Origin of the sequence: Sphingomonas sp. SORGH_AS_0950 (assembly GCF_030818415.1) — a bacterium.
Lineage (GTDB): Bacteria > Pseudomonadota > Alphaproteobacteria > Sphingomonadales > Sphingomonadaceae > Sphingomonas.
In genome coordinates this window covers 233,187-290,857 of the sequence record NZ_JAUTAE010000001.1, presented here as the reverse complement: position 1 = coordinate 290,857, position 57,671 = coordinate 233,187, and the positions used below count along the sequence as shown (strand labels likewise).

The 57,671-nt window shown below is 64.8% G+C and carries 49 protein-coding genes and 4 pseudogenes (1 of these 53 only partly in view); 35 read left to right on the top strand and 18 right to left on the bottom strand.

Going from position 1 to position 57,671, the window contains the following annotated elements; genetic code table 11:
- The 3 genes from QE385_RS01200 to QE385_RS01190 form a co-directional block, all read left to right on the top strand.
- Window positions 1-1,762: the 3' portion of a TonB-dependent siderophore receptor gene (locus tag QE385_RS01200; protein WP_307098258.1), read on the top strand. Its footprint begins 1,190 nt before the window's first position; the window shows 1,762 of its 2,952 coding nt (coding positions 1,191-2,952); its start codon lies beyond the left edge, outside the window; it ends in the stop codon at window positions 1,760-1,762.
- Between the two features lie 150 nt (window positions 1,763-1,912).
- Window positions 1,913-4,180 carry a penicillin acylase family protein gene (locus QE385_RS01195; protein ID WP_307098256.1) on the top strand — a complete coding sequence of 756 codons (2,268 nt, stop codon included), beginning with the start codon at window positions 1,913-1,915 and terminating at the stop codon, window positions 4,178-4,180.
- Window positions 4,177-5,337: a serine hydrolase gene (locus tag QE385_RS01190; protein WP_307098255.1), complete on the top strand. Its 1,161-nt coding sequence runs from the start codon at window positions 4,177-4,179 to the stop codon at window positions 5,335-5,337. Before QE385_RS01195 ends, QE385_RS01190 begins: the two co-directional genes overlap by 4 nt.
- 180 nt (window positions 5,338-5,517) lie before the next feature.
- Here the strand turns inward: QE385_RS01190 and QE385_RS19835 are convergent.
- Window positions 5,518-5,923 (bottom strand): annotated as a pseudogene (locus QE385_RS19835) (transposase); the annotation flags it as partial.
- 472 nt (window positions 5,924-6,395) lie between these two features.
- On the opposite strand from QE385_RS19835, the gene QE385_RS01185 reads away from it, so the two are divergent.
- The 5 genes from QE385_RS01185 to QE385_RS01165 are packed head-to-tail and all read left to right on the top strand — an operon-like array spanning window position 6,396 to window position 12,525.
- The gene (locus tag QE385_RS01185; RefSeq protein WP_307098253.1) at window positions 6,396-7,403 is read left to right on the top strand and encodes a hypothetical protein; all 1,008 of its coding nucleotides are present in this window, start codon (window positions 6,396-6,398) and stop codon (window positions 7,401-7,403) included.
- Window positions 7,391-9,274 (top strand): glycosyltransferase family 2 protein, encoded by a 1,884-nt coding sequence (locus tag QE385_RS01180; RefSeq protein ID WP_307098251.1) that lies wholly within the window; start codon window positions 7,391-7,393, stop codon window positions 9,272-9,274. The genes QE385_RS01185 and QE385_RS01180 overlap by 13 nt, the downstream gene beginning before the upstream one ends.
- Window positions 9,271-10,818: a hypothetical protein gene (locus QE385_RS01175; RefSeq protein ID WP_307098248.1), complete on the top strand. Its 1,548-nt coding sequence runs from the start codon at window positions 9,271-9,273 to the stop codon at window positions 10,816-10,818. The genes QE385_RS01180 and QE385_RS01175 overlap by 4 nt, the downstream gene beginning before the upstream one ends.
- Window positions 10,769-11,722 carry a PleD family two-component system response regulator gene (locus QE385_RS01170; RefSeq protein WP_307098247.1) on the top strand — a complete coding sequence of 318 codons (954 nt, stop codon included), beginning with the start codon at window positions 10,769-10,771 and terminating at the stop codon, window positions 11,720-11,722. Before QE385_RS01175 ends, QE385_RS01170 begins: the two co-directional genes overlap by 50 nt.
- The gene (locus QE385_RS01165; RefSeq protein ID WP_307098245.1) at window positions 11,722-12,525 is read left to right on the top strand and encodes a hypothetical protein; all 804 of its coding nucleotides are present in this window, start codon (window positions 11,722-11,724) and stop codon (window positions 12,523-12,525) included. Before QE385_RS01170 ends, QE385_RS01165 begins: the two co-directional genes overlap by 1 nt.
- A gap of 768 nt (window positions 12,526-13,293) precedes the next feature.
- Here the strand turns inward: QE385_RS01165 and QE385_RS01160 are convergent.
- The 4 genes from QE385_RS01160 to QE385_RS01145 all read right to left on the bottom strand — a co-directional run bounded on the left by QE385_RS01160 (window position 13,294) and on the right by QE385_RS01145 (window position 18,938).
- On the bottom strand, window positions 13,294-15,591 hold the full coding sequence (locus tag QE385_RS01160; protein WP_307098243.1) for a TonB-dependent receptor: 2,298 nt from the start codon (window positions 15,589-15,591) through the stop codon (window positions 13,294-13,296).
- Window positions 15,592-15,678: 87 nt separating this feature from the next.
- The gene (locus QE385_RS01155; protein ID WP_307098240.1) at window positions 15,679-16,911 is read right to left on the bottom strand and encodes an MFS transporter; all 1,233 of its coding nucleotides are present in this window, start codon (window positions 16,909-16,911) and stop codon (window positions 15,679-15,681) included.
- 66 nt (window positions 16,912-16,977) lie between these two features.
- Window positions 16,978-18,048: an LLM class flavin-dependent oxidoreductase gene (locus QE385_RS01150; protein ID WP_307098237.1), complete on the bottom strand. Its 1,071-nt coding sequence runs from the start codon at window positions 18,046-18,048 to the stop codon at window positions 16,978-16,980.
- Complete coding sequence (locus QE385_RS01145) at window positions 18,045-18,938, bottom strand: aldo/keto reductase family oxidoreductase (RefSeq protein WP_307098235.1); 894 nt, start codon at window positions 18,936-18,938, stop codon at window positions 18,045-18,047. Before QE385_RS01145 ends, QE385_RS01150 begins: the two co-directional genes overlap by 4 nt.
- Window positions 18,939-18,969: 31 nt before the next feature.
- On the opposite strand from QE385_RS01145, the gene QE385_RS01140 reads away from it, so the two are divergent.
- Complete coding sequence (locus tag QE385_RS01140) at window positions 18,970-20,064, top strand: Gfo/Idh/MocA family protein (RefSeq protein ID WP_307098232.1); 1,095 nt, start codon at window positions 18,970-18,972, stop codon at window positions 20,062-20,064.
- 74 nt (window positions 20,065-20,138) lie between these two features.
- Here QE385_RS01140 and QE385_RS01135 read toward each other — a convergent pair whose 3' ends face one another.
- Window positions 20,139-21,053: a LysR family transcriptional regulator gene (locus QE385_RS01135; protein WP_307098231.1), complete on the bottom strand. Its 915-nt coding sequence runs from the start codon at window positions 21,051-21,053 to the stop codon at window positions 20,139-20,141.
- 195 nt (window positions 21,054-21,248) lie between these two features.
- Between QE385_RS01135 and QE385_RS01130 the strand changes: the two genes are divergently transcribed.
- The 3 genes from QE385_RS01130 to QE385_RS01120 are packed head-to-tail and all read left to right on the top strand — an operon-like array spanning window position 21,249 to window position 22,572.
- Entirely contained in the window at window positions 21,249-21,851 is a 603-nt protein-coding gene (locus tag QE385_RS01130; protein WP_307098229.1) for a type 1 glutamine amidotransferase domain-containing protein, read from the top strand.
- A 2-nt stretch (window positions 21,852-21,853) separates the two neighbouring features.
- Window positions 21,854-22,309: a VOC family protein gene (locus QE385_RS01125; RefSeq protein ID WP_307098227.1), complete on the top strand. Its 456-nt coding sequence runs from the start codon at window positions 21,854-21,856 to the stop codon at window positions 22,307-22,309.
- Window positions 22,309-22,572: a hypothetical protein gene (locus tag QE385_RS01120; RefSeq protein ID WP_307098225.1), complete on the top strand. Its 264-nt coding sequence runs from the start codon at window positions 22,309-22,311 to the stop codon at window positions 22,570-22,572. Before QE385_RS01125 ends, QE385_RS01120 begins: the two co-directional genes overlap by 1 nt.
- A gap of 233 nt (window positions 22,573-22,805) precedes the next feature.
- Here the strand turns inward: QE385_RS01120 and QE385_RS01115 are convergent, their stop codons facing one another.
- Together QE385_RS01115 and QE385_RS01110 are read right to left on the bottom strand one after the other, a co-directional pair.
- Window positions 22,806-23,786, bottom strand: a complete 981-nt coding sequence (locus QE385_RS01115; protein ID WP_307098224.1) for a FecR family protein — start codon at window positions 23,784-23,786, stop codon at window positions 22,806-22,808.
- Window positions 23,783-24,325, bottom strand: coding sequence for an RNA polymerase sigma factor (locus QE385_RS01110; protein ID WP_307098222.1), 543 nt, complete (start codon window positions 24,323-24,325; stop codon window positions 23,783-23,785). The genes QE385_RS01115 and QE385_RS01110 overlap by 4 nt, the downstream gene beginning before the upstream one ends.
- Window positions 24,326-24,492: 167 nt before the next feature.
- Between QE385_RS01110 and QE385_RS01105 the strand changes: the two genes are divergently transcribed.
- The 3 genes from QE385_RS01105 to QE385_RS01095 are packed head-to-tail and all read left to right on the top strand — an operon-like array spanning window position 24,493 to window position 29,628.
- Entirely contained in the window at window positions 24,493-27,891 is a 3,399-nt protein-coding gene (locus QE385_RS01105) for a TonB-dependent receptor (RefSeq protein WP_307098220.1), read from the top strand.
- Window positions 27,891-28,934: a gamma-glutamyltransferase gene (locus QE385_RS01100; protein ID WP_307098218.1), complete on the top strand. Its 1,044-nt coding sequence runs from the start codon at window positions 27,891-27,893 to the stop codon at window positions 28,932-28,934. Before QE385_RS01105 ends, QE385_RS01100 begins: the two co-directional genes overlap by 1 nt.
- Window positions 28,888-29,628 (top strand): gamma-glutamyltransferase, encoded by a 741-nt coding sequence (locus tag QE385_RS01095; RefSeq protein ID WP_307098216.1) that lies wholly within the window; start codon window positions 28,888-28,890, stop codon window positions 29,626-29,628. Before QE385_RS01100 ends, QE385_RS01095 begins: the two co-directional genes overlap by 47 nt.
- A gap of 153 nt (window positions 29,629-29,781) precedes the next feature.
- Here QE385_RS01095 and QE385_RS01090 read toward each other — a convergent pair.
- The 6 genes and pseudogenes from QE385_RS01090 to QE385_RS01065 form a co-directional block, all read right to left on the bottom strand.
- Window positions 29,782-29,945: pseudogene (locus QE385_RS01090) on the bottom strand (integrase); the annotation flags it as partial.
- A pseudogene (locus tag QE385_RS01085) lies at window positions 29,938-30,345 on the bottom strand (transposase); the annotation flags it as partial. The pseudogenes QE385_RS01085 and QE385_RS01090, both read right to left, overlap by 8 nt.
- Window positions 30,346-30,391: 46 nt before the next feature.
- Window positions 30,392-30,637 (bottom strand): hypothetical protein, encoded by a 246-nt coding sequence (locus QE385_RS01080; RefSeq protein WP_307098213.1) that lies wholly within the window; start codon window positions 30,635-30,637, stop codon window positions 30,392-30,394.
- A 24-nt stretch (window positions 30,638-30,661) separates the two neighbouring features.
- A complete protein-coding gene (locus QE385_RS01075) occupies window positions 30,662-31,312 on the bottom strand; it encodes a copper resistance protein B (protein ID WP_307098211.1) in 651 nt (216 codons plus the stop codon).
- A gap of 230 nt (window positions 31,313-31,542) precedes the next feature.
- Window positions 31,543-33,327, bottom strand: coding sequence for a copper resistance system multicopper oxidase (locus QE385_RS01070; protein WP_307098208.1), 1,785 nt, complete (start codon window positions 33,325-33,327; stop codon window positions 31,543-31,545).
- 74 nt (window positions 33,328-33,401) lie between these two features.
- A complete protein-coding gene (locus tag QE385_RS01065; RefSeq protein ID WP_307098205.1) occupies window positions 33,402-33,803 on the bottom strand; it encodes a hypothetical protein in 402 nt (133 codons plus the stop codon).
- A gap of 324 nt (window positions 33,804-34,127) precedes the next feature.
- Between QE385_RS01065 and QE385_RS01060 the strand changes: the two genes are divergently transcribed.
- The 8 genes and pseudogenes from QE385_RS01060 to QE385_RS01025 all read left to right on the top strand — a co-directional run bounded on the left by QE385_RS01060 (window position 34,128) and on the right by QE385_RS01025 (window position 45,120).
- Window positions 34,128-34,631 (top strand): heavy metal-responsive transcriptional regulator, encoded by a 504-nt coding sequence (locus QE385_RS01060; RefSeq protein ID WP_307098203.1) that lies wholly within the window; start codon window positions 34,128-34,130, stop codon window positions 34,629-34,631.
- Between the two features lie 13 nt (window positions 34,632-34,644).
- A complete protein-coding gene (locus QE385_RS01055; RefSeq protein ID WP_307098200.1) occupies window positions 34,645-37,074 on the top strand; it encodes a heavy metal translocating P-type ATPase in 2,430 nt (809 codons plus the stop codon).
- Window positions 37,075-37,105: 31 nt separating this feature from the next.
- Window positions 37,106-37,318: a heavy-metal-associated domain-containing protein gene (locus tag QE385_RS01050; RefSeq protein ID WP_307098198.1), complete on the top strand. Its 213-nt coding sequence runs from the start codon at window positions 37,106-37,108 to the stop codon at window positions 37,316-37,318.
- 105 nt (window positions 37,319-37,423) lie between these two features.
- Window positions 37,424-39,226: an ABC transporter ATP-binding protein/permease gene (locus QE385_RS01045; protein ID WP_307098196.1), complete on the top strand. Its 1,803-nt coding sequence runs from the start codon at window positions 37,424-37,426 to the stop codon at window positions 39,224-39,226.
- Window positions 39,227-39,288: 62 nt separating this feature from the next.
- Window positions 39,289-41,937, top strand: coding sequence for a TonB-dependent siderophore receptor (locus QE385_RS01040; RefSeq protein WP_307098194.1), 2,649 nt, complete (start codon window positions 39,289-39,291; stop codon window positions 41,935-41,937).
- A gap of 79 nt (window positions 41,938-42,016) precedes the next feature.
- A complete protein-coding gene (locus QE385_RS01035; protein ID WP_307098191.1) occupies window positions 42,017-43,291 on the top strand; it encodes a S41 family peptidase in 1,275 nt (424 codons plus the stop codon).
- A 63-nt stretch (window positions 43,292-43,354) separates the two neighbouring features.
- Window positions 43,355-43,850, top strand: a pseudogene (locus tag QE385_RS01030) (IS5 family transposase); the annotation flags it as partial.
- Window positions 43,851-43,912: 62 nt separating this feature from the next.
- A protein-coding gene (locus QE385_RS01025; protein WP_307098189.1) for an IS3-like element ISGbe2 family transposase occupies window positions 43,913-45,120 on the top strand; the annotation gives its coding sequence in 2 pieces (ribosomal slippage) (window positions 43,913-44,237 and window positions 44,237-45,120; 1,209 coding nt in all).
- A gap of 231 nt (window positions 45,121-45,351) precedes the next feature.
- Here QE385_RS01025 and QE385_RS01020 read toward each other — a convergent pair.
- A complete protein-coding gene (locus tag QE385_RS01020) occupies window positions 45,352-45,759 on the bottom strand; it encodes a transposase domain-containing protein (RefSeq protein ID WP_307098187.1) in 408 nt (135 codons plus the stop codon).
- Between the two features lie 29 nt (window positions 45,760-45,788).
- Entirely contained in the window at window positions 45,789-47,171 is a 1,383-nt protein-coding gene (locus tag QE385_RS01015) for a PLP-dependent aminotransferase family protein (protein ID WP_307098184.1), read from the bottom strand.
- Between the two features lie 329 nt (window positions 47,172-47,500).
- Here QE385_RS01015 and QE385_RS01010 point away from each other — a divergent pair, with 329 nt between their 5' ends.
- From QE385_RS01010 to QE385_RS19830, 10 genes are all read left to right on the top strand, one after another.
- Window positions 47,501-47,983 (top strand): MSMEG_0572/Sll0783 family nitrogen starvation response protein, encoded by a 483-nt coding sequence (locus tag QE385_RS01010; protein WP_307098182.1) that lies wholly within the window; start codon window positions 47,501-47,503, stop codon window positions 47,981-47,983.
- A 14-nt stretch (window positions 47,984-47,997) separates the two neighbouring features.
- The gene (locus QE385_RS01005; RefSeq protein WP_307098180.1) at window positions 47,998-49,035 is read left to right on the top strand and encodes a Nit6803 family nitrilase; all 1,038 of its coding nucleotides are present in this window, start codon (window positions 47,998-48,000) and stop codon (window positions 49,033-49,035) included.
- On the top strand, window positions 48,983-50,092 hold the full coding sequence (locus QE385_RS01000; protein WP_307098177.1) for an MSMEG_0568 family radical SAM protein: 1,110 nt from the start codon (window positions 48,983-48,985) through the stop codon (window positions 50,090-50,092). The genes QE385_RS01005 and QE385_RS01000 overlap by 53 nt, the downstream gene beginning before the upstream one ends.
- Window positions 50,092-50,631, top strand: a complete 540-nt coding sequence (locus QE385_RS00995; RefSeq protein ID WP_307104500.1) for an MSMEG_0567/Sll0786 family nitrogen starvation N-acetyltransferase — start codon at window positions 50,092-50,094, stop codon at window positions 50,629-50,631. Before QE385_RS01000 ends, QE385_RS00995 begins: the two co-directional genes overlap by 1 nt.
- The gene (locus QE385_RS00990) at window positions 50,628-51,608 is read left to right on the top strand and encodes a sll0787 family AIR synthase-like protein (protein WP_307098175.1); all 981 of its coding nucleotides are present in this window, start codon (window positions 50,628-50,630) and stop codon (window positions 51,606-51,608) included. Before QE385_RS00995 ends, QE385_RS00990 begins: the two co-directional genes overlap by 4 nt.
- A complete protein-coding gene (locus tag QE385_RS00985; protein ID WP_307098173.1) occupies window positions 51,601-51,888 on the top strand; it encodes an MSMEG_0570 family nitrogen starvation response protein in 288 nt (95 codons plus the stop codon). The genes QE385_RS00990 and QE385_RS00985 overlap by 8 nt, the downstream gene beginning before the upstream one ends.
- A 13-nt stretch (window positions 51,889-51,901) precedes the next feature.
- Window positions 51,902-53,185: an MSMEG_0569 family flavin-dependent oxidoreductase gene (locus QE385_RS00980; RefSeq protein WP_307098171.1), complete on the top strand. Its 1,284-nt coding sequence runs from the start codon at window positions 51,902-51,904 to the stop codon at window positions 53,183-53,185.
- Entirely contained in the window at window positions 53,182-54,015 is an 834-nt protein-coding gene (locus QE385_RS00975; RefSeq protein WP_307098169.1) for a Pnap_2097 family protein, read from the top strand. Before QE385_RS00980 ends, QE385_RS00975 begins: the two co-directional genes overlap by 4 nt.
- 14 nt (window positions 54,016-54,029) lie before the next feature.
- Window positions 54,030-54,275, top strand: coding sequence for a hypothetical protein (locus tag QE385_RS00970; protein ID WP_307098167.1), 246 nt, complete (start codon window positions 54,030-54,032; stop codon window positions 54,273-54,275).
- A gap of 63 nt (window positions 54,276-54,338) precedes the next feature.
- The gene (locus QE385_RS19830; RefSeq protein WP_373424603.1) at window positions 54,339-54,545 is read left to right on the top strand and encodes a TonB-dependent receptor domain-containing protein; all 207 of its coding nucleotides are present in this window, start codon (window positions 54,339-54,341) and stop codon (window positions 54,543-54,545) included.
- Between the two features lie 310 nt (window positions 54,546-54,855).
- Here QE385_RS19830 and QE385_RS00965 read toward each other — a convergent pair whose 3' ends face one another.
- Window positions 54,856-55,533, bottom strand: a complete 678-nt coding sequence (locus QE385_RS00965) for a YafY family protein (RefSeq protein WP_307098165.1) — start codon at window positions 55,531-55,533, stop codon at window positions 54,856-54,858.
- 85 nt (window positions 55,534-55,618) lie between these two features.
- On the opposite strand from QE385_RS00965, the gene QE385_RS00960 reads away from it, so the two are divergent.
- Window positions 55,619-56,215 carry a hypothetical protein gene (locus QE385_RS00960; protein WP_307098163.1) on the top strand — a complete coding sequence of 199 codons (597 nt, stop codon included), beginning with the start codon at window positions 55,619-55,621 and terminating at the stop codon, window positions 56,213-56,215.
- 135 nt (window positions 56,216-56,350) lie between these two features.
- Here the strand turns inward: QE385_RS00960 and QE385_RS00955 are convergent, their stop codons facing one another.
- Entirely contained in the window at window positions 56,351-56,659 is a 309-nt protein-coding gene (locus QE385_RS00955; protein ID WP_307098161.1) for a helix-turn-helix domain-containing protein, read from the bottom strand.
- Between the two features lie 166 nt (window positions 56,660-56,825).
- On the opposite strand from QE385_RS00955, the gene QE385_RS00950 reads away from it, so the two are divergent.
- Entirely contained in the window at window positions 56,826-57,458 is a 633-nt protein-coding gene (locus QE385_RS00950; protein WP_307098159.1) for a glutathione S-transferase N-terminal domain-containing protein, read from the top strand.
- Window positions 57,459-57,671 lie beyond the last annotated feature (213 nt).

The following is a 57,671-nucleotide window of genomic DNA, read 5'->3' as shown; positions in this document are numbered from 1 at the left end:
GGCCAATCCCTATCTGCAGGCCGCCCTGGCCAATGCGGTGTCCGCCGGGCTCATCACCCCGGCGGAGCGGTCCGCCGTCACCTCGGTGACGGTCGGCAGCACCGCCGTCGACCTGCCCTACCGAAAGAACAACAGCAGCCGTGACGTTCAGCGTTACGCGATCGGCGGCGAGGGTGAGTTTCAGGCATTCGGCCACACGGCCTTCTGGAACATCTACGGCCAATATGGCGAAACGAATGCGCATGAACAGCTGCGCGACATCATGAACACCGCCAACATGGCCGCAGCGACCGACGCGGTCGCCGCACCGGCGGGCAATGCGCTGGGTGTGGCAGCGGGCACGATCGTATGCCGATCCTCGCTGACCGCGCCGACCAATGGCTGCGTGCCGCTCAACCGGCTGGGCATCGGCGTCGCGAATCCGGCCGCGATCGACTATGTCCTGGGCGATCCCTATCGCGACCAGAAACTGAAACAGACCGTCGCCGGTGCCAATCTGTCGATGACCCCGTTCGCGACCTGGGCGGGCGACGTCAGCGTCGCGGTAGGCGGCGAATATCGCCGGGAGTCGGTATCCGGCTTCGTGCCCAGCCAATATCAGACCGGCTGGTCCGTGGGCAATTTCCTGCCCACCTTCGGCAGCTATCACGTCAAGGAAGCCTATCTCGAAACGGTGGTCCCGCTGGGCCTCGGCCTGGAGTTCAACGGCGCGGTTCGCGGGACCGACTATTCCACCTCGGGCTATGTCACCACCTGGAAGCTCGGCGCGACGTGGCAACCCATCCCGGACATCCGCTTCCGCGCCACCCGTTCACGCGACATCCGGGCCCCCAATCTCAGCGAGCTGTACGCATCGGGCACGTCGCGGACCAATACGCTGACCGATCCCGCGACCGGGCGAACCACCGTCACCTTCCGCGAAATCACGACGGGCAACCCCAATCTGCACCCCGAAAAGGCCGATTCGATCTCGATCGGCGTCGTGCTCCAACCCCGCTTCCTTCCCGGCTTCTCGGCCTCGGTCGACGGCTTCGACATCAAGCTGAGAGACGCGATCGGGCAATTCTTCGCACAGGACATCATCAATCGCTGCTATGAAGGGCGCAAGGACTTCTGTGCCGCCTATGGCCCCGATCCCTCGGGCGACCGGGAGTTGTTCTTCCGGGCCAGCCCGTTCAACTTCGCGCGGCAATGGGTACGCGGCATCGACTTCGACGCCAACTACCGCGTGCCGCTGAGCGACCTCGTCCGTCAAGCCCCCGGCGCGGTGACGCTTCACGGGCTGGCGACGCGGTATATCCACAACATCACCGACAGCGGCGTGCCGAACGTGGTGCCGGTCGACATCGTCGGCCAGCTGAACGGCACCAGCCCGCCCAAATGGATCTATCGGTTCAACCTGGCCTATGACGATGACGGCTTCTCGGTCACCGGCACGGCGCGCGGGGTGAGCAGCGGGACCTATGGCAACAACTACATAGTCTGCAATGGCAACTGCCCGACCGGGCGCCCCGCCGCGACCGTTTCGCAATTCCCGACGATCGACGACAACTCCATCTCGGGCGCGATGTATCTCGACCTGAACCTGACCGCCAAGATCAAGACGCATAGCGGCGGTCGCGCCGAGCTGTTCCTGAACATCACGAACCTGCTGGATCGCGATCCCATCCTGTTGCCGGAAACAGGGCTTGCGGCGAACAGCACCTATTCAGACCTGCTCGGCCGCGCCTTCCGGTTCGGCATCCGGTTCCAGACCCGCTGAGCCGGCGCAGCGGGGCGTTCACGGCGGCGCGACCGCCGTGATCCGTCCCCGCCGCCCCCCTCCCGTCCGGCGCCGCCATCAGGCCGGCAGGGTGGGCGGCGCGACGACGGCACGAAGCGACCCTGCCCGATCCAGGAAAGGAGGAAAGCCGTGCCGCTGCGGGCATCCGTAACCATCGCCGACGACGAATGGGGCGTGCCGCATATTCGCGCCTCCTCGATCCCCGATGCTTATTTCGGTCAGGGCTATGTCGTCGCCCGCGACCGGCTGTTCCAAATCGATCTCCAGGTGCGGCGCGATCTGGGACGGCTGGCGGAGGCGTTCGGCGCGCGGTTCGTGCCCCATGACCATGCCGCGCGCCTGCTCCTCTATCGCGGCAACGTCGAGAGCGAACTGGCGGAGCTTCCCGTGGACGTTGTCGTTTGCGCCCGCGCCTATGTCGACGGGATCAACGCCCGCATCGCCGAGCTGGAGGGCGATCCCTCTCTATTGCCGCCGGAATATGACGTGCTGAAGCTGCAACCACTGCGGTGGGACATTGCCGACCTGGTCCGCGTCCGCCGTGGCGACATGGGCAGCGTTACCGACGAAATCCGGCGGGCCCGGCTCGCAACGCTTGGCCTGCTAGACCTCGACACGCTGGTCGCACCGCTGACCGGGGACCGCACGCCCCAGCTACCCGAGGGGCTCGATCTGGCAGCCGTCTCTCAGGCCGATCTGGGTATCTTGGGCGAGACCGAAGGGCCGCTGCCCTGGAGCGGCACCTCGCCTGCCGGTTACGACCCGGTCGAGGACCGCCTCGACCGCAACGCGCATGGCAGCAATGCTTGGACAATCTCGTCTGCGCGGTCGGCCACCGGTCGCCCGATCCTGGCCAATGATCCGCATCTCGGTATCGGAGGCTTTTCCCCACGTCATCTTGCCCATCTCACCGCCCCGGGTTTCGACGTGATCGGCGCGGGGAGCCCCGGCATGCCCGGCATCATGCAGGGCCATACCGACCATTATGCGTTCGGGCGGACCAATTCGCATATCGATCAGGAGGATCTGTACGTCCTGGAGCTGAGCCCGGACGATCCCGAATGCTATCGCCATCAGGACCAATGGAAGCGGTTCGCAAAGACGACCGAAACGATCCGCGTGAAGGACGCCGATGACGTGGTGGTGACGCTCCGCCATGCCGAACACGGGCCGGTGTTGCGCCACGATCCATCCCGCCTGCGTGCCACGGCCATGGCGTCGGCCTCGCTGCTTCCCGGCGCTAACATGACCTTTGCCATCATCGCGCTCAATCTGGCAGGGAACTGGGACGAAATCGCCGAGGCCGCCCGGCTGCACGTGGCGCCGACCAACTTCCATTATGCCGATATCGACGGCAACACGGGCTGGCGATTGCTGGGCCATGTTCCAATCCGTAACCAGGCTGACGGCCTGTTGCCGGTGCCGGGCGACGGACGCCATGACTGGCAGGGTATTCTTCCCGCCGAGCAGATGCCGACGCTTCTCAATCCGGCGCAGGGCTGGTTCGCCTCGGCCAACCAGTTCAATCTTCCACCGGAATGGTCGTCGACCAAGGGAATGACGAGCTTCACCTGGAACGCGCCTTATCGCTACGACCGGATCGCGCAGGTGCTCGGTGACGCCGACTGTCATTCCGTCGCCGATAGCGTGGCGTTACAGCATGACGATCTCTCGCTGCCCGCGCAGGCCCTTCTGCCGTTGCTGCCGAAGGCGCTCGACGGCATGGCGGCGCGGGCGGCAGTCATGCTCTGCGACTGGGATGCTCGGCTGGGTGCGGACAGCGCCGCCGCCGCTTTGTTTGAAATGCTGTGGATCGAACTCGGCAAAGCCTGCCTCGCCGCGATCGTGCCCGACAGCGCGCGCGAGTTGGTGACATCGATCGATCCGCGACCGATGCTCGCGCTGCTGACTCATCCCGATACGCGCCTCGGCCCCGACCCTGAGGCGGCGCGCGACGCTCTGCTGGCGAAGGCGCTCGGCCGGGCCTGGGAGACGGCGTCGGAGGCGTTGGGCGCCGATCCGGCCGCCTGGCGTTGGGGTGACATTCACCGCGTCGTCCTTCGCCATCCCCTGTCCGGCTTGCCCGCGATCGACGCCGCGCTACCCGTCATCGAGGGCGGCCGGTCCGGGGGCGACACCTTCACCGTGATGGCGCGCGGCTATGTCGCCGCCCGCGACTATCACGTCAGCCACGGCGCGAGCGTCCTGATGGTCTGCGATGTCGGCGATTGGGATCGGAGCTGTATCCTGACCCTGCCCGGCCAGTCGATCGATCCGCGCTCCCCGCATTACCGCGACGGCTATGCGACGTGGCTAGCCGGTCGGGCACGCCCCTTTCCATTTGGCAGGAAGGCGGTCGACGCACATATTCGCCAGGTGACGGAGCTTCACCCATGACGATCGACCGGCGGCGCTTCGTGCAGGGGATGACCGTGGGGGCAATATTCGCCCAGGCTGTCGTTGCCCAGGCACGGCCGCCACGCTTCGCCGAAGCCTTTGATGAAATCCAATCCTGGGTCGGCAAGGCCTTTCCAGGCGCGGTCGTCGCGATCGGTCTCCATGGTCGGCTGGTGGCGCTGCGCAACTTCGGGCGGATGTCGTCCGCGCCCGATGCGCTGCCCATGCCCCGCAACGCGATCTTCGATCTCGCCTCGCTGACCAAGGTCGTCGGTACGACAACCGCGGCCGAGTTGCTCTATGACCGGGGGCTGCTGGACCTCGACCGGCCGGTGATCGACTATCTGCCGACCTTCGCCGGTACGCCCGGGCATGAGCGGATTTCCGTGCGTCACCTGCTGGGTCACAGCTCGGGCTTGTTCATCACCGATCTTCTCTGGCAGCATAGCCGCAACCGGCAGGAGCTGCTCGCCCTGATCGATCATATGCCGGTCGCATGGACACCCGGTTCGCACTATCAGTATCGCGACGAGAACATGATCCTGATGGGCGAGATCGTCGCGCGCCTATCGGGCAAGCCGCTCGACCGCTTCCTGCACGACGCTGTGTTTGGACCGTTGGGGATGAAGGATACCGGCTTCAACCCGTCCGCCCGCAACTTGGCCAGGATCGTGCCCACCGAGCAGGACAAGATATTTCGGCACCGATTGATCCGGGGCGAGGTGCATGACGAAAATGCCTATGTGCTGGATGGGGTTTCCGGGCATGCTGGGCTGTTCTCCACCGCGCGGGACCTCGCAAAGCTGGCGGAACTCTATCTTCGCGACGGCAAGGGCCTGTTGAAGCCGTCCACCATCGCCGCCTTCACCACTCGCCAGGCCGAACCGCCGGGCACTTCGCGCGCTTTGGGATGGGACATGCCCGATGCCTCCGGTAGCTTTGCCGGGCCGCGCGCCTCACCCGACGCGCTGATCCATACCGGCTTTACCGGCACGTCCATCTATATCGACCGCAAGCGCGATGCCTTCATCATTCTGTTGACCAATCGCGTGAACCCCACCCGCGACAACAAGCGCATCGGCGAAGCGCGCATCGCGATCCACACCGCTATCCTGGCGGCGATCGATGGACTGGCCCCCCAGCGCCACGTTGGTTGATCCCGGACGATCGCTCATCGCATGATGTACAAAATGTGCGATCGCATTTGCTGAGATCATCGGAAGCGGACGGCGTCGCGAACCTCCCCGGCCGATATGCCTTTCACAGGGAGGCCCCCGAGGCATGAGGTTCTCTCAGTGTCTATCCAGTCTGAGGGGGGAACATCCTGCGTTCATTCGGCGAAAATTTTGGCCGCCTTCCCGATACAGCCGGTAAGCACGTTCGTGGTTCACGCCCCATCCTTCCCTGCTCAGCAGGATGCGCGGCTGCCGCCGTGGGACGTCCGGACGTGCGGGACGGTCCCGCGCCCGTCCGGCCATCAGAGCTTTGTTGTCAGAACATCCTGCGGGATATGCCTGTCGAAACTCGGGTCCGCGACGGCTGTTTCAGCGTCCGGTTCTCCTCCTCGCGTTACCTCACGCGTCGCAACCCACCAGCCTCGAGCCCGCCGTACCCCTTCTTCCAGCGACAGAATGTCTGCTCGGAAATCCCCGTAGGGCGGGTGACATCGGTCACCGGCGTGCCGGTCTCCGCCCGGTTCAGCGCAAAAGTGATCTGCTCTTCCGAGTACCACAACTTCTTCAGGTCTCAGATCCTTGCCCGCAGAGTTTAAAGGTCCGACAAACTCTCGCTCAGACCAAGCTAAAAAACAGGAGATACGTCAAAGGGTTGCCCCCAAGCCACCGACTCGGCATCGCGGTCTGATCTTGACCTGCCGCACCGCTTCTCGGGTGGGATGAATTAATGTGTCATTCCCGTGACAAACCCGTCCCATCGGGCGTTCTTCCATTTCAAGGAAGCTATCAGACCGCGATTTCATGAGATCATATATAGCAATCAATAAAAATCGTCTTTAGCCAGTCACTTGGCAATTACGGTGCATACAACTGCGCGCGTTTACAGAAAGGATAACCCAATAAGCAGAATTTAACTAACATATGACATTGACGCGCATATGGTTTCCGCATCGCCACTTCGCAGCGCGAACATCGCTTCGGCCCGCTCCGGATCGGGCAACGTCCACGCGCCCGTTCGCCCGCTGCCTTGATCGAAACCCATGTGGACCGCTCTCCATCTCGCGCTGCTGGCGGGTGCCGCCACGCCGTCCGGGGCGACGGAATCCGCGCGCACAGTGATCCGGCGCGACGTGATCGATCTGCGGGACTTGCCCGCACGCTCCCGATTGTCGGCTCTGACCGTCGACGTCCATGGTCGAGCAGGCAGCGACGCCCGACAGCCCTGGGTGTCCATGGCCGTCAACGGCGTTGTGATCGCGCGGACATGGCTGGGGCGTCAGGACAGCGTCACGCTGCGCGCCGATGTGGACGAACGCCTGCTGTCGATGCGCAGCCTGGTCGAAGTGGCCGCCTATGTGCCGCAATGCGAGACGCCCTATTGCCGCGCTCTGGCCGCATCGGTGCGCGTCGTCGGCCCCGTGCACCAGGACTATGATGCCGCCCGCGCCGACGCCACCTTCGCGCATCTTGCCAGCCGCTATCGGGCCGGCCTGACCCTTTTGCAGGGACCGGACGTCGATCCGGCATTCGGTAAGTTGGTCCGCAATGCCCTGGCGCCCAGGGCCCGTCCGCTCGCGGAAGGCGGGGGGCTGGTCTATGTCTCGCGACAGCAGCCGCCCGATTTCATCGCCCCGATACGCTTCGATCTCGGCCCGGTGAGCCTCGTCCGTCAGGATGGTGTCACGGTCATCCCGCCGGACATGCTGGACAGGCTGACCGTAGTGCAGGTGCTGCGGACCGGCGACCATCCCGTCATCTGGGTGCGCCCAGGCCCGGACGTGCCGCGCGAGCTGGATCTGGACAGCGGCGACATCGGTATTTTCGGGCCATCGGGAAGGCTGATGGCCTTTTCCTATGCCAGCGACGCGCGGACCCTCCATCCCGCTTATGGCCCCGGCGTCGATGCCGACGGATCGCAGCGGACGAAGCGGATCTGGCGCTGGCTCCTCCTGATCGGCTGGGCAGCGGCCAGCGTCGGCCTGGGCCTGGTCTATCGCCGCCTGCCCCGGCGCGTGACGGCGACGGAGGCCCCGGCATGGGCTGCCTGACGATCGGCGATTCCTGGACCGCCGACTTCCTGGTCGAAAACGGCTTCCTCTCGCTCGAGCAATTCGACGAAGCGCTCGACCTGATGGAGCAATGGGACCGGTCGCTGTCCGACGTGGTCATGTCGCGTCGCTGGATGACGCCGCAGGACTTTCATCGCGCGGCGGCGCGGCGCTTCGGCATGACCTTCGTCAACCTTCAGACCGATCCTCCCGACGAGACGCTGCTGATCGAGGCGGAAGTCGAGGATTACATGCGCGAACTGACGATGCCGTGGCGCGTGCAGGATGGGCGCATGGTCGTCGTGACCGCTCATCTGGGACCGGAATCGGTCCTGTACGCGCGGCGCCGTTGGGGTTCCAATATCGACATGGTCGTCACGGCCAAGTTCGATGTCCTGTGGTCCCTGCAAAAGGTCTTCAGCGCCCGCCATTCGCACCGGGCAGTCCACGAACTGGCGGATGCCGACCCGGAGATGTCGGCCCGTACCGTGTTCACCCGGGCGCAGTTGCTGGTCGTCTGGGCCGGGTTGACCCTGCTGTGCCTGGGCCTGGGTTTTGCGCCCACCCCGACCCTGATCGTCGTCAACACGATCACCAGCGTCTTCTATCTCGGCAATTTCGTGTTTCGCGGCGTCCTCGTCTGGGCGGGCGGACGGCGCAGCCACGATCGCCATCGCGCCTTGGCGATGGAAGCGCGACTGCTGCGCGACGAGGATTTGCCGGTCTACACCGTGCTCGTCCCCATGTTCCGCGAGCCGGAGGTGCTGCCGATCCTGGCCGGCGCATTGCGCAAGCTCGACTATCCGCTGGGCAAGCTGGATATCAAGATCGTCCTGGAAGAAGGCGACGACGAGACGATCGACGCGGCCAAGCGACTGGGCCTGGAGGGCATTTTCGAGATCGTGCGGGTGCCGCCGTCACAGCCGCAGACCAAGCCCAAGGCGTGCAACTATGCCCTGCGCTTCGCACGCGGCGAATATCTGGTTATCTTCGATGCCGAGGACAAGCCGGAACCCGACCAGTTGCGCAAGGTCGTCGCGGCGTTTCGCCGGTCGTCGCCCGACGTCGCCTGCATCCAGTGCCGCCTGAACTATTTCAACGCGTCGGAAAACTGGCTGACGCGGATGTTCACGCTCGACTATTCCCTGTGGTTCGACCTGATGCTGCCCGGGCTCGAGCGGCTGGGGATCCCGATCCCGCTGGGGGGCACGTCGAACCATTTCAAGATCGAGGTCCTGCGCGAGCTTCATGCATGGGATCCCTTCAACGTCACCGAAGACGCCGATCTGGGAATCCGCATGACCCAGAAAGGGTATCGGGTCGGCCTGGTCGATTCGACGACCTATGAAGAAGCCAATGTCTCGCACGCCAATTGGGTGCGGCAGCGCTCGCGCTGGATGAAGGGCTATATGCAGACGTGCCTGGTTCACACCCGGCGCCCGCTGCACCTGATGAAGACCGTCGGTCCGCTGGGGACGCTCGGCTTTGTCAGCTTCCTGGGCGGGACGGTCCTTTCCGGCCTGCTCAATCCCATTTTCTGGGCGGTCTTCCTCTTCTGGGCGGTGACCCAGACGGGGGGCTTCGACATCGTCTTCCCGCCGATGCTGCTCTACACCAGCATGCTGAACCTGCTGATCGGGAACGGCATGTTCATCTATCTGATGATGCTCGCGCCGTTCCGGCGACGCTGGGTCCAGCTGGCGCCCTATGCGCTGACCGTCATGTGGTATTGGGTGCTGCTGTCCGTCGCCGCCTGGAAAGGGGCGTGGCAGCTCGTCACCCGGCCCTTCTACTGGGAGAAGACCCAGCACGGTCTGTCGAAATTCACCGCGGCCGAAGTCTCCAGCGCGCTGGAGGAACAGGCGGCATGAGCGTCGTTTCGTTGGCCGGAACCTCGGCGGGGGGCGGGCGCTGGCGATGGTCGGTGCCAGCCGGCAGCGGGATCGCGCCGTCGGCGCTTCTCGCCATTCTGGTCGCCCTGGCGGGCTACCGCCTGGCCGCGCGGATCAGCGAACTGGGATTGTGGCACGACGGCACCGCGGAACTGGCGGGCCGGGCGGTCCTGTCGGCCGCGGGCCAGTCCGATCCCACCGCGCTCCTGACCAGCTATCCGCCCCTGCCCTATTTCCTGCTGATATTGGGCGAGATGCTGGGGCGGCCGCTCGGACTCGATCCGGTCGCGCTGGTCGACGCGGTGCTGCTGGGCGGCCTGGCGGCACGATATGGGGGATCGCTGGCGGAAAGGGGGGCGTCGACCGGCACCATCATGCTCCTCGTCCTGCTGCTGGCGGTGCACCCCCTGTCGATCTCGGCCCTCACACAAGGGCCGCAGGCCTTGTTGCTCCTATGGGGCGGCTGGGTGCTGGGGCGCAGCATGATGGATACCCGCACGATCACCGGCATCAACGAGACGATCGCGCTGTCGCTGGCGCTGCCGATGCTGGCGATGACCAGCGCGCAGGGTGCGGCGATCACGATCGGGGCCATCCCCTTCCTGATCTTCGCAGTGCCCCGCGACCTGGCGGAGCGGCATTATGTCGGCACCTATCTGGTGCTGCTGTTCCCGCTGGTCCTATCCGTCCTGTCGCTGTTCGCGCTGTTCGTGATCATCCTCCACGCCCCGCTGGCGGTCATCGTCGGGGATATCTATCACGCGGTGCGCGGCGGCACGCCCCCTGGCTGGGCGATCGCGGCGCTGGCACCGATCGCCACGGCCGCTGTGGCGACCATCGCCGTCCTGCTGTCGACGATGCGGACCGCGCCGCGCGCCCTGCGTGAAAGCGTTGCAGCAGGGCTGGCCAGCCTGATGCTTGCGTCGATCCTCGTCGTGGCGACCGGGATTGCCCGTCATCCTGGGGAAGTCCTGGTCCCTGCCCTGGGCCTTGCCGCCGGGGTTTCGACGCGGTGGCCAGTGGAGAAGCTGTCGCAGGCGGGCCTGCTGATCCTGGCCGGGGCGCTGGTCTCGGCCCCGGTGATCCTTGGCGCCGATGTCAAGGCGAACGGGCTTGTCGCGCAGGCAGTGACGGAGCGAACCGGCGCAATGTCGGCCGATCGTGCGCTGGGCCGCTATCTGGTGGGGCATCGCGACGTCATGATCGACGCCTTGGCCCACCCGGCGGTGGTGGCCGCACGCGGCAGCGCCGAAGGCCTGTTGACCGATAGATCTCCCGCATTCGGCGTATCGGTACTCGCACACCGCGTTTTGACGTCCGCCGTGGCAGTTCGCGCGCATCGCCCCGGCGAGAGCGACGACGCCATCAGCCGCAGCATGCCCAACCTGTTCGAGCAGGGCCCGCCCGGCTACCGGCTCGCCTTCGATCAAGGCGGCTGGCGGGTATGGGCACGCCCAGAAAGGTCGAAATTCCATGAACAGCGCTCGCATTCTGTTGGTCGACGACAGTGCGGAGGCCCGTGACGCGGGTATGCTCGCACTGGCCACGGGGGGATTTGCACGGGTGGAGGGCGCCAGCGACGCCAATCACGCCTATGACCTCCTTGGCATCGACGATGGTCCCGCCGCCCCTGCCTTCGACTGCATCCTGCTCGACATCCTGATGCCGGGCGTCGACGGCATAGAGGCCTGCGCCGCCATCCGGTCCTCGGGCCGGTATCGAGACGTGCCGATCATCATGGTCAGCGGCCAGAACGACGTATCGTCGCTCAACCAGTCTTTTGTCGCCGGGGCAAACGACTATGTCACCAAGCCGTTCAGGCCGATCGACCTTCTCGCCCGGACCCGCGCCGCGCTGCGTTTCAAGCGGGAGATCGATCGCCGACGCGCACGGGAAAAGGCCCTGCGCGACAAGACGATGGTACAGGAGGAATTGCGCGGCTTTCTCCCCGACATGTTGATCGCCAACCGATCGCTTCTCGATGCCGAACTCCGTCTTGCCGCCGACAATGGCGTGGATACGACGCTGTGTGCGCTGCAGGTTCGCGCGCTTGATCCCTATCGCCTGGAACATGGGGCGGCTGCGGCGACACGGCTGATGCGCCAATTGTCGATGGCATTGTGCGACGTGGCCGCACCGATGGGCGCGGTGCTCGGCCTGTTCGACGACGGGCTGTTCCTGTCGATCGCCCCCAATGTCGATCCTGCGGGCATGGTGGCATTTGGCGAGGCCGCGCTGTCACGGATCGACGCGATGAAGCTCCCCCATGGCGCGTCGGCCCGCGACCTGCACGTCGCGCTGGATGCCGTGGTCGACATGGCCAGCGGCGACCGGCTGCTGCTGCTGCCCGGCGAGATGATCACGCTGCTCGAACAACAGCAGCGGCGCAGACCCTTTCTTCCCCTCCCCGATATGGACGTCCTTTGATGAAATATGCCACCCGCTCCATCCTGGCCGTCGCCATCGCGTCCGTCGCGCTCGTCCATGCCACGGCGGCCGAGGCGTCGGCCTGGACGTTGCCCAAGGGCAAGGGACAGGTCCTGGTCACCGGCGTCTATTCGCACAGCGACCGGGGCTTCGACGCGAACGGCCGGACCATCGACATCCCCGATTACGACAAGCAGGAAGTCTATGTGCTGGGTGAATATGGCGTCACCGACGATCTGACGCTGATCGCCGCGCCGAGTTTCCGGCATGTCGGCATCCAGGGGGCGACCGACGACACCAGCGGGCTGGGTTATACCGAGTTTGGGGGCCGTTACCGTGTGGCCAGCGGATCGCGCTGGGTCGGCTCGCTCCAGGCGACGGCACGGATTCCTGGAACGCGGCGTCGCGATTCCCTGGCCCAGGTGGGCAGCACCGACGCCGAATTCGACGTGCGAGCGCTGGGCGGCGCGAGTTTCACGATCGGGCGCATGTCCGGCTTCATCGACCTGGCGGGCGGCTATCGCGTGCGGGCGGGAGATCCCCCCAACGAGTTCCGGGCCGACGCGACCCTGGGCATCCGCCCGGTCAAGCGCGTCCTGCTCTATACATCCGTGTCGAACAGCTGGTCCGACGGGGCCGGCAAGGGCGTCTTCAAGGCGTATCGCTATCACAATGCCTTCCTGAACGCCGCCTATGATCTGAACGATCGCTGGTCGCTTCAGCTCGGCGGACTGGCGACGGTCGGCGGAAAAAATGCCCTGCGCGAGCGCGGGGGCACCGGCGGCCTGTGGTTCCGCTTCTGAACGCCTTGCCCGCGCAATCCTTAGGACCGGCCGATGCTCGTCCCCTTCGCAGTCTGAACATTCCAAAACATGGGGTATCAGGACCGATCGGCGTGGTCCTGGCGGATGCTTGACGCCCGATCGGCTCTCCGGGCACGATGGGGCCGGGGGTCGCTTCGGGGGTAGGCGTCAAGGTGGGGCAGGACGGGGGCCAAGGCGGCAAGCGTCTGGACGGGTGGAAATCGATCGCGGCCTATTTCAATCGCGATCGGACCACGGTCATGCGCTGGGCGCGGGAACGCGACTTGCCGGTGCGGCGGATGCCGGGTGGGAAACAGGGCTCGGTCCTTTGTTTCGAACAGGAACTGGCCGCCTGGGCACTTCATCAGGACGATGACGAGGATCGCGGCGAAGCGGCGACCGTCCCGAGCGATGTCTCTGCCTCGCCCCCACCCCCGCCCCTGGCCGAAGAGGTCGCAATAGCCCGGTTGGGGCGACCGCCCGGCTGGGCGAACACAGCGCGGTGGTGACGAACGCGTACGGAAACGCGTCCCCTCGCGCGCTGGCCGGTCGAGCATGGGCGTGTCACCGAAATGCTGCGCCTGCATGAAGCCCATGGCGTCGTATCGATGGTCATCGGTCAGCACGACCAGGATGTCGCGCGGCCTGACGCCCGACATACGCGGTAGGCGGCGCGGCTCCAGTGCGGCGCCCGCCGCCATCGAATAGATGCGAACGCACCGCCGGTTCCGGCCAGCAGCACCCCGTGCCGGGTCGTGTCGCCGTTCATCAGAAGTCCTTCCGCAGCAGAAGGCCCGCGTAACGCCGGTCGTCGCGCGGCACGAAGCGGACGGTCCCGCCAAATGTGCCGTTGCTCAGGAAGCTGGCATAGGAGGTGTTGGCGATGTTCTTCACATAGGCGCGAAGCTGCCATCCATCGCCGGGCCGGATCAGCGCCACACTGGCGTTCCAGATGGCAAAGGCGGGCTGGACCGTGTTGGGCGTCTCGGCCAGCGAATATTGCACCTTGCTGCTGAACGACACGTCGCTCTGGAACTCAAGCGACAGCGCATCCGACAGGGCGAAGCGATAGGCGGCATTCTCGAACAGGCGAACGCGCGGTGCGAAGGGCAGCGGCTGGCCATTGATGTTGCAGCTGACCGGTGCGCCGACCGGGCAGTTGAAATTGCGGACGGTGGCGTCGGTGAATGCCCCCGACAGGTCGACGGTGAAGCCCTGGGCCGGGCGCAGCGTCACGTCCGCCTCGACTCCGCGCGACCGGACCGATCCGGCGTTGATCAGCCGCGTGACCGGAGCGCCGCCGACCGCGTCCGTAAAGTTCGCCTGATAGCCGTCGAAATCGGTCGTATAGACCGCCAGCGCATAGCTGAGTGCGCGGTCGGCGGTGCTGCCCTTGATCCCGGCCTCATAGGAGTTCGACGTTTCGGGGTTCAGCGGGACTTCGTCCAGCAGGGTCGTCGCACTGAGCGAACGCATGTTGAAATAGACGTTGTAGGCCGGGCCCTTATAGCCGCGCGAATAGGTGAAATAGGTCTGGGCATGGTCGCCCAGATCGAGTTGAAGCCCGAGGCGGTAGCTGTCGCCACGCGCATCGGTGCGGCCCGTCGCATTGTGATAGGCGCGAATGCCGGGCCGGTCGAGCGACGCCGCGCCGCTGTTCGTCGGGTCGTTGGTCGACGTGCGGACATGATAGAAGTCCAGCGTGTCCCAGGTCGAACGATAGCCCGCGATTCCCCGGAAATGCGGGGTGAAGTTGATGTTCGCCTCGCCGAACAGCGCGTAATTGTGGTTGGTGATGCCGTAATTAGCGATGCCGGTGGTGCTGGTCCGTGTCGTGCCCGACAGCGTGGTCAGTGCCCGCTGGTATCGCTCGTCGGTCCGCGCGCGCAGATAATAGGCCCCCAGGACATAATCGATCAGCCCGCCCTTGGGCGAGGTCAGCCGAAGCTCCTGCGAGAATTGGCGGCTGTTGACCGTGCCGTCATCTACTCCCGACGGAAAAGCGGCCGTCAGCTGGGCGAGACCATCATAATCCTGCCGCTGCTGGTTCAACCATCGCCGCCAGGCGGTGATCGAGGTGACGTGATAGTCGCCCAGCGCCAGTTCGCCGGTCAGCGATCCGCCATAATTCTCGTCGCGGACGTTGGTGTCGATATCGGTCGCCAGCCGCCGGTTGGACGGCGACGCGACGATCCCCTGCCCGGCCAGCGCGGTAGCCAGGGCGATGGAGTCCGTGATCGCGTTCGTCGGATAGGCGATCTGCCGGGTCGAGCTGTAGACCCCCGCCACCGTCTCGCGCGTGTTCAGATAGTCGCCGATCGCGGTGATCTTCAGCGCGTCGAAAGGCGTCACCACCAATTTGCCGCGCGCGCCGTAACGGCGCGAGCCATTGGCATCATGGCCGGTCGCGACATTGCGCAGATTGCCGTCAAAATTGCTGTAGAGGCCGCCGATCAGCACCTGGACCTTGTCCGGCACGATCGCGCCCGAGACGCCCGCCTTGATGCGATATTCCTGATCGGTCGTCGCCCCGGCCTCGCCAAAGGCGTGGAATTCGTCAGTCGGGTTGCGCGTGACGATATTGACCACCCCCGCCGACGCATTCTTGCCGAACAGGGTGCCCTGCGGCCCGCGCAGCACCTCGATCCGCTCGACCTCGCCCAGGTCGAGCGTCGACTGGCCCGGACGGGTCAGCACCACGCCGTCGAGCACGGTCGATACCGACGGCTCGACGCCGGGCGAGGTCGTGATCGTGCCGATCCCGCGGATGAAGACGGTGCGATCCTTGTTAGACGCGCCGCTACGAAAGCCGACCGACGGGATCGAGGCTGCGATCCGTTCAAGATTGTTGAGCTGCCGCTCCGCCAGCGTACCGCCCTCCAGCGCGGTGATCGCGATCGGCACCTGTTGCAGAGTCTCGTTGCGATAGCGCGCAGTCACGACCACCTCGCCGTCAGCGGGCTTGGTATCGGTTTTAGCGATGGGCGCATCCTGTGCGGTGGCGGACGTGGCAATTAGCGTAAAAGCGGTGCCGACAAGCAGCACGGACAGGCGTCGATCGATCATCTGGTCCCCTTTCAGATCGACGCGGAGGCTAATGTCCACTTATTGCATGGGAAATAAAGAAGCACCTCACCCGTTAGCAGCGCGGCTTTAGCTCCCGGCCTCGATCGGCCTGAGCCGGGGCAACAGCAATTGCACCCAGCCGAGCGCCGCGAGATAGGCCACCGCCGCGAACAGCAGCAGCGGCAGATAGCCCAGCCCCGCTGCCAGGATCAGCCCGGCGATCTTGGCGATGGCGACGCCCCCCATATTGCCGCAAAAGGAACCGAACGCCGTCACCCGGCCGACCCGGTGCTGCGGCACGATATCGGCGATCATCGCGAAGATGTTGGTGGAAAAGGCCTGATGCCCGGCCAGCGCCAACGCCATCAGCGACACCGCGACCGGATAGCTGTGCGTCAGAAGCGCCAGCGGGATCGGGACGACGGCCAGTGCACCGCCAAGCAGCACGGCCTTGCGCGCCGCATTCACCGACCAGCCACGCCCGAGCAGCCGGGTCGGCACCGCTCCGCCGATCAGCGAGCCGATCGCCGCGCCACCATAGGCCAGCGCCAGTGGCACGCCGAGCGCGACGCCCGACAGCCCGAATTGCCGATGAAAGAAGTCGGGCAACCAGAAGAGCAACAGCCACCAAGTCGCATCGGACAACAGCTTGGCCCCCGCCACCGCCCAGGTCCGCCGGTCGCGCAGCAGCGGCACGTCGGGCAACGGCGGTGCGGCATCGGCCAGCTTGGGCGCGGCAAAGACGATCCCCCGCGCCGCTATCAACCAAGTCAGGGCCCAGCCCAGCCCGACCAGCCCGACCGCGATGAACGTACCCCGCCAGCCGAATGTCAGGCCGAGGACCGGAATGGCCAGCGGCGCCAGGATCGCACCCAGGCTGTTGGCGGCATTGCCCGCACCGAACCCGGCGGACCGCCAGCGCGGCGGCAGGACGGCGGCGACCGTCTTGATGCCCGTGGGCGTCCCCATCGACTCGGTCGCGCCCAGGGCCACGCGCACCGCGATGAACGCGCCCATCGACCGCGCCCAGCCATGGAGCAAGGCCGCGACGCTCCACGCCGCCACCCCGATCGGATTGGCCCAGCGCACGCCCAGCCGATCCACGATCCAGCCACTGAACAGGAAACCGACCGCCGCGCCGCCCTGAAACCAGGCGGCCAGCGTGCCGTAATCGTCATCGCTCCAGCCAAGATCGGCGGCGATCACCGGCTTCAGCACCGCGATGACCTGCCGGTCGACGAGGTTCAGAACACCGGCCGTGATGACCAAAGCAAATAACAGCCCGCGATGGCGCGCGCTCAATTCCCCGACATGTCTCATGCCCGCATCATGGCGAGGCGCCGGGCACGGCGGCGAGACAGTTTCTCTATCGCGCCGCCAAGCCGCTCACAATGTCAGCGGGGCATGATCGATCCGCGGCAGGACATGGCGGGCGAACAGGTCCGCCTCCGCCGCATGCGGATAGCCCGACAGGATGAACGCATCGATGCCCGCTTCGCGATAAGCCTGCAGCTTGGCGAGAACCTGATCGGGATCGCCGACGATCGCCGCGCCACATCCCGAACGCGCCCGACCGATGCCGGTCCACAGATTGGCCTCGACATAGCCGTCGTCGCTGCCCTCGCGCAGTTCCGCCTGGCGGCGGACGCCCGCCGATTGCGAATCCAGCGAACGCGACCGGATCGCCGCGCCGGTGGGATCATCCAGCTTGGACAGCAGCCGGTCGGCGGCGACGCGCGCCTCCGCCTCGGTTTCGCGAACCACGACATGGACGCGGTAGCCGAAGCGCAAGCTCCGGCCGCGCCGCGCGGCCCGCGCACGCAGGTCGGCGACGATAGCGCGCACCCCCTCCATCGTGTCGGGCCACATCAGATAGACGTCCGCGCCCTCGGCCGCCGCCTCACGCGCGGCCTCCGACAGGCCGCCAAAATAGAAGGGCGGGCACCGCCCAGATACGGTCGTCACGCGCGGCGGGTCGAGCTTCAGCTTCCAGAACTCGCCGTCATGATCGAGCGGCTTGCCGTCCAGCAGGGTTCGCAGGATGTGCATCGCCTCGACCGTGCGGGCGTAGCGGGGCGCGCTGTCCAGCGTCTCGCCGGGCAGGTCGCTGGAGATGATGTTGACGGTCAGCCGCCCGCCCAGCATCCGGTCGATCGTCGCGATCTGCCGCGCCAGTTGCGGTGGCCAGCTCTCGCCGATCCGCACCGCCATCAACAACCGCATCCGCTGGAGCAGCGGCGCGATCCCGGCGGCAAAGGCGGTGGTATCGATGCCCAACGCATAGCCCGACGGCAGCAGGCAATTGTCATAGCCCGCCGTCTCCGCCTGCAACACGATGTCGCGGCAATGCTCCCAGCTGGAGCGCAACGCCAGATCGGGGACGCCCAGAAACTCGTAATCGTCGTCGCACAACGCCGAGAACCAGCTGATCTCGCAAGGGCCAAGCGTATCGGTCATGGCAGGCGCTCCCCCATTCCGGCCTGAAGCACGGCATACCATTCGGCGCGGGTCCACTCCACGCGGTACACGTCCGCCGCCGCGCGGATACGGTCGGGATTTTGCGATCCGATGATCGGGATGATCCGCGCCGGATGCGCCATGGTCCAGGCCAGCGCCGCCGTCGCGGCATCGACGCCCCAACGCCGGCCATGCTCTGCCAGCAGCGCCCCCGCCGGATGATCCCCCGCGACCAGCCGTCCGCCCGCCAGCGGCGACCAGGCGAGCACCGCCATGTCTCGCGCCATCGCCTGATCCAGCGTGCCGTCGAACAGCGGCGCCGAATGCAGCGGCGAAAATTCGGGCTGGGTGGTCAGGATCGGCAGGCCCAGAAATGCGGAGAGCGCATCGACCTCGGCCGGGCTGTGGTTCGACACCCCGATCCCGGCGACCTTGCCCGCCTCCACCATCCGGGTCAGCGCGGTGGCGACCTCCTGCGGATGGCTCAGGAAATCGCGACGATGGATCTGGTACAGCTCGACCCGCTCGACGCCCAGGCGCGTGAGCGACGCGTCCAGCGCCCCGGCCAGATACGTCGCGCTGGAGTCATAGGGAAAGCCCGGCCAGATGCCGCCCTTGGTCGCGATCACCATCCGCTCACGCAATTCGGGCGCCTCGGCGAGCACCCGCCCCAACAGCGCCTCGGACGATCCGAACCCGCCATCGTCGACGCCGTAGATATCAGCGGTGTCGAAGAGGGTGATTCCGGCATCAAGCGCGGCCTCGACACGGGCACGCGCCGAGGAGACATCCTCGCCGGTAAAACGCCACATGCCCCAAGCTATCGGGGACACAAGGATTGCACTCTTGCCGAGCGGCCGTGCTTCGCGGGAAAGGCGGATGGTCGTCATCGGGCGTCGGAATGGCATAGGGACACGGGCAATGGTAGCCGCAATTCGATACGGGATCGTCGGAACGGGCATGATGGGCGTCGAGCATCTGCGCAACATCGCGCTGGTGCCGGGGGCGCAGATCGTGGCGATCGCCGACCCGGTGCCGCAATCGCTCGACTGGGCCCGCGGCGCGTTGGGGTCCACAGCGGCGAACGTCACCGCCTATGACAGCGTCGAGGCCTTTGCCCGCGACGCTCGTGTCGACGCGGTCGTCGTCGCGTCCCCCAATCACACGCACCGCACGGTGCTGGAACCGCTGTTCGGCATGGATGCGGCGATCCTGTGCGAAAAGCCGCTTGCCACCACCCTCGCCGATGCCCGCTGGATCGTCGAGCGCGCCGCCGGTCATGCCCGGCCGTTCTGGACCGGCATGGAATATCGCTTCATGCCCCCCGCCGCCGCCTTTATCGATGCCATCCATGGCGGGCGCGTCGGCCGGTTGCAGATGCTGTCGATCCGCGAGCACCGCTTCCCCTTCCTGCCCAAGGTCGGCGACTGGAACCGCTTCGCGGCCAATACCGGTGGCACGATGGTCGAGAAATGCTGCCACTTCTTTGACCTGATGCGGTTGATCGTCCAGGCGGAGCCGGTGCGCGTCTATTGCTCGGGCGCGATGGACGTGAACCATCTCGACGAACGGTATGACGGCCGCACACCCGACATCATCGACAACAGCTTCACCACCATCGACTTCGCCAACGGCGTGCGCGCGATGCTCGACCTGTCGATGTTCGCGGACGGTGCCGAGCATCAGGAGGAAATGAGCGCGACCGGCGACACCGCCCGACTCGACGTCCTGATCCCGCCTGGCGAACTGGTCTACAGCCCGCGCGTCGGCTTCGGCGGAGACAAACGCGTCGAGCGCACCCGCATCGCGATCGACCCGACGGCCCATGCCGCAGGCAGCCATGAGGGCGCGACCTATTACCAGCACCTTGCCTTTGCCGATGCGGTGCGCGGCGAGGGCCCCGTCCAGGTGTCCGCCGAGGACGGTCTTCGCGCGGTGGCGATGGGCGTCGCAGCGGAAATCAGCGCCCGCGAACACCGCGTGGTCGAGATGCGTGAGGTCGAGGAGATCGTATAGTGTCGTGGCCTTGGCGTGCTTGACCGCTTATCGTGACCGCATCGGGCGCTTGGACCCGAAGTCGGCCAGAGCGGTCATGCCTGCAATGCTCCGATCAGCGCATCGCGGGCTAATGCCACGCGTGGATGGCGCAAGGAGGATTTGGCCCAGACGAGATAGAGTGCGTTGGCCGGCACGCGGACAGGCGCGGCAATTTCGACCAGGGTGCAGGCCGTGCACTCGGAGCTGGTGAGATAGCCCGGCAGCACCGTCCAACCCAGTCCTGAGCATAGCCCAGAGCGCAGGACGCGCAGATCAGGTGCGGTCAGGGCCGGAAGCGTTGCTACTTCAATCTGGTTCGCCTCCAGCCAGTTGCGCACCAATGGCCGGTCGAGGTCATAGGCAAGATAGGGCACCGTATTAAGCGCTTCACGCAGCGGCATGCGCGTAATCCGCTCGGCTATGGCGGGTGCGGCCACGGCGCGCAGGTCTTCCTTGCCGATCTCCTGATAGGCGAGTCGCGCGTCTTCGGGCTGGGATGCGGTGATGCCAAGGTGCACCTTATCGTCAAGCAGCATGGCATAAAGCGCATCGCGCCCACCGATATGCAGGCGCAGATCAAGCCCGGCGCCGAGCAACGGCCCGAGCCTTGGCGTGATCATTTCACCGAGAAGGTCGGATGGCGCGGCGATGTGGACCGTGCCCGAAATGCGAACCGACCGCGCGCGTGCCGATGCCAATGCGGCTTCGGCCTTATCGAGGCTGCCGCCAATCGAAGCGGCGAAATCGTCCGCGATCGCCGTGGGACGGACGCCGCGCGAATGGCGGTCGAAAAGCAGATGGCCGAGTTGCGCCTCAAGCGAGGCGATGTGCTGGGACGCCGCCGGCTGTGTGATGCCGAGCGCGCGCGCCGCGTCGCTAAGCGACCGACGGCGATAGACTTCGATGAAAGTGCGCATCTGGCGAAGGGACATCGCGGTTCCATAAATCGATTTATGGATGGTGGCCATTTCCGTTGGGTTTCATGATGAGCAATGAGGTCTATTCGATTGAACATCGACGGGGACAGACGGATAACCCAGGCTGCATTCTGTCAGGCGTAGGTGCGAGCCATCGCCGCAAAGGCATCGTTACTCGCCCCCGATCCAAACAAGGGATCTAAGCCGATGACACGAATTCTCATGATCGCCACGTCAGCCGATCGCATGACCCCCGGCACCGAGCCGACCGGCGTCTGGCTCGAAGAACTGACCACGCCCTACTACGCCTTCCGCGATGGAGGTGCCGACGTGACCCTGGCCTCGATCAAGGGCGGCGCGATCCCGGTCGATCAGCGCAGCGTCAACGCCGATGGCGAGAATGATGCGTCGGTCGAGCGCTATCTGAAGGATGAAGCGCTGAAGGCCGAAATGGCCGACACGCCCGCTTTCGTCAGCATCGACACGGCCGGTTACGACGCAGTGTTCCTGCCTGGCGGGCACGGCACGATGTTCGACTATCCGGGCAGCGAAGACCTCGCGCGATTGGTCGAGCGGTTCGACCGCGAAGGCAAGATCGTGGCCGCCGTCTGCCACGGTCCCGCCGGACTTGTTTCCGCCAGGAAGCCCGATGGCACGCCGTTCGTGGCGGGGCGCCGGGTTGCCGCCTTTACCGACAGCGAGGAACGCGCCGTGGGCCTCGATGAGGGCGGGCCCGATTTCCAGCCCTTCGCTCTGCGCGACGGCAATCTGGTGACCGGACAGAACCCCGCTTCGGCCACACGCACGGCGGAGTTGGTCATGGAAGCCCTCACGGCAAAGGCCGCCTGATCATGCGCTATCTCCACACCATGTTGCGGGTCGCCGATCCGCAGGCGACAGTTCGTTTCTTCGAACTGCTGGGCCTCAGAGAGACCCGGCGGATCGAAAACGAGCAGGGGCGATTCACCCTGATCTTCCTGGCGGCCGACGAGGATCATCGCGGTGAGGGCAAGCCCGGCCAGGCGGAGGTCGAATTGACCTATAACTGGCCGCCCGAGGATGGCAGCCCGGCCGAGACCTACACCGATGGCCGCAACTTCGGCCACCTCGCCTACCGCGTCGAGGACATTTACGAGACCTGCGCCCGGCTGCAGGCTGGCAGGGTAACAATCAATCGCCCGCCGCGTGACGGATATATGGCGTTCGTCCGCTCGCCCGACGGCATCTCGATCGAACTACTCCAGCAGGGCGAACATAAGGCGCCTGCCGAACCATGGGCTTCGATGCCCAACGTAGGCGAATGGTAATGGCCAAGCTTTTTGAACCCCTGAACGTGGGCGGGATGGGCAGTATCGAGCGTGCGAGAAACGGCAACGACTTTTGGGCCGGCCTCATCATGGCGAACTTGGACAATCCGATGGAGATCCACGCAATCCGGAACGATATGACCCGCCGACAGGCCGTGACGCCCGAGCAGGTCCGGGCTGCGATCAGCCGCTTTACCACTTCTTCCGCCCCGTCGTTTGAAATCAAGGCCCTGCCGGAGTTGCAAGATCAGCCAAAGCGTTAGGGACAAGGCCCACTTGCGGTCATTCGAGGCAGCCAACGCAGCGCCCAGCTTCCGTCATTCGTTCAATTCAAGCGATACGGAGGTCCGGCTACGCTTGGTCGCAAGATCGTAGTGGGATGGGGGAATGCGGACCGTGACAACGCTGAAGACTTCGGTCGATATAGCCTCGATCCGCCTTCCCGAAAGTGATCATACTGGATCCCCTGGCTTTCACCTTCTTGCTGATCTTGTTGTCAGGGAAACGGGTATTTATGCCCTTCCCTCAACCGCCTCGATATTGAAACCACCTCCTCCGGGCGATCGATAAGATCACGAATCGCAGCCGGATTGCCCTGGTCGATGATGCCGTAGACCGGCGTTCGCGCAGCGCGGCGGTCGGTCAGCGACAGTTCGTCGGCCGGGCTGATCGCATAGCGATTCACCTCGTCGATCACCTCTTCCAATGGTTCGCCGTGGAAGACGAGCTGGCCTCGCGTCCAGGCAATCGCGTCGTCAACGTCGACCATCTCCGTCTGGCGGATGAAGCCCACGCGGGCGCCCCCCTGCACCGTCGTTCCGAACGCCACGCGTTCGCCCTTACGCGCGAGCTTGGCGACCGACGTGGACCTGTCCTGTGGATCGGCCGAGACGGTGACACGTACCGTCCCGTCGGTGATCGAGACGTCCGCCTCGCGGCGACCGATGGTGACGCCGAAGGCGGTGCCGACCGCAGTAACCGCACCAAACCGCGTCTGCACGACGAACGGACGACTGCGGTCGTGCGCCACCTCGAACAGGGCCTCGCCCTCCTCCAACAGCAGGCCGCGGCGGGCACGGGCGAAGCGGACGCTCAGCGCGGTCTGCGCACCGAGTGTGACGGTAGACCCATCAGCCAGGCGGATCACCCGCCGCTCCCCTCGCCCCGAGACATAGCGGACGACGGTCGCATCGGCGGCGCCGTCCGGCATCCTTGGCTGCGGATTGCCTCCCACCGTCAACACCAACGCAGCAGCGATCGTCCAGCCGAACCACATGGGGCGGCGAGACGGCGTGTGGTTCGCAGCGGGACGCGGCTGCTCGCCCAACCAGTCCCAGAACGCCTGCCCCTCGGCGCGGTCGTCGGGATGGAGCGTGTCCGCGCGGTCGCCGAGCAGCGCGTCGAACACCGCCTCACGGCGCTTCCCCAGATCATGGCGGCCCAAACCGTGGCGGTCCGAGTCGTGGCGTTCGCTCATGGCGCCACCTCGCGCAGATGCGCCAGCCGATCGTACAGGTGGCTCACGGCATGGGTCAGGTGTTTCTGGACCATCCGCGGACTGATCCCCAGCGCGCGCGCGATATCGCCGGTACCCATCTCGTCGAACCGCCGCATCAGAAAAATCGCCCGCGCCCGCGGACTAAGTTCAGCCAGCGCCACCTCGAGCGCCCGCTGCAGGTCGACAACACGGCGGCGCTCTTCCTGACGTGGCGCGATCGACGGGTGCAGGTCATCGGTCAGCGGCACAAGGGCCGTATGCCGCCGCCCCCGATCGGCGATCAGGTTCGCGGCGATCCGGAACAGATAGGCCTGAGGCTCATCCAGCGAACGCAGGCGCGCGGTGGCGATCAGGCGCGTGCACGCTTCCTGCACCAGATCCTCGGCCTCGTGCGGATCGAGTATGCGCCGCGACACGAAGGCGCGCAACGCGGCGCGATAGGCCGCGAAAGGCGCGTCGCTACCGTCAGCCTGCCCTCGCCCGTCAACAACGACGGCCTTGTTCGCATCCTGCTGCATCCTCGTGCGTCCCCCTCGCCTCTATGACGTGCGTCCACATCATTGGCGAACCGAAAAATTAAACATTGCAGAAAAATGTCGCGTTCGCGGTTCGCATCTGTGTGGTTGTTGCGTCGAAAGAAGCGGGGGCAGCGGAAAGCTGCGATACCGATCCGGGGGGACGACCAATGATTAGAACCTATCGGCTGCTGCTGTCCGCGTGCGCTACGGCGATGATCGTACCGACCTCAGTCGTGGCCAAGGAGCAGCGCACCGTCACGATCGACGTGCCGGCCGGCCGCCTCGACGAGGCACTGCTGCGGGTCGCACGTCAGGCGGGATTGCAACTCGTCTTCACCGATCCTGCCGTCGCCGACCGGCGCGCACCGAAGATCAACGGCCGCTATACGCCCGGTGCTGCGCTCGACCTCCTGCTCGCGCGCAGCGGTTTCGGCTGGCGCTATACCGGGCCACGAACGGTGCGTGTCGTGCCGCTCGACACCGCCTCGCTAGCGCCGGTCAACTTCGTCCAGGCGACGGCCCCGGCACCTCTGCATCAGGTCGTCGGCGAACGCCTCGCGCCATCCAATACCGCGATCGAAGCCGCGGTGAACGCCGATGGGGCCGCACCGGCATCCGACATCGTCGTCGTCGGTTCGCAGATCAAAGGCGCGAACAACGTCGCCGCGCTGCCGGTAACAATCGTCGACGAACAACAGATCGCCGCCACCGCCGCGGTCAGCGGCGACGAACTGTTCCGTTCGATCCCGCAACTGGGCGATGTCACCTTCAACAGCTCGTACCTGCCCAACAGCTCGAACGCGGCGCGCGGCGACGTCGGCTCGGTCAATTTGCGCAATCTTGGTGTCGGCAACACATTGGTGCTGCTCAACGGCCGCCGCGTGGTCAACCACCCGACCAGCCGCGCCGACGACAACCTGGTCCCTGTACTCACCTACAATACCAACGCGATCCCCGTGTTCGGGCTGGAGCGGCTGGAGGTGCTGCGCGATGGCGCCGCCGCCATCTATGGCTCGGACGCGGTGGCCGGGGTCGTCAACACTGTACTGCGCACCGATTTCAACGGCGTGCAGATCGAAGGCCAGACCGGCTATCCCGAACACACCAGCCAGACCGAGAACACCCTCTCGCTGCTGGCAGGGACCGACATCGGCCACGGGCGCGGCAACATCACCCTGTTCGCCAGCTATACCGATCGCACCCCGCTGCGCAGTTCGGAACAGGATTACACCGCCTCTGACGACAAGAGGCCGCTGTTCGTCGGCACCCGGTTCGCAGGCGCGACCGCGCTCGACGGCCGGTCGTCGATCACCCCCTGGGGCTCGTTCCAGACGGTCGGCAACGTCCAGGTTCGTCAGGGCACCATCGCGCTGACCAACGCATCGGGCCAGTTTCACATCCAGCCGCTCACGAACAGCGGCTGTCAGACCAATGCGACTACGGGCCTGAAGAACGGCCTGTGCATCGATGACGGCACCAACACCGCAGCTGCGGACCGCAATCTGCGCTTCGACCCGCGTGCGGCCTACGACACCTACATCATGCCCTCGGTCGAGCGGCTCAACCTGTTCGCCAACGGCCATTACGAACTGACGCCGGGTCTCGAGCTGTTCGGTGAGGCGGGCTATTACAAGGCGACCACCGACAGCATCCAGTCGCCGTCCGGCACGCTCAGTTCGCTGCCGATCATCGTGCCGGCCAGCAACTACTATAATCCGTTCGGCCCGACCGTGCTCAACGGCGCCGCCAATCCCAACCGCCTGCCCGGCATCAACGCACCCGCCAGCGGCCTCGCGGTCACGCTGTCGAGCTACAACGTCGCGGATGCCGGTCCCAACCTCGTCCATGTCGAGAACGACCAGTACCGCGTGCTCGCTGGCCTGCGCTGGGACTGGCTCGGTTTTCAGTGGGAAAGCGCCGCGCTCTATTCGGAGGCGCAGGTCCGCGACACGTCGGACGGGATCAGCTCGACGCTGCTGCAGCGCCAGCTCGCGCTGTCGACGCCCGACGCCTACAATCCCTTCAACGGCAGCGACCTGTCGAACCCCTCGGGGCGCGACACCGTGCAGATCAACGCCGCCGCACTACAGGCGATCCGCATCAAGACGACGCGCTTCAGCAAGGCGACGCTGGCGCTGGCCGATGTGAAGCTGTCGAACGCAGCCCTGCTGACACTGCCCGGCGGCAACCTCGGCCTCGCCCTCGGCGCGGAAATCCGCCGCGAGACGCAGCTCGACGACCGCGATCCGCGCGTCGACGGTACGACAACCTTCACGGACAGCGTCAGCGGGATCACCTATGGCTCCGACCTCGTCGGCACCAGCCCGTCGCCCGACACCAGCGGCCGCCGCATCGTCGCCGCGGCCTACGCCGAACTGGCGGTCCCCATCGTCGGCCCGTCGATGCATGTGCCACTGGTCCGCAACCTCGAATTCCAGCTGGCCGGCCGCTTCGAACATTACAGTGACGTCGGCTCGGTCGCGAAGCCCAAGATCGCCGGTGCCTGGGACGTGATCCGCGGCATCCGCCTACGGGGCTCCTACGCCGAAGGGTTCAAGGCGCCCAATCTCGAACAGATCAATGCCCGCGTCGTCACCCGCTCGAACACCCGCGTCGACTATGTCCGCTGCGAAGCGCAGCTCCGGACCGGCGCGATCAGCTCCTTCGCCAATTGCAGCCAGTCGTTCGCGATCAGCGCCCAGCGCGCGGGCAATCCGGACCTGAAGCCCGAAACCTCCAACACCTGGAGCGCAGGCGTCGTGCTGGAGCCGCACTTCCTCGACACGACGGTCGGCCGGATCACGCTGACCGCCGACTATTGGAACGTGAAGCAGAAGGGGATCGTCGGCATCTTCGGCGAAGGCAATGCGCTGATCGCCGACTACCTCGCCCGCGTCGGCGGCGGCACCAACGCCAATGTCGTTCGCGCGGCGCCGACCGCAGACGATATCGCACTCTTCGCCGGATCGGGACTCCAGCCAGCGGGCCGGGTACTCTACGTCAAAGATCGCTACGTCAATTTGCTGCCGCAGCAGGCGTCCGGCGTCGACCTCGGCTTCAACTGGCGGCTGCCCGACTTTGGTGCGGGGCGGCTGACGCTGTCGGCCAATGCCGCCTATCTCCGCCGCTTCTTCCTCGAACCCTCGCAGCCGATCCAGCAGCTCATCGACGCGCGCGCCGCCGGCACGATCAACGCCGGTACGTCGATCGCCGATGCTGGCGACCTCGTCCGCCAGAACGGCAAGCCGCGCTGGCGCGTGACCGGAACCGCGACATGGAGCTACCGCCAGTTCCAGATTGGCGGCTTCACGCAATATACCAGCGACGTGGACGACACCGGCCTGATCGATTCGGCGGGCGCGGCCTGGCTGATCGAGGATCAGATGACCTACAACCTCTACGGACAGGTCAGCGTCGGCAACAAACAGGAAGGACGGTATCGCATGCGGATCGGCGTCAGAAACCTCACCAACGCAAAGCCACCGCTGTCCTCGAACGGGTTCCTCGGCTCGCTCTATAACCCGTACGGCCGCTACTGGTACGCCAACATCCGGGCGTCGTTCTGATGCGCATGCGCCCTTTTGCCCTTGTCGCGCTGCTCGTGCCATCCCTCGTGGCGGCGCAGGAAGAAGAGCCACAGGCCCGCTCGCCCTCGGGCGGCGACATCGTCGCCTATGACCAGATTCACAAGCCGATCGTTGGACGCGGCGGCATGGTCGTCAGCCAGAACCGGATCGCGGCGGCGGTCGGTGCCGACATCCTGCGCAAGGGCGGCAATGCCGTCGACGCGGCTGTCGCAGTCGGCTTCGCGCTGGCGGTGACGCTGCCCCGCGCCGGCAACATCGGCGGCGGCGGCTACATGCTCGTTCACATGGCGGCGAAGGGCGGCAAACCCGCGCAGGACATCGCCATCGACTATTACGGCCAGGCCTCCCGTCACACGACCAACGACCTGCTGCTGGGCCCTGACGGCAAGGTCGACGCGAAGAAGGTCATGTCGATGAAGGGCATCGCCATACCCGGCACGGTCGCCGGACTGTGGGAAGCACACCGCCGCTTCGGTTCGCTGCCCTGGGGCACGCTGATCGCGCCGGCGATCGCGATGGCGGAAAAAGGTGTCGTACTGTCCGATGACGAGGCGCAGGCACAGGCCGCGCAGCGCAAGCTGATGGCCGACGATCCCGCTGCGATGGCGACCTTCTTCAAGCCCGATGGCAAGGCCTATGCCGCCGGGGAGACGTTTCGCCAGCCGGACCTCGCCACGACGCTGGCGACGATCGCTGCCAAAGGGCGCGACGGCTTCTACACCGGACCGCTCGCCGAAAGGATCGCGGCGGGCATCCGCGCTGGCGGAGGCATCATCGATGCGGCCGACCTCGCTGGCTATCGGGCGATCGTATCAACGCCGATCTGGTCGAGCTACCGCGGCAGGCGCATCGCCTATATGCCGCCGACCGCATCGGGCGTCAGCGTCGCCGAGGGCATGAACATCCTGGAGACCTTTCCGGTCGCGGAAACAAAATGGGGCAGCGTCCGCCAACCTCCATTTGCTGTCGGAAACGATGAAGATCGTCTCAGCCGATCGCCGGCTGGTCGGCGGCGGCCCTGACTGGCGAACACCCGCGGTGGGCCTGGCCAGCAAGGGCTTCGCGGCCGAACGGGCGAAGTTGATCCAGCCCGACCGATCGCTCGGCAAGGATGACGTACCCGACGGAAATCCGTACCCTTACGAGAGCCGCGACACGACGCATTTCTCGGTCGCGGACGCTGCGGGAAACGCGGTCAGCAACACCTATACGCTCTCGGCCTCCTATGGGGCGCACGTCGTCGCGCCAGGTACAGGGATCCTTCTCAACAACTCGCTCGGCAACCTCGCCTGGGGCCGGCGCGGCAGCCCGACCGAGCGGCGCGCAGCCCTGCCCGTCGCCAACAAGCGCGTGGGATCGACGATCACGCCGATCATCGTCTTCGATGGCGATCGCCCCTGGCTCGTCACCGGCACGCCCGGTGGCGGCTATATCATCGCGACGATGGTGCAATTGCTTTCCAACGTCATCGATCACGGCCTCAACGTCAGCGAGGCCGCGGAACGGCCGCGGATCAACCAGGGCGGCGGCGATGCCGCATTGGAGCTGGAGGAAGGCTTTTCGCCCGACATCGTGCCGATGCTCGAAGCGAAAGGGCATAAGGTGCGCCGGTCGAACACGATGGGCTCGATCCAGTCGATCATGGTCGATGGCGATCGCTTCCTCGGCGCCGCCGACACCCGCCGCCCCGACGCCGCCGCCATTCCCGTCCGTTAGGAGCATCGCCATGTACCGTCCGCCGAACGCCGGGCTCCCCTAGCGGACGTCGATGCCTGCTCGTCCGATCTTGCGGAAACGGCGCGGCGGTCAGTAACGCCACCGAGGTCGGGTACCAAATTCACTCCGCATCAAACCGCCCCCTGTCACTCATTCATCGACAAGCTGGGCGTACTGGCGGGCACTGAGATGGCCGTTTTGATCGACCCGGCTGGGAAGACACAGTCATCCACTGAGCCGCCCCGCCGTTCGAGCCAGGCCAGTAAGCTGGCGCGAGCGCCGGGCAGCAGTTCGAACTGAACCGGTCGGGTGGATTTTGGAGCCCTTCTTGCGCTTTGCCCGGTCATAGCCAGCACGCTCGCCGCTTTCCGGCGTGGAGCGCAGGATGCGGCTGTCGATGATCGCGGCGCTGCGCTCGGCCTTATGCCCTACGGCCCCTCTTAACACAGCCCGCAGATCGTCTACCATCGCCTCGAAGCACCCAGCCGCCAACCAGCGTTGCGTTTGCTGGTATACAGCCGCCCAAGGCGGCAGGGCGTTCGGCATCCATCGCCACGGCACGCCCGTTTTCACGATGTAGCGCAGGCCGTTGAACACCTCGCGCAGGTCATGCTCCCGCTGACCCGCGTCCTCTCGCTGCAACAGCAGGTACGGCACGATCAGCGACCATGCCTCGTCGCTGACGTCAGATGGATACGGCTTGCGGCAAACACTCATCCAACGCCGGATGAAATCAACAGCTCTTCCAAGTCCATAACGGCCTCTAGATCATCTTGAGGGCGATCCCGAACTCGCGTTTGTCCAGTTTTCCGTCATGGTCACGATCGGCCATATCGAAATGCTCCAGCAATTCATGGCCAGCGGGAATTTCAGCTTTGGCAATATATCCATCCTTGTTTCTGTCATATTTTCTGAAAGCCTGATCGACGACGTTCGCCTTCGCATCGGCCATGGCGGTAGTGGGGGCAAGCATGAGTATGATGCCGGTCAGTCGGAGGAATGTCTTCATCGCTAATCTCCTTGGAAAAACTGTTCAGAACCAGCTGTTGAGGCCGAGGACGAGGCGTCCTTCGAAAACGTCATGGCCCGCGAGCCGCCGGTAATCGGCGGTATGACCCGCAGATCTTTTGTAGGAATAACCCAGATAGGGGGCGACGGAACGCGTCGCGCGATACCGCAGGCGTATTCCCGTTTCGATCGAAGACAGCCCCGCGCCCTGCATTCGGCTTCGATCGTTCCTGCCAAAGGCGCGAAAGCCCGCCACGGGTTGCAGGATCAGGCGGTTGGTCAGCAGAAGGTCATATTCCGCCTCGGCACGGAGCATCGTCTGCCCATCCGTACTCAGATATGCCGTCGCCGATATGTCGAACATATAGGGAGCCAGCCCCTGGATGCCGATCGCCGCCCAGGTCTGATCGGTCTTGTCGATCCCGAAATCCTGTCGGATTCCGCCCACCACATCCCACCAGGCCCCTTTTGCATGGCCGTAGAGCAACTCGACGTCCCCGCGCGTCTTGCCGCCCTCGCGTTCTCCCGACGATCGCACCCAGAGGCGCTGCACATCGCCGCCCGTCCAGGATGTCAATTCCCAGGCGAGGCCCACCCGGCTATCGTCGTTCCAGCTTTCCAGCCGATCGAGATTGACGAGCGTCACACGTGGCGCATCATGCGCGTGTTTGCTCATCACAACCGGGAAGGCGGCCGCCCGATCCGCCTGGGTGGGGACGGGTATGGAGCTTTTGGGGATGCCTGGCATGGTCGGTAAGGGCGATTGTGTCGCGGGCGTCGGGGTTGCCGCCAATGCATCCGACGCCGTGGCCGTCGTCATAGCCCCCTCCCCCCCATGATGGTGCTGCGCCGTGGCGGCGGATGCGACAAGCCCGGCAAGGGTCGCGGCAAATATGACGGGCGCCCTCATCGTCCCGCCTCTTCCACCACGACTTCGCGCATCATGCCGCCGTCCATGTGGTATAGAAGGTGACAGTGATAGGCCCACCGGCCCAGCGCGTCGGCGGTCACGCGACAGGACCGCCGTGATCCGGGCGCTATATCCACCGTATGCTTGCGGACCTGGAACGCACCATGGTCGTCTTCCAGGTCGCTCCACATCCCGTGAAGGTGAACGGGATGGTGCATCATCGTGTCGTTGACGAGGACCACCCTCAGTCTTTCGCCATAATTGAACCGCAGCGGTCTGGCATCCATGAAGGGCACCCCGTCAAACGCCCATGCGAAGCGCTCCATGTTGCCCGTCAGGTGGAGTTCGATCGTACGCCCCGGATCGCGGCCGTCGGGATCGCCATCCAGACTGTGCAGGTCGGCATAGCTCAGGACCTTGGTCTCGCGATCACGCAGGCCGACGCCGGGATCGGACAACCGGGGTTGCGCCACCATTGCCTGCATATCGACATAGGTGCTGTTCCGCTCGGTTCGCGGATGACTTACCGGCCCCTTCAGAACTGGGGCATCGCGACGTTCGGCGACGAAACCGGCATAGCGATCCCGCTTGCCGTGCGCCGCGTGATCCATGCCCATGTCCTTCATCGCCAGGATTGGGCGCGGGTCGAGCGGCGGGACTTCGGCTCGCAGGCCGGGTCGGCTCGTCAACGTACCACAGGCGAAGCCGGTACGCCCTATATCCTGGGCGAACAGCGTAAAGGCATCCTGTCCGACGGGCTCAACAATGACGTCATAGGTTTCGGCAACCCCGATACGCAGTTCGTCGACCGTGACCGGATGCACATATTGCCCATCGGCCGCGACCACGGTCAGCTTCAGGCCGGGAATGCGGAAGTCGAAATAGCTCATGTTCGCGGCGTTGATGAGCCTTAGGAGAACACGCTCGCCCTGGCGAAACCCGGCCTCCCAGTTGGCGGCGGGGGTATGGCCGTTCATAAGATAGGTGTAGGTCAGGCCGTTGACATCCGACAGGTCGGTCGGCGTCATCCGCATCCCCCCCCACATCTTGCGATCCGCCACGGTCGCATCCCAGCCATAATTGCGGATGTCGGACAGGAAGTCGCCGACGGTGCGCCGGAACATATTGTCGTAGGACGGCATCTTCTTGAGCCGGCTGTAGAGCGCGGCTGGGTCCAGATCGGTCCAGTCGGACAGCACGACGACATGCTCGCGGTCATAACGATAGGGCGCAGGCGCAACCGGATCGACGATGATCGCGCCATAGAGTCCGGCCTGCTCCTGGTGGAGCGAGTGGCTGTGATACCAATAGGTGCCTGCCTGCCGCAGGTGAAAGCGATAGAGATAGGCCTGGCCGGGATAGATGCCGTCGAAGCTCATTCCCGGCACGCCGTCCATGTTGGCGGGCAATTGGATGCCATGCCAGTGCAGCGAGGTCTGGACATGGCCCGGCAGGCGATTGGTCACGCGCACCGTGACAGTATCGCCCTGTCGCCAGCGCAGGGTCGGGCCCGGCAGGCCGCCGTTCACCGTGATCGCGGGGCGATCCCGGCCGGTGAAGTTGACGCGCGTCGCACCGATGTCGAGCGCAAGGTCGGGGCCGGTCAGCATCTGGGGAGCATGGCTGGCGCGGGGGGAAGTCGCGGTAGCGGCGCTGGCGCGGCCGGCGACGGAAAGGCCCACCGACAGCCCCAGTCCCTGGGCTAGACCCTGGACGAAGCGCCTGCGCGATACGTCGGGCAATGCCGCCCCTCCGCACCCTGCGGAAGAGAATAAAGTCATGGAAAGCATCCTGATTACGGCCGATCCCCACGAAAGGCGGGGAATGGCGGATCACGTCCGTTTCTTCGGTCGGATCAACCTAGGATGGGAGGGCGCAGCAGAAGCGGACGGGGCGCGCGTGCCACCGCGAAACCGTGATACCCTTCGAAGATGGCAAGGGCGAACACTCCCCGCCGTTCGAAGCTATCGCTACCGAGCAGGAAAACCTGCGGGACTTGCACCGTACAGCAGCCGAACTTGGCCTTATCCGCCTTGCCGTCCTTTGGGGACGGATCATGGCTGGACGTGATTCTCGCATGATCCGTCATGGCAATATCCCGCCCTGCCGCTGCCGCATCATGGCAGTTGGCGGTGGCCGTCATCGTCATCGGTATCGCGAGCGTCCGCATCGGGACGTGCGCGGCGGCATTGCCGACCGACCCCATGGTCAGGCCCAGCAAAATCAGCATCCTCACAATGATGGGGAAACCGGCCAAGACACATCCCGAAGCTGCGATTGTGGTGACGAAAACGGTTCTTTTTCGTCCAGAGCACGGCCGACATATCAGGTTGCGCCGGTTTTTCGCAACGCACCAACCAAGATTTCAAGAGAATATTTGCAGGAGACCAACTCTGGACCATAGTCCCGACATTTAGTCATAACACTGAAAAGGGATAATATTCTTCCGTCGCCGCCATGCAAGATCGCGACACGTTCGATACAGTTCACGGTTTTTGCGCACGGCATCGCGGCATGATCGTTCCGCAACCGCGAAATTACCGTTGACTCTGGAGTATGGTCCAAGCGTTAGGCTCTGCCCATGTCGATTCGGAACCCATCCCGGACAGCGCCGCTCCTGACGATCGGGGTGCTTGCCAAGCTGGCAGGCGTGGCGGTCGACACCATCCGCTATTACGAGCGTGAGGGCCTGTTGAAACCGCCGGAGCGCAAGGCATCGGGGTATCGTCAATATGACGAGGCGGCGGTCGAACGGGTTCGTTTCATCCGCCGCGCCAAGAAGCTGGGCTTTACGCTTGGCGAGATCAAGAATCTGCTGCTGCTCGAAACCGACCGGGAGAACGGTGTTCTGGGCGTCAAAATCCGGGCGCACGAACGAATTCACGAACTGGACATGCGCATCGCGGAGATGATCCGAATGCGCGATGCGCTGAAGGAGTTGGCCGAAGCCTGCCCCGGAACCGGCGAACCCGAATGCTGCCCGATCCTGTCTGCGCTGCACGGAGATGCGGACCGGGACGACACGCCCGGCGAAGCGGATGAGCCACCATCCTGCTGCCATGGTGGAACGCAACGAATTAGCTAACGAGGTCGGTTCAATGTCGGAAGAAAGGGCGGTCGCCCTCAACCTGCCTTTGCGGGGTATGTCCTGTGCGGCATGTGCGATCACGATCGAAAAAATTCTGAACCGGCTTTCCGGTGTCCAGGCGCAGGTGAATTTCGCCACCGAGCGCGCGCATGTCCGCTATGATGCCCGGCAGGTTTCGCCCGCTGACATGGTGGCCGCGATCAACCGCGCGGGCTTCGAGGTGCCGCCCGAAACGGCGGTCTTCGACATCACGGGCATGAGCTGTGCGGCCTGTGCGGCTGGGATCGATGGCATCCTGAAGAAGACCGATGGCGTGGTTGGCGGCGGGGTGAACTTCGCGTCCGCCAAGGCGCGAGTCGATTATATCCCGGGCGTGATCGACGTTGCCGGGATCGCGAGCCGGATCGCCAAGGCCGGTTTCGGGGCTACCGAGGCGCGTGACCTGTCCGCCGATGAATTGGCTGCCAAGGAAAAGCGCGATCAGGCAGCCTGGCGCCGCGAATTGGGAATGTTCCTGGCGTCCCTCGTCCTGACGCTGCCGCTGTTCGCGCAGATGGCGGTGATGTTCGATCCCAGCCAGATGGCACATCTGGTGAAGGGCCATCATGTGGAAATCCTTTCGCGCTGGACCCAGTTCGCGCTGGCCACACCAGTGCAGTTCTGGATCGGCGCACGCTTCTGCAAGGCGGCCTTCAAGTCGCTTCGCTCGGGCACGGCGAACATGGACGTGCTGGTCGTGCTCGGCACCAGCTTCGCCTATCTCTACAGCGCGGTGGTGACGCTGTTCGATATCATCGAACTGCACGTCTATTTCGAGGCTTCGGCCTCGATCATCACCCTCATCCTGCTCGGGCGGCTGCTCGAGGCGAATGCCAAGCGCAAAACATCGTCCGCCATACGCGCCCTCCTCAACCTCAAGCCCAAGACGGCGAAGGTTGAACGCGACGGCGTGATCGTCGAGGTCGATGCCGGAACCCTGCTGGTCGACGACATCTTCGTCGTCGCGGCTGGCGAGAGCGTGCCGGTCGATGGCGAGGTTCTGTCCGGGCGGTCGAGCGTCGATGAGGCGATGCTGTCCGGCGAGAGCCTTCCCGTCGCGAAGGAGGCGGGTTCGAAGGTCTTTGCGGCGACGGTGAACCAGAATGGGATGCTGCGGGTGCGCGCGACCGGGGTCGGCGCGGACACGATGCTGTCGCAGATCATCCGCATGGTGGACGAGGCACAAGGATCGAAGCCGCCGATCCAGCAGTTCGTGGACAAGATCGCAGGTATCTTCGTCCCGGTCGTCGTCCTGATCGCGCTCGCCACCCTGGTGGTGGCGTGGATAGTGACAGGCGAGTTCCAGACCGCGCTCGTCAACGCCGTGGCGGTGCTGGTCATCGCCTGCCCCTGCTCACTGGGGCTGGCGACACCCACCGCGATCATGGTCGGAACCGGTTTGGGGGCGAGGCACGGAGTCCTCATCCGCAACGCCCAGGTGCTGGAGCGCGCACGCGGCCTGTCGACGCTGGTCGTCGACAAGACGGGCACGCTGACCCAGGGAAAGCCCGAAGTCACCGACATGCTGGCCGCTTCCGACTGGGCCGCGAAGGACGTGCTTCGCCTGGCCGCCGCGCTCGAGCAGGGATCGGAGCATCCGCTGGCCCGCGCCATTCTGAAGAAAGCGGCAGACGAGGGGATCGTACCCGAGGCCGTCGACCAGTTCGATACCGTTCCTGGCAAGGGCGTATCCGGCATGGTCGGCAACCAACGGCTCAGCCTGGGTTCGCCCGGCTGGATGACCGAACTGGGCATGGCGATCGGACCGGACCTCGCGACACGGGTCAACACGGTTCAGGCGCAGGGCAAGACCGTGGTCGGACTGGCCGTCGACGGTGTCGCTGCCGGCTTCATCGGGATCGCGGACCAGATGCGAACGACTTCGGTTGAGGCGGTACGCAGCCTGCGGTCGATGGGCATCGATGTGGTCATGCTGACCGGCGACAATCGCCATACGGCCGAAGCGATCGCGGCTCAGGCCGGGATCGACCGCTTCGCGGCGGAGGTCCTGCCGCAGAACAAGGCCGAGGAGGTCCGGCGGCTCCAGGGGATCGGCGGCACGGTCGGAATGGCGGGCGATGGTATCAACGATGCCCCTGCCCTGGCCCAGGCCGATGTCTCGTTCGCGATCGGTGCGGGCTCCGACGTGGCGATCGAGGCGGCCGATGTCGTGCTCGTCCGTAACGATCTGCGTGGTGTACCGACGGCGGTCGAACTGTCGCGCGCGACACTGGCCAAGATCCGCCAGAACCTGTTCTTCGCCTTCATCTACAACGTGTTGGGCATTCCGCTCGCCGCCTTCGGGCTGCTTAACCCGGTCATCGCCGGAGCGGCGATGGCGATGAGTTCGATTTCGGTGGTCAGCAATTCTTTGCTGCTGAACCGCTGGAGGCCGCGCTGACATCGGTCACGCTTCATATGAGGAGGAAATCATGAGTTCAGTGCAGATGACGGTTGACGGCATGACCTGCGGGGGCTGCTCGGGCCGTCTCAAGCGAGTGATGGAGGCCGCGGAGGGAGTCGCGTCGGCCGAGATCGAACTGGCGACCAAGCAGGTGGTCGTGGCCTTCGACCCGGCGCTGATCGATCGGCAGGGGCTCGAAACGATCGTGAAGGATGCGGGCTTCACCGTCGTTCCCGCCTGATTGGCTCCCAACCGATGCGAAGGCGGCGCGTGTCGGGGATGACGGCGCCTTCGCATCCCAAACCAACAGCCATCACACTCAACAGCCATGCCGGGGGGCGGGACCATGAGCGACCGACTGGGGACAGCGCCGATCCAGAAGCCGACGATGCGCGCCGCGCTACGGTTGCTGGGTGGCTACTGGATTTCGCGCGACCGATACTGGGCATGGCTGCTGCTGGGAACCAGCATCGCGCTCCGCTCCGGGTCGGTATGGTGCACGTTGCAGTTCTCGTTGTGGAACAAGCGGCTCTACGACGCGATCGGCGTCCGCAATCTCGACGCCTTCTGGTCCGAGCTTCTGTTCGTGGCCGGGCTCAGCCTGATCGCGGTCCTGGTCGATACCTTCACCATCTGGATCAGGATGATCCTGCAGATGCGCTGGCGGGTGTGGCTGAACGACCGGTTCCTGGCCGGCTGGCTGGAAAACAAGAGCTATTACCGGATCGAGCGCGCCGGACAGATCGACAACCCCGACCAGCGCATCGCGCAGGATCTGGCCCTCTACTCCGAAAAGGCGCTGGAATACGGGTTTGAGATTTATCGCCAGCTCGGGGTCATCGTTACGCTTGGCGTAGTCCTGTGGGCCGCATCGCGCGCGCTTCACTTCGACATGGGCGGGCATTCGGTGGCGATACCGGGCCTCGCCTTGTGGGTGATGATCCTGTTCGTGCTGGGCGGCAGCGCGATCGTCGAATGGATCGGCCGACCGCTGAACCGGACGCGCTATCGCCAGCAAGCCTATGAGGCGGATTATCGGTTCGATCTGGTCCGGGTGCGCGAATATGCCGAACCGATCGCGCTCTATGCGGGCGAGCAGGCCGAGAGCGCACGGCTGGGCACCGCATTCGCGCGGGTTCGCGGAAACTGGAAAAAGTTGGTCGGCGATACCAAGCGGGTCATGCTGGGCGTCGACAGCGTCAACCAGTTCGGACAGGTACTGCCCTATCTGATCGCCACTGGCGGCTATTTCAGCGGGCACATGACGCTGGGAGACCTGACCCAGATGGTGCAGGCCTGTCTTCAAATCCGCATCGCGCTGTCCTGGTTCGTCCTCAACTATCGCGAACTGGCCGAGTTGCGCGCGACAAGCCGTCGCATCTGCGAATTCGACGGACTGCTCGCTGGCCGCGCCGGGGCGGCGAAGGGATCCGAGGGGGGCGGCGCCCTGACCATCGAGGCCAGTGGCGACGAGATGCTCCGCACTCGCGACCTGACACTGGTGACGCCGGAGGGACTCGCATTGACCGATCCGGTTTCGCTGACCATCCGCCCCGGCTCGTCAAGCGTGGTGTGCGGGCCGTCCGGATGCGGCAAATCGACCTTTCTGCTCGCGCTTGCCGGGCTGTGGCCGCACGCACGGGGCAAGATCGAACTGCCCACCGGACCCGCGATGTTCATCCCGCAGCGCCCATATGTTCCAGGCGGCACGCTGAAAGCCGCGCTCGTCTATCCGGCGGCGCTGGACGATTTTACTGACCGGGATTGTCGCGCCGCCCTCGTCTCGGCCCGGCTGCCTCGCCTCGTCGAACGGCTGCGCGACATGGCACCATGGCAGAAGTGTCTGTCGCCGGGCGAGCAGCAGCGGCTGGCCTTCGCGCGGCTCTTCCTTCACCGACCGTCGCTGGCCTTCCTCGATGAAACCACGTCGGCGCTCGACCAGGATACCGAGGAGCTTCTCTACCGGCGGCTGCGCGACGCCCAGCCCGACCTGACCATCGTCAGCGTCGCGCACCGGGGATCGGTGATCGCGCTCCACGACCAGATTTTCACCATTTCCCCCGTCGGGGATGCGCCGGTCGTACCGGCATCAGCAGCGCAGGAAACGTTGTCCGAGACGCTCAAAAAGGCGCCGGCAACATCCCGTTGAGGAAAACTCAACACCAAAACAGGGGGTGTAGGACAATGAAATATTGCAATGAATTCGGTCGCATGGGTCTGCTCGTCGCGGGGCTTGCCGTATCGTTCCCGGTTGCCGCCCTGGCGCAAGCCGTGCCGGAAAAGCGGGACGGCGCCGACACGCGCGAAGGTGGCTCGGACATCGTCGTGACCGGCTCGCTGCTGCCCGGCACGGACAAGGAAACGGCTGGACCAATGGTGGTCATCACCGCCGAGGATATGCAGGAAAAGGGTTTCGGCGAGGTCTCCGACGCGCTGCGTAGCCAGTCTTTCATGACCGGGGCCATGCGGGACTCCACGCCGGGAACCGGCAACATGCAGGGGGTCAAGCAGATCAATCTGTTCGGCTTGGGGGCCAGCTATACCAAGGTGCTCGTCAACGGCCGGCCGACCGCCAATTATCCGCTCAACAACAATTCGGGCGACGCCGGAAATTTCGCCAATCTGGCGAATGTTCCAATGGCCATGGTGGACCGGATCGAGATCCTGCCGGGAACCCAGTCCGCGATCTATGGCGCGGATGCGGTCGCCGGGGTCGTCAACATCATCCTGAAGACCAGCCTCGACAAGACCACGGTATCGTTGCGCGGTTCGGGCTATAGCGAGGGCGGCGGCCGGGGCATCCGGGCGCAACTGACCGGCGGCGCTACCCTGCCGACCGGCGGCACGCTGACCTTTGGGTGGGAATTTAACGATCGCCAGGCCATTCTAGGCATCGATCGGGCCAGGACCGCCTATTCCCCCTTCAAGGACGAGGCCTTCGCCCGTCTGTCGTCCAGCAGCTATTATGATCCGGGCACCGCAGGATGCGCCGCGATGGCCGGGTTGTTCGGCGGCACCATGACGTATCGCGCCGAAGGCGCGGCGCGCTATTGTGGCAGCGACTATACGCGCAGCATGCTGGCCACCTACGACAGCGCGCGGCGCAATGGGAGCGGCTATCTCAGCCTGAGCCAGCCGCTGTCGGGCGACCATGTCCTCTATGTCGACCTGACGGGTACGCTGTCGCGCACCGTGTCCAATTTCGGTCCCGTCTATGTCTGGCAGAACTTCCTCGATACCGGGTCGGGGCGGACCTATCTTGTCTCGCGCGAAATCGCACCCGAGGAGATGGGCGACTGGACCACTTCGGCCGCCCGCCAGTTTGGTCGCCAATATGACGTCGCCATCGGAGCGCGCGGGTCGATGGCCCGTGGCGGGTGGCGATATGATTTTTACGGCTCGCGATCGGACTCGCGGCTGAAGCAGAAAACGCTGCTGCCTGTTCAGGCCACGATGACCAGCTATCTGACGCAGCGATACGGCAATATCGCGCAGGTGTTCGTCCCGTTGACTCCCGAGGAGTATCGCGGCTTTTCCGGCATTCAGACGCGCCTCGCCTCCGACCGGATACAGCAGATTCTCGGCAAGGTCTTCAACAGCACGCTGCTCGATCTACCCGGTGGCAGCGCGGGGCTCGCGATCCAGGGCGAGATCGGGGACGAGAAATGGATCGACACCCCCGATGCTGGGTATCAGGCGGGCCTCTATTTCGGGGGAGCGCAACTGGCCTCGCTGGGGTCTCGGCGTCATGCCGGGATCGCTGGCGAACTGGCGCTGCCTGTACTGCCCTGGCTGAGCGGCAGCTTCGCGGCGCGCTATGACGGTTATGCCTATGTCGGGAAATCGCTCGGCCGGGCAACCTGGAAGGGCGGAGTGGAACTGCATCCGGTCGACAGCCTGGTGTTCCGAGGCGGCATGGGCACCGCGTTCCGCGCGCCTGACATGTCCTATCTGTTCCTCGGCCAAAGCACCGGGAACAGCAACAATTACGACCTGTACCTGTGCGACCAGATGGGCGTATCAAGAACGTCCAACAGTTGTCGCTACATCATGCGCAACACCTCGTCGGGAAATCTTGACCTGAAGCCCGTGACCGCTCGGTCCTGGACCGTTGGCGCGATATGGTCGCCGACCAAGGCGCTTCGCCTGAGCGCGGATTTCATGAACATCACCATCCGCAACGAGGTGCGGGCGCTGACGGTCGCGAACATCCTGTTCGACGAAGCCGCCTGTCGTGAAGGACGCGACGTTTCGTACCTGTCCAGCTGCGACTATGCCCGGTCGCTGGTCAAGCGCGATCCCGCGACGGGCCGCGTGACCGACATCACCCGCGGCTTCTTCAACGTCTCCACCAAGCAGACCCAGGCACTGATGATCGCCGCGCAATATACGCTGCCTGCGGCGTCGATCGGTACATTCCGTCTGGACGCCAATTACAATCGGACGCTGCTGTTCAAGTCGCAGGCGGACTCGGTGTCGCCGATCGTCGACCAGCTGAAGAACCCCAATAACGGCGGCATCTTCAAGGATATATTGAATGCCAGCGTGACACTGGACCGTGGGCCGTTCAGCGGGACCGTGTTCGTGAACCGCTATGGCGCCTCGCCCAACTATGCGCTGCTGGTCGGAGGCCCGACCTCGACCAGCTATGGAACACCCGGATGGGACAGCGGATGGACGCTGGTGAACCTGAGCGCGCGATATGACCTGGGTGCAGGCCTGAACGTCAGCGGTGTCGTGAACAATGTTGCCAACCGGATGCCGCCGTCCAACAATTGGCAGGGCTTTCCCGGTTACAATGCATCGCTGTTCAACGTCTATGGCCGCAGCTTCATGCTGGAGGTGAGCAAGTCGCTCTAAAGAGCAGTGGTTGTTCCGCCCCGACCCCACGAACGCGGGGCGGAACGGTGCTGATCGACACAGGGGGGGGCAGGTTGGAATGAAGGCTCGGGTCGCCGCGAACGAACGACATCTATACGATCTGGATCATCTCTTGCGTGAAATGGGGCGGAGCTTCACGCAGATCTACCATGCGCGTCGCAAGTTCGGCGTCGATATCGTGCGGCAGGCGGAATCCCTCGCCGCGACGATCGCCGCGGCGGACCGAGCCTATGACGCGCACGAATTTCACGCCCTTCTCGACCGGTTCATCTTCACGCCGGGTGTCCAGCGAGCCGGCAGCCGGTCCTGGCACGCGATGCCGAGCAACGTCGGCGTCCTGCCACGGGAATTCTACTTCGAATTCTTCCTGCGGACCCGGTCTGCGGTAGGAGGCTATGATGCCTATGTCGGCGATCTTCTGAAGCGACCGGAGGTGATTGAATTCTACACCGGGATACAGGATGGACCGGATCGCATCGAGGAGATCGGCTGTCTTGCGCTCCAAAGCCGGCAGCGCCTGTATGAAAGGCCATCGCATGGTCGCCTCCCGACGGTGACGACCGATATTCCGATCGCGGGAAAGGTCGCCCGCGTCGCCATCGACAACATGGGTCCGAACATGGCCCAGTATCCCGATTTCTATTCGGCGCTGGAAGAACGTCTGTTCGATTTCTATCAGACGATCGCGACGTTCGGGCATCTCATCTTCGACGTGCGGGGTAATCCGGGTGGCTTTACCCCGTTCGTCGAACGGATGCTGGTCGGCCCGCATTTGAGCGCCCCGGTCGAATTGAGCGGGTTCGTTCTATTTCCCCGGTATGATGCGGGCGATCATGTCCATCTGTGCACCGAGACCTTTTATCCGATGGACCGCTATCCTCGGATAGACCTGTCCACGATGGTCGGGCGGGGAATGCTCCCGGCGCTGGACGCCGATGACGAAGCCATGCTCGACGCGGGCGCGTACAATCATTGGATGACATTCTCGCCGACCATCCGCCGAAGCCCCTTTGCCGGAAAGATCTGGATCCTGATCGATGAGGTGACGGGCTCCGCGTCGGAAGTATTGGCGATCCTGGCACGTCAGGTTGGCATCGCGCAGATTGTCGGAGAACAATCGGCGGGCAACCATTCCAAGTCGCGGGGACAGGGCTCGCTGCTCTTCATCGCCCTCCCCTATTCCGGGATGGTCGTGACCTGGGATCCGGTGTATTTCACCGACGCCGCGGGCCGTCACGCCCATGAACATCATGTCCTTCCTGATCATGAAAACCGGCTAGGGCTGGATGCGTTGCAAACCACCCTGGCAATCATTTTGGAAAGCGAAGGCTGACTAGGTTCAGGACCCATTAATGTGAGCGTCGTGATCTGATTCAGGCTTCGCGAGGAGACGGGGATGAGCGACCTGTTTTGGCTAACGGACGAGCAGATCGAGCGGCTGCGGCCGTTCTTTTCGAAGAGCCATGGTAAGCCTCGGGTGGACGATCGTCGGGTGCTGAGTGGTATCGTATTCGTCAATCGCAACGGGCTGCGCTGGCGAGAGGCACCCAAGGACTACGGCCCGCACAAGACGTTATATAACCGTTGGAAGCGCTGGGGTGAGGCAGGCGTGTTCACGCGGATGATGGAGGGCTTGGCTCCGGCGGACGCCGAGCCGAAGACGGTCATGATCGACGCGACCCCGGCCTTCGCCGGGGCAGGCTTTACCTGAAGGTGCACCGCACGGCATTGAGCCTGCGGGTTAAAAAGGGGATCTCGGGCGCACCAAGGGCGGCATGAACACCAAGCTCCATGCGGTCGCCGACACGAACGGACGCCCGTTGAGCTTCTTTATGACAGCAGGCCAGGTCAGCGACTACACTTGCGCGGCAGCGCTGCTGAGCTGGCCCCCATTTCGACCGGACGGATTCAAGCCTAAGAAGGAGGCTTGGGGCTATCCCCTAAGCATAGGCTTATGTCCGTGTCCGAAATCATCACCGACGGCGGTCGTCGCCGTCACTGGAGCACGCCTGAGAAGCTGAGGATCGTCGAGGAGACGCTCGATGGTCGCGAGAGCATATCGGTGGTGGCACGCCGCAACGGCGTGGCGCCGAACCTGCTGTACCGCTGGCGGCGGCTGATGCTGGAGGGCGGGAGCGTCGCGGTCGCCGGCGACGACGACGTGACCAGCAATCGCCAGGTCCGCGAGATGGAGACCCGCATCCGCGAACTGGAGCGCCAGCTCGGCCGCAAGACGCTGGAGGTCGAGATCCTGAAGGAGGCGCTGGAGCGCTCACGCCCAAAAAAAGCGAGCTTGCTCATGCACTCGCCGTTGCCGGAGACTATCCGGTGAGCCTGGTCGCCAAGACGCTCGGGGTCGGGCGCTCGACGGTGTACGACCGCCTGACCGGCCGCACCCGGACGCGCGGGCCGTACGCCAAGGCCGACGACGCGGACCTGCTGCCCCGCATACGCCAGATCGCCGCGCAGCGGCCCACCTACGGCTACCGCCGCATCGCGGCAGTCCTCAATCGACAGCAACGCGCCGAAGGACTGGCGCCGGTCAATCACAAGCGCGTCTATCGCATCATGGCCGCGGACCGCCTGCTGCTGGCGCGGCGCTACACCGAGCGGGCCGACTATGGCCATGACGGCGTCGTGGTGGCGATCCGCTCGAACCTGCGCTGGTGCTCGGACGGCTTCGAGTTCACCTGCTGGAACGGCGAGGTCGTGCGCGGCGCCTTCATCATCGACGCCCATGACCGCGAGATCATCGCCTGGCGCGCGATCGCCAATGCGGGCATCAGCGGCTCGGACGTGCGCGACATCATGCTGGAAGCCGTGGAAACCCGCTTCGGCGGTATGCGCGCGCCCGTGCCGGTCGAGATGCTGTCCGATAACGGCTCGGCCTATACTGCCCGCGAAACACGCACCTTTGCCCGGCAGCTGGGCCTCAAACCCTGCTTCACGCCCGTTCGCAGCCCGCAGTCCAACGGCATCTCGGAGGCCTTCGTTCATACCCTCAAGCGCGATTACGTCCGCGTCTCGCCGCTGCCTGATGCTCCCACCGCGTTGACATCGCTTGCCGGATGGATCGAGGACTACAACGACAACCACCCCCATTCAGGGCTCAAAATGCGTTCACCGCGCGAACATCGCGCACTGGTTTCTGCAACCGCCTGAATCCGTCCGGTGAAACGGGGGCCAGATCAGTCAGATGGATGAGCATCTGGCCACTGGCATCCTTTGAGGATGAGCAGCGGAAGCAGGATAAACACCACGAGCAGGGCAGCGCACCCACGGGTTCGCCGTTTCCAATTGTCCTCTTTGGCAACGTTGGTCATCGAAGGCAGACTGCCAGCGAGAACTAAAGCTCGCAACGACTCCGTCAGCGTGATGCAGGTCGATCGGATCTCACTCGCGGCACCAGTCCCACGGCATCAGCTCGTCAAGCCGGTTGATCGGGTGACCCCGCCCGACCCGGTCGAGTACGTCGGCGAGCCAGTGCTGCGGATTGACGCCGTTGAGCTTGGCGGTTTCGAGCAGGCTGTACATGGCGGCAGCGCGCTCGCCATCGCAATCGGCGCCGGCGAACATCCAGTTTTTTCTGCCTAACGCGATGCCACGCAGGGCGTTCTCGGCCAGGTTGTTGTCAATCTCGAGTTGCCCGTTCTCGGTATAGGTGAGCAGCGCGGGTTTGAGCCGGACCGCATAACGGAGCGCCTCGGCCAGCGGCGTGCGCGACGACACCTTGCCCAGCACGCCGTCGGCCCATGCGAAGAAGTCGAGCGCGGTTACCGACCCATGTCCGGACAGTATCAAATATCATACACGTCGTGCGTTGATCGCGTTCAGACGCCGCGTACGTCCTTGTCGCATTCGTGCTCTACGACGTGCACCAGATAGTCGAGCGACGTGCGCAACTCAGCCCGGCTCAGTACCCCGCCCAGCGATATGCGTACCGCCTGCTCGGGGTCGCCCGCCACGGTGAAGGCGTCACTGACCACAATGCTGAGGTCCGACGTCCGCATCTTCGCGGCAAAGGCCGATCGCTGCCACGGTTCGGGTAGCGACAGCCAGAGGTGGAAGGCATGCGGGTCGGTCCGGTGCATGAGGCCAGCCAGCGCCTGTGCCGCGATCTTCTGCCGCGCCGCCGTTTCGCGGCGAACCGCCTCCACCACAGCGGTCGCGGTCCCGTCTTCGATCCACAGTGTCGACAGCGCGGTCGTCATCGGCGACGCCATGACGCAAGTGGTGCGCAGATAGCCGGTCACCGGCCAGAGCCGGCGTTGGTCGGGCGCGACCAGATAGGCGATCCGCAACCCCGCCCCTACGCATTTCGACAAGCTGGCGACGTGGAAAGTGATGTCGGGCGCCAGCGTCACGAAGGCCGGCGGCGGACGGCGGAACAACGCACTATAGGCGTCATCCTCCAGGATCGTGACGTCGTGCGCCCGTGCGACCGCAATGGTGCGCAGCCGACGCTCCTCCGGCATGGTCGCGGTGGTGGGGTTCAGCAAGGTAGGATTGAGGTACAGCACCTTGGGCGCATGTTCGCGGCACAATGCCTCGAAGGCATTGGGATCGATCCCCTCGCCATCGATCGGCACACCGACCAGTTTGAGCCCCATGCGCTGCGCGATGGTGCGGATCGCGGGATAGGTCAGCGCCTCGCACAACATCGTATCGCCCGGCTGGGTCAGCGACTGCAACACCGCCTGAAACGCGACATGGGTGCCGGGACAGATCACCAGCCGCTCCGGCTCCACCACTACGCCACGCGGGCGCAGGAACCGGGTCGCGGCCTCGCGCTGGATATAGGTGCCGCCAAACCCCTGATAGCGCAGCAGCGTGGGCAGGTCGCGCGTCACTTTCTGAAAGCCAGCCTGCATCCGATCGAGCAGCGCGCGTTCCTCGGGTTCGGGCGGGACGTTCATCGTCAGATCGACGACCGAAGGGCGGGCCGCGACATGCGGGCGCTGCGACTGGCCGGCGACGAACGTGCCCTGCCCCACGCGGGATGCAACCGATCCGCGCCGCTGCGCCTCGATATAGCCGCGGGCGACGGTGGTGAAATTGAGCCCCAGCCGTTCTGCCAGATCGCGCTGCGGCGGCAGCCGGTCCCCCACGCGAAGCCGGCCATGACGAACGTCGTCGGCAATGGCGTCGGCAATGGCGCGATAATGCGGCTTTCCGAACCGTGCCAGATCCGGGGTCCAATGCTGCGCTGCCATCCCGCTCTCCTTCCCGCAATGCCTACCAGTATCGACGATGCAGTCAATCGGCCCGTCGTTCCTATTGAATGTATTTGATTAATCCTATGCAGTCATTTGCCACTTTTTGCCACATTGACCGCATTTTTCTGGAAGGCCATATTGCGTTACTGCCGTCACGGCTTCCGAATTCGCTAGATTCACATCAGATTGCCGCTATTTTCCACCGCTCTGACGCGCAGCAGTATATAATTGACTACATTATCTATGGCGGATTTTTTCCGGTCATTGACTCGCATGCCATCCTGTCATTTCATGCATTGCATCGCAGCACGAAAGAGGTGGTAGACATGCCGACCGTTACCAAAGCGCCGCATCAGAAGGGCGATTTCTTCGTCGATTACGAACAGAAGGTGTTCGAGGACGTAAAGGCCGATCCCGGCGAAAAGGCGCTGGTGACATTCCACACGGTCGCGTTCGAAGGATCGATCGGCCTGGTGAACATGCTGCAGGCGACCCGGTTGCAGCGCAAGGGGTTCGAAACCAGCGTGCTGCTCTATGGTCCCGGCGTGACGCTGGGCATCCAGCGTGGCTTTCCGACGCTGGGCGACGAAGCCTTTCCCGGACACATGGCCGTCAACAACCAGATCGAAAAATTCATGAAGGAAGGCGGCAAGGTCTATGCCTGCCGTTTCGCCCTGCAGGCGCTGTACGGCCATGGCGAGCCGTCGCTGATCCCCGGCATCACGCCGATCGCACCGCAGGACGTGCTCGACCTCGTGCTGCTGCACCGCAAGGACAATGCCTTCATCCTCGATACCTGGACGCTGTGACGATGGGCGGGGCGATGGACGAGCGCCGGATGGTTCGGGTCGCCGCCGTGCAGATCGCGCCGGTGCTCGACCGCGCGGGCGGTACGCTGGAGCGCGTTCTGAACGTGATCGGCGAGGCGGGGGAAAAGGGTGTGGGCCTGATGGTCTTTCCAGAGACCTTCCTGCCCTATTATCCCTATTTCTCGTTCATCGACCCGCCCTATCGCATGGGGGCCAAGCATCTGGCGCTGTACGACGAGGCGGTCGTCGTGCCGGGACCGATCACGCAGGCATTGGCCGCCGCCGCGCGGACCCATGCGATGGTGCTGGTCGTCGGCGTCAACGAACGCGACGGCGGCACCCTATATAACACGCAACTGATCTTCGACCGCGACGGCACGCTCGCGCTCAAGCGCCGCAAGATCACCCCGACCTATCACGAACGGATGATCTGGGGTCAGGGGGACGGATCGGGGCTGCGGGCCGTGGATACCGCGGTCGGCCGGGTCGGCGCGCTGGCGTGCTGGGAGCATTACAATCCCCTCGCCCGCTATGCGTTGATGGCGGATGGCGAGGAAATCCATGCCAGCCAATTTCCCGGGTCGATGGTCGGCGATATCTTCAGCGACCAGATCGAGGCCGCGATCCGACATCATGCCGCCGAAGGCGCCTGTTTCGTGGTCAATGCCACCGGCTGGCTGAGCGACGAACAACGTGCCGCCATCGCGCCCGACGAAGCCCATCGCCGCGCGATTTCGGGCGGATGTTATACCGCGATCATTTCGCCGGAGGGGCAGCATGTCGTGCCGCCGCTGACCACGGGCGAAGGATTGCTGATCGCCGATTGCGACCTGGCGCTGGTCACCAAGCGCAAGCGCATGATGGATTCCGTCGGCCATTATGCGCGGCCCGAACTGCTGTCGCTGCACCTCGACGACCGACCCAAGCCCGCCATCCAGCGCACCTGCCCTGCCGCCCTTCATGAACGGGAGACCCCGCATGCCATCGACGCCCAGCACCATGACGGCCACGATGATCGCCAAGCTGCAATCGCACGGGATCCGGCTGGCTGATCCCAAGGCCGGCGTCGCCAGCCGACGCGGCGGCGCGGGTCCGTCGGATCACAAGGCGGTGACGATCGATGGCGTCACGGTGATGGTGCCGGTTCATACCGCCCCCGCCTTCGACAGCCCGTTTCAGGCGAGCGCGCCGGATGCCGATGGCCGGGTCGAGGTAACGTGCGACGAACGCCGGGTCGGATCGTTGAACTTCCCGCCCCGGCCGCGCTTCTACGACCGAGCGACGGCGGACGGCATTCCCTATTCGCATATCGCGACGCTGCACGGCCGAGACGTGCTGGCCACGACGATCCTGCAAACGTGCATCCGCTATCAGAGCCGCACCAAGACGTGCCAGTTCTGTGCGATCGGGCAGTCGCTCGCCGCCGGGCGCACGATCGCGCACAAGACGCCGGCACAGCTGGCCGAGGTCGCGCGGGCGGCGGTCGAGCTGGACCGGGTACGCCACATGGTGATGACCACCGGCACGCCGAACGCGACCGATCGCGGCGCGGCGGTCCTGTGCGACAGTGCCGCGGCGGTGAAGGCGGCGGTCGCGCTGCCGATCCAGGGCCAGTGCGAGCCCCCCGACGACGATGCGTGGTTCGCCCGGATGCGCGATGCCGGCATCGATACCCTAGGCATGCATCTGGAGGTCGTGACGCCGGAACTGCGCCAACGGATCATGCCGGGAAAAGCCAGCGTTCCGGTCGAACGCTACATGACCGCCTTTGCCGCCGCCGTGCCGGTGTTCGGGCGCGGACAGGTGTCGACCTATATCCTTGCCGGGCTGGGCGACACGCGCGAGACGCTGCTCGACATTTCCGCGCGGTTGATCGCGCTGGGCGTCTATCCGTTCATCGTGCCGTTCGTCCCGATTTCCGGCACGCCGCTGGAAGGCCATCCCTCCCCCGATCCAGCGTTCATGGCGTCGGTGTTGCAGCCGCTAGCGCGGATGCTGCGCGAGGGCGGTCTCGCTGCCGAGGACGTCAAGGCCGGGTGCGCGCGGTGCGGGGCGTGTTCGGCGCTGTCAACCTTCGAAAAGCTGCTGCCCGCGCGGGAGGCGGCGTGATGGAGATCGCGGTGCCGCGCCCGTTCCTCGCCAGCGATTATATCGTGCGCTTTGCCCGCCAGCCGTGGGAGACGGCTGGCGCGTTCGCGCTGCGTCGACAGGTGTTCTGTGCGGAACAGCGCGTGTTCGAACGCGACGATCGGGATGCCGTCGATGCGCAGGCGATCGCGATCGTCGCGTTGTCGACGCTGGCGGGCGAACCGGACGAGGTGATCGGCACGGTGCGCCTGCACCAGCCAGAACCCGGCATCTGGTGGGGATCGCGGCTGGCGGTCGCGGCCAGCCATCGACGGATCGGGACGATCGGCCCGGCACTCATCCGGCTGGCGGTTTCCAGCGCGCATGCGATGGGCTGCGTTCGCTTCCTCGCGCATGTCCAGCCACAGAACGAGTTGCTGTTCCGCCGGATGCATTGGGCACGGCTGGATACGGTATCGTTGCACGGGCGCGACCATTTGCTGATGCAAGCCGACCTGGACTGGTATCCACCGATCGGCGACGGCGGCACCGGCTTCCACACCGGGCGGCGTGCGGCATGAGTGAGGCGGAACGGCTTGCCCGGCTCATCCGCGACAGTCGGGGCGTCGCGCATAAATGCGACATCGCGCCGGTCGTGGCACGGCTGCGCATGGACGCGCACGGCGACGCAGCTGTGGGGGACGATACTGCCGTCATCCGCCACGCCGACGGCAACCTGCTGTTCGCGATCGAAGGGTTCGTCGCCGATTTCGTCGCCGGCGACCCGTGGTTCGCTGGCTATTGCGGGGTGATGGTCAATCTGAGCGACGTCGCGGCGATGGGTGGACGGGCGATCGCGGTGGTGGACGCGCTGTGGAGCGCCGGCGAGGCGCAGGCCGCCGAAATCCTTGGCGGGATGCGCGACGCCGCGACGCGCTACGGCGTGCCCGTGGTCGGCGGTCATAGCAACCTGAAGGCTGATTCGCCGCAACTGGCGGTGGCCGTGCTGGGCGAAGCGGACCATCCGGTGACCAGCTTCGACGCACGGCCGGGCGACGCGCTGATCGTCGTCACCGATCTGCGCGGGCGGTTCCGCGATCCCTTTCCATGGTGGGATGCCAGCACCGGTACCGCCGACGCCGGCCGGTTGCGCGGGGACCTCGCGCTGCTGCCGATGCTCGCCGGGCGAAACTTGCTGCGCGCGGGCAAGGACATCAGCATGGCGGGCGTGGTCGGAACCGCGATGATGCTGGCCGAAACGTCGCTGGTCGGGTTCGCGATCGACCTCGACTGTGTGCCCCGCCCCGACGGCGTGACGCTGGAGCGCTGGCTGACCGCCTTTCCCAGCTTCGGTTTCGTGCTGGCGGTCGCGCCGGCCGATACCACCGACGTCCTTACTGCCTTCGCCGCGCGCGACATCGCCGCCGCCGTGGCAGGCCACTTCACCGCCGATGCCCGTGCCGTCATCGGCCATGCCGGTGCCACAGCAACCGTCTGGGACTTTGCGCAACCCTTTATCGGCTGCGCCCCCATGCAGGAGGTTCGTACCGATGCCTGAGATGCGCTTCGTCGTCCGCTGGCCCGATGGGCAGGTGGAACGCTGCTACTCCCCCTCCACCATCGTCGCCGAACGGCTGACGGCGGAGACGGACTATCCGCTCGCCGATTTCGTCCGCGCTGCGACGGCGGCGCTGGAGGAGGCGAGCGAGCGGGTCCGCGCGCGCTACGGCATGGGCTGCGGTCATGCCATGCATCAGGCGGACCGGATCCGCGAGGCCGGCCGCCGCTTCGCCGGCATCCCCGGTGCCACCGTCCACATCGAACGCTTCGAATCCTGAGGAGGAACCCATCATGACCGCCACCGCTACGGCGCAACGCCATGTCCCCGTCCTGATCGTCGGGGGCGGCCAAGGCGGATTGTCGCTCAGCTATCTGCTCGGCCAGCAGGGGATCGATCACCTGATCATCGAGAAGAACCGCATCGGCCATAGCTGGCGCTCGGAACGATGGGACAGTTTCTGCCTGGTGACGCCCAATCACCACTGCCGGCTGCCGGGATATGACTATGCCGTCGAGCATGGCGGCACCGATCCCCACGGCTTCATGGTCAAGGACGAGATCGTCGCCTTTATCGAAGCCTATGCAGAGCGGGTGAAGCCGCCGATCCGCGAAGGCGTGGCGGTGACGCGTATCGCGCGCGACGGCGCGCGGTACGCGGTCGAAACGACGGACGGCAGCTATACGGCGGATCAGGTCGTCATCGCGATTAGCGGCTATCATATTCCGGTCATTCCGCGCGTCGGCATGGCCATGCCCGCCCGCGTGACGCAGATCCAGTCGCTCGACTACCGCAATCCGGATGCCCTGCCCGCCGGTGCCGTGCTGGTGGTCGGGTCCGGACAATCGGGATGCCAGATCGCCGAAGACCTGCACCTTGCCGGGCGGCAGGTGCATCTGGCGGTCGGCGACGCGCCGCGTGCGCCGCGCCGCTATCGCGGGCGGGATTCGACCGAATGGCTGGAGGAGATGGGTCATTACGACCTGCCCATCGAAGACCACCCGATGAGCGAGAAGGTCCGCCAGAACGAGAACCATTATCTGACTGGCCGCGACGGCGGGCGCGAGATCGACCTGCGGAAATTCGCGACGCAGGGCATGAAACTGTACGGCATGCTCGCCGGGGTCGACGGGGACGTGGTCCGGTTCCGGCCCGACCTGTCCGAGCATCTCGACCAGGCCGATGCGACGTACAACCGCATTCGCGCGACCATCGACGCCTATATCGAACGCGCTGGCATCCCCGCGCCGACCGAGGAACCCTATGTCCCATGCTGGTCGCCATCCGAGGAGCCGCTGTCGCTCGACTTTGCGGCCGAAGGGATTGGCAGCGTCATCTGGTGCACCGGGTTCCGCATGGATTTCTCGTTCATCGACGTGCCGGTGTTCGACGATCGCGGCTATCCCGATCATCGTCGCGGCATATCGTCGGAGCACGGCTTGTATTTCATCGGCCTGCCATGGCTGAACAGCTGGGGATCGGGCCGATTCCATGCGGTCGGGCGCGATGCGCGGCACATCGTCGACCATATCGCCGCTACCCTTGCCCCCGCTGCCCGGATGAGCGCCGTCGCATGACCGCGATCCTACCGGCGATCCGCCCGGTCGCAACGGACAGCATCCGCATCGGCATGCCCGAAATGTGTCGCGGCGGATTGTCGGAAACATGGCTGTGGAAGGCGGCCGGCCATCGCCACTGGCTCGCACTGGCCACCGCGCACGGCCTCGACCGGCCCGATTTCCGCGACGCGACCGGTGCGCGGCTTTATGCCGCGTTCACCGAAACGCAGCTGGCGGAGGGAAGGCTCGACCGGGTCGGCGAACACGACCTACTGACCTTCGACACACATCTGTCGCGCACCGGTCGCACCCGGTTCCGCAGCATCGTGACGGTATCGACCGCGAAAGAGGTCGTCGGCCGACTGACCTTGGACAGCGCCTTCGTCGGACGACGCCACAAGGGACGCAACCGGTCGGCAGCGCGCGGCTTGGTCGCGCGCCCCTGCCACCTGCTGCCACCCGCGCACACCCATGTTCCATTCCGGCCGGCGACATGGGATTGGATCGGGCCGTTCCAGCGCAAGGATCGTCAGGAACTGGCGTCGTGCGTGATCGATCCCAATCCGCATGAGGATTTCAACGGCGCCGATTTCCTCTATTTCGCGAGCTATGCTGCCCTGGCCGACCGGGCGGAATGGCACTGGTTCCACCAAGCCGATCCAATCGTCACCACCCGGTCGCGTCGAACCTTCTTCCTTGGCAACATCGAACTGGGGGACACGGTGACCGTGCTGTTGTGCGGCACGCGGTCGGAGGGCGACAGCATGTCGCACTGGATCGAACTGCGCCGGACGATCGACGGCGCGCTGCTGGCGGTGAGTTTCGCGGAACGCGGATTGCGGCGCTGATCGGCTGCAGTGTATTGGCGCTCAGTCTGGCGCAGGCGGCGATCGCGCAGACCGTCATTCCGCCTGCGATCGAAACCGATGCAGCGGCACCGCCCCCGCCGCTCGCGTCGTCCGATTTGCAGGGAGAGGCGCCCGCCGCCGCCACGGCTGGCAGCGACGACATCGTCGTGACCGGTTCGCGCGTCGTTCGCGACGGTTCGACATCGTCAAGAACAACGTCAGTACCGCCGACCCCGTCAATGACGGCTCCGTGGTGGTGACCGGGCAACAGCGTTCGCGCGGCGCCGAGATAGACCTGATCGGCGAGATCCTGCCGGGCTGGCGTGGGATTCCTTGACGCGGAAGTGACGCGTGACACCGTTCTGGCAGTCGGCAATCGCCTGCGCGGCATACCGCGATGGAGCGGCAATCTTTGGACGACCTATCATGTTCGCCGTGGGGCAGTCGCAGGGCTTATACCGGGTGGCGGCGTAACGTATGTCGGGCGTCGCGCAGGCAACCTTCAGGACAGCCACTTTATTTCCGGCTAAACCCGCTTCGATCTTACGGCAGGCCACAGGATCGCGGATCGTTACCGGCTAGGCGTCATCGTTCCGAACATCACGAACCGCTTCTATATCGAGCAGCTCGTAGCCCTGACCACGGACTATCCCGGTGCGCCGCGTACGGCTTCGGCGACGCTGGCGATTGAATTGTAGGCCGTGCAGTCAGCGAAAGTAACATGACGGAAGGATCACCGGCGATTTCCCGCCTGTCTCGAAATACCATCCCAATCGGAATGCCTTGGCCATCTCGCCGGTCGTTCCCAATCGATAGAGGCCTCCAGGCTGGCCCGGAACGTCATAGCGTCTTCAGATAATCCTCGAAGCGCTGCCCCTTTTCAGGCCGGAAGGTGGTGCCAGTGCCGCTGATGGAAGCGATCCGGTCGACCCGGAAATTGCGGAAAGCATTTCTGGCTTCACACCAACCGGTAAGGAGCCAGGCTGAGTCGAACAGGGTCAGCCCGAGCGGCCGTACGGTGCGCTCGCTCTCCTTATCCGAGAGGTCGACATAGGCGATGCGGAGGACCAAATGTCGGCGTATGGCATCCCGCAACAGTGTTAGATGGGTCTTTGCGCCCTCGCTTTCCGATGTCTGCTTCGACACCGCGCGCAGCGGAAGGTTCGAGTAAGTCGCTTGCCGGGCTGGTTCCATCGACGCGGCAAATTTGGTCGATGCACGCCGCGCGGCGGCAGCCAGCGGCGCATCGCTCCGCGCCGCGATCAGCCGCATTCCCAGCATGACCGCATCCATCTCATCGTGATCCAGATGCAGGGGCGGCAGAAAATAGCCTCGTTCGAGCTGGTATCCGACGCCCGGTTCACCGCGGACCGGCGCGCCCATGGCCTGCAACGTCACCATGTCGCGGTAGATGGTCCGCACCGACACGCCGAGCATTTCGGCAAGCGTGTCCGCCGAGATCGGGGCTGACCGTCCACGCAGGTGATCGAGGAGGGCGAAAAGCCGTAGTGAGCGCATGGGTGAGTGTCGTTCCATCCTGACGGAAACTGTCAGGGGCATCTTGTATCTCGCGGTCTCACGAACGTCACCGTCAGGGAACATCATGACCGCAATTTGCTACGAGATCGTCACCTACAAGACCAAGGATGCGGACCAGGCAGACACGGTTCGCGACGACGCAAGGGCGCTGCTCGCCAGCCAACCCGGTTTCATCGCCTGGACGCCTTTCAAAGGTGTGGACGATGCGAACGCACGGGCCGATCTGGTTGCATGGACCGATCACCATAGCGCACGTGTGGCAGCGCAAATGGTCGGGAACGCCGTTGAATTTGCCGACTTTCGTGGCTCGGTAGCGACGGTCGCGAGCATGGCTCACTACATCGCCCCGCCCCTCGACCCGCAGCCGGTCGTGGCGGGGAGCGGCATCGAGCTTGGTCGCTTCCGGCTGAAGCCCGGTGTCGAAGAAATCTCCATGCTAGCCGCCTATGAGGCGATGGTGTCCCGTCATCTGGGGCACCAACCAGGGTGGCGGCGCCAACACCTCGTGAAGTTGCAGGATGGCACGTTCATCGATCTGGCCTTCGCCAGTGACCGGGATCGTGCCGAAGCGATCTGCGCCGGTTGGGTTGGTAATGCGGACTGTGACCACTTCCTCTCCATGATTGAGCCGGTCAGCATGGAGTTCGGCACGATCCTTTGAGCCGGTTGGTTGAGACCCGGCTTTCCCGATATTCGATCCCGATGGGGATGCACCAACCGTCTCGCTGGCCGTTCCCAACCGGGAAAGCTCCGCTGGGTCTAGCGCGACCTTCTCGGTTGAAAACAGCCAGCCCCGCTATTTCGCCGTGGGGGCGGCCTCATGGCGAGTACCCCGTGCCTTGAGCCAAAGTCCGAATGTGCGCATGACTTCGACCACGGGTTCAAGGAGCGTGCCCTCTTCGGTCAAGGCATATTGGACGGTTACTGGCACGGTCGGAAACACAGTTCGCTCGACGAAGCCCGCCTCCTCCAACGCCCGCAGGTCGAGGGTCAACATCCGTTGCGAAATGGCAGGAATGCAGCGGCGCAGCTCACTGAACCGCTTTGGACCATCGATCAGATAGGAAACGATCAGCAAGCGCCAGCGCCCGCCCAGAAGCCGCATGGCCTCTTCCACCGAGCATCCCGTTGCACTTTGCTTCATCGGCTCGAACTGTCGGTATAAAATCTGTTGCTACGCCACATAATGCTGCCTTCTTCAAAAAATGGCGCGGCCACGTCAATCTTGGAAAACCGATGACCATGGGCCCGACACTCCAAGGAGCTGTTTCGTGAAGCTGTACTACATGCCCGCCGCCTGTTCGCTCGCGCCGCATATCATTCTCGGCGAACTCGGGATTACCGCCGACCTGGTGCAGGTCGACCACAAGACGCACCGAGCCGATGATGGCCGTGACTTCCTCGAACTCAGCCCGTTCGGCTATGTGCCGCTTCTGGAATTGGACGACGGCACGCATCTCCGTGAGGGTGCGGCGATCCTTCAATATCTCGCCGACCTCAAGCCGGAGCTCGGCCTTGCTCCCGCGAACGGCACGATGGAGCGCTATCGGTTGCAGGAATGGCTGAACTTTCTGACGTCCGAAATCCACAAAGGCTTCATTCCGCTACTCTATGCGCGTCTCGCCGGAACATACGGCACCGGAACCGCCAAACCCAAGCTCGAAGAGCGCTTTGCATGGCTCGACAACGTCCTTGCCGAAAACGACTATCTCATGGGCGCATTCTTCACGGTTGCGGATGCTTACCTGTATTCCCTGGTGCAATGGGGCCAGGCGGAATGGTTGGAGCCGACCTACCGGGCAGACATCCATTTCGACACGTTGAACTATCTGAGGGCTTGGTATCTGCGCGTCAGAACACGTCCCGCCGTTCGCCGAGCACTCGACATCGAGGGGCTACGATAACGGTCAAATCGAGCTATATGATCGCCCGCCCGACGAAGCTGGTATTTCCCAAATCAGCATCGATTCCGGGAGCGCCCACAGCGTCTCGCGTGCCGTTCGTTTTGACAACGACGGCAAACAACTATTCCCTGCCGTGAGACGGCCTGATGGGCGGTACATTGAACGGGCACAAATGTACGCTAAGCGGTTTGGCCCTTGCTGGACGTGCGTAGC

What these genes read in the sequence shown, in the direction of transcription:
- QE385_RS01190 (WP_307098255.1), top strand. Translation starts at nt 4,177, where the DNA reads ATGACGATCGACCGGCGGCGCTTCGTGCAGGGGATGACCGTGGGGGCA.
- QE385_RS01185 (WP_307098253.1), top strand. Translation starts at nt 6,396, where the DNA reads ATGTGGACCGCTCTCCATCTCGCGCTGCTGGCGGGTGCCGCCACGCCG.
- QE385_RS01180 (WP_307098251.1), top strand. Translation starts at nt 7,391, where the DNA reads ATGGGCTGCCTGACGATCGGCGATTCCTGGACCGCCGACTTCCTGGTC.
- QE385_RS01175 (WP_307098248.1), top strand. Translation starts at nt 9,271, where the DNA reads ATGAGCGTCGTTTCGTTGGCCGGAACCTCGGCGGGGGGCGGGCGCTGG.
- QE385_RS01170 (WP_307098247.1), top strand. Translation starts at nt 10,769, where the DNA reads ATGAACAGCGCTCGCATTCTGTTGGTCGACGACAGTGCGGAGGCCCGT.
- QE385_RS01165 (WP_307098245.1), top strand. Translation starts at nt 11,722, where the DNA reads ATGAAATATGCCACCCGCTCCATCCTGGCCGTCGCCATCGCGTCCGTC.
- QE385_RS01160 (WP_307098243.1), bottom strand. Translation starts at nt 15,591, where the DNA reads ATGATCGATCGACGCCTGTCCGTGCTGCTTGTCGGCACCGCTTTTACG.
- QE385_RS01155 (WP_307098240.1), bottom strand. Translation starts at nt 16,911, where the DNA reads ATGAGACATGTCGGGGAATTGAGCGCGCGCCATCGCGGGCTGTTATTT.
- QE385_RS01150 (WP_307098237.1), bottom strand. Translation starts at nt 18,048, where the DNA reads ATGACCGATACGCTTGGCCCTTGCGAGATCAGCTGGTTCTCGGCGTTG.
- QE385_RS01145 (WP_307098235.1), bottom strand. Translation starts at nt 18,938, where the DNA reads ATGACGACCATCCGCCTTTCCCGCGAAGCACGGCCGCTCGGCAAGAGT.
- QE385_RS01140 (WP_307098232.1), top strand. Translation starts at nt 18,970, where the DNA reads ATGGTAGCCGCAATTCGATACGGGATCGTCGGAACGGGCATGATGGGC.
- QE385_RS01135 (WP_307098231.1), bottom strand. Translation starts at nt 21,053, where the DNA reads ATGGCCACCATCCATAAATCGATTTATGGAACCGCGATGTCCCTTCGC.
- QE385_RS01130 (WP_307098229.1), top strand. Translation starts at nt 21,249, where the DNA reads ATGACCCCCGGCACCGAGCCGACCGGCGTCTGGCTCGAAGAACTGACC.
- QE385_RS01125 (WP_307098227.1), top strand. Translation starts at nt 21,854, where the DNA reads ATGCGCTATCTCCACACCATGTTGCGGGTCGCCGATCCGCAGGCGACA.
- QE385_RS01120 (WP_307098225.1), top strand. Translation starts at nt 22,309, where the DNA reads ATGGCCAAGCTTTTTGAACCCCTGAACGTGGGCGGGATGGGCAGTATC.
- QE385_RS01115 (WP_307098224.1), bottom strand. Translation starts at nt 23,786, where the DNA reads ATGAGCGAACGCCACGACTCGGACCGCCACGGTTTGGGCCGCCATGAT.
- QE385_RS01110 (WP_307098222.1), bottom strand. Translation starts at nt 24,325, where the DNA reads ATGCAGCAGGATGCGAACAAGGCCGTCGTTGTTGACGGGCGAGGGCAG.
- QE385_RS01105 (WP_307098220.1), top strand. Translation starts at nt 24,493, where the DNA reads ATGATTAGAACCTATCGGCTGCTGCTGTCCGCGTGCGCTACGGCGATG.
- QE385_RS01100 (WP_307098218.1), top strand. Translation starts at nt 27,891, where the DNA reads ATGCGCATGCGCCCTTTTGCCCTTGTCGCGCTGCTCGTGCCATCCCTC.
- QE385_RS01095 (WP_307098216.1), top strand. Translation starts at nt 28,888, where the DNA reads ATGAAGATCGTCTCAGCCGATCGCCGGCTGGTCGGCGGCGGCCCTGAC.
- QE385_RS01080 (WP_307098213.1), bottom strand. Translation starts at nt 30,637, where the DNA reads ATGAAGACATTCCTCCGACTGACCGGCATCATACTCATGCTTGCCCCC.
- QE385_RS01075 (WP_307098211.1), bottom strand. Translation starts at nt 31,312, where the DNA reads ATGAGCAAACACGCGCATGATGCGCCACGTGTGACGCTCGTCAATCTC.
- QE385_RS01070 (WP_307098208.1), bottom strand. Translation starts at nt 33,327, where the DNA reads ATGACTTTATTCTCTTCCGCAGGGTGCGGAGGGGCGGCATTGCCCGAC.
- QE385_RS01060 (WP_307098203.1), top strand. Translation starts at nt 34,128, where the DNA reads ATGTCGATTCGGAACCCATCCCGGACAGCGCCGCTCCTGACGATCGGG.
- QE385_RS01055 (WP_307098200.1), top strand. Translation starts at nt 34,645, where the DNA reads ATGTCGGAAGAAAGGGCGGTCGCCCTCAACCTGCCTTTGCGGGGTATG.
- QE385_RS01050 (WP_307098198.1), top strand. Translation starts at nt 37,106, where the DNA reads ATGAGTTCAGTGCAGATGACGGTTGACGGCATGACCTGCGGGGGCTGC.
- QE385_RS01045 (WP_307098196.1), top strand. Translation starts at nt 37,424, where the DNA reads ATGAGCGACCGACTGGGGACAGCGCCGATCCAGAAGCCGACGATGCGC.
- QE385_RS01040 (WP_307098194.1), top strand. Translation starts at nt 39,289, where the DNA reads ATGGGTCTGCTCGTCGCGGGGCTTGCCGTATCGTTCCCGGTTGCCGCC.
- QE385_RS01035 (WP_307098191.1), top strand. Translation starts at nt 42,017, where the DNA reads ATGAAGGCTCGGGTCGCCGCGAACGAACGACATCTATACGATCTGGAT.
- QE385_RS01015 (WP_307098184.1), bottom strand. Translation starts at nt 47,171, where the DNA reads ATGGCAGCGCAGCATTGGACCCCGGATCTGGCACGGTTCGGAAAGCCG.
- QE385_RS01010 (WP_307098182.1), top strand. Translation starts at nt 47,501, where the DNA reads ATGCCGACCGTTACCAAAGCGCCGCATCAGAAGGGCGATTTCTTCGTC.
- QE385_RS01005 (WP_307098180.1), top strand. Translation starts at nt 47,998, where the DNA reads ATGGACGAGCGCCGGATGGTTCGGGTCGCCGCCGTGCAGATCGCGCCG.
- QE385_RS01000 (WP_307098177.1), top strand. Translation starts at nt 48,983, where the DNA reads ATGACGGCCACGATGATCGCCAAGCTGCAATCGCACGGGATCCGGCTG.
- QE385_RS00995 (WP_307104500.1), top strand. Translation starts at nt 50,092, where the DNA reads ATGGAGATCGCGGTGCCGCGCCCGTTCCTCGCCAGCGATTATATCGTG.
- QE385_RS00990 (WP_307098175.1), top strand. Translation starts at nt 50,628, where the DNA reads ATGAGTGAGGCGGAACGGCTTGCCCGGCTCATCCGCGACAGTCGGGGC.
- QE385_RS00985 (WP_307098173.1), top strand. Translation starts at nt 51,601, where the DNA reads ATGCCTGAGATGCGCTTCGTCGTCCGCTGGCCCGATGGGCAGGTGGAA.
- QE385_RS00980 (WP_307098171.1), top strand. Translation starts at nt 51,902, where the DNA reads ATGACCGCCACCGCTACGGCGCAACGCCATGTCCCCGTCCTGATCGTC.
- QE385_RS00975 (WP_307098169.1), top strand. Translation starts at nt 53,182, where the DNA reads ATGACCGCGATCCTACCGGCGATCCGCCCGGTCGCAACGGACAGCATC.
- QE385_RS00965 (WP_307098165.1), bottom strand. Translation starts at nt 55,533, where the DNA reads ATGCGCTCACTACGGCTTTTCGCCCTCCTCGATCACCTGCGTGGACGG.
- QE385_RS00960 (WP_307098163.1), top strand. Translation starts at nt 55,619, where the DNA reads ATGACCGCAATTTGCTACGAGATCGTCACCTACAAGACCAAGGATGCG.
- QE385_RS00955 (WP_307098161.1), bottom strand. Translation starts at nt 56,659, where the DNA reads ATGCGGCTTCTGGGCGGGCGCTGGCGCTTGCTGATCGTTTCCTATCTG.